This is a genomic window from Actinomadura bangladeshensis (assembly GCF_004348335.1).
In the GTDB taxonomy this organism is placed as follows: domain Bacteria; phylum Actinomycetota; class Actinomycetes; order Streptosporangiales; family Streptosporangiaceae; genus Spirillospora; species Spirillospora bangladeshensis.
This window is the reverse complement of record NZ_SMJW01000035.1, coordinates 1-43832: the sequence shown is the minus strand read 5'-3', so window position 1 is coordinate 43832 and position 43832 is coordinate 1. Positions and strand designations below refer to the sequence as shown.

The window sequence follows — 43832 nt, the reverse complement described above, 5'->3', positions numbered from 1 at the left end:
GACGCTCGGCATCTGCTACGGCCACCAGGTGATGGCGCAGGCCCTCGGCGGGACCGTCGAGAACTCCGACGTCGCCGAGTACGGCGGCGCGACCGTCGCCGTCACGTCCCCCGGCATGCTGTTCGCGTGCTCCACGGCCCTCCGCAACGTGGGCCCGGACGGCACGGAAGGGACGAGAGCGGCGAGCAGGACGGTGGCGGCGAGCAGCTTCACGGCACTCCTAGGGAGGTCGCTTGCGGACGGGAACCATGCGGAAAACATGCTTTCGACTACAGGACGTCATCAAGACGTACCAGAACGAAGTCCCCTCGCGAGTGTGATCAAGGTAAATGGATGCCGACCGTTATCGGCCGATCGCACCATGTGATGCCCTGGCCGGGGGTGCGGCGCATCGGCGCAGGCAGCGGCCCGTAGACTGGAGACCCCTTCCGGCCGTGCGAAAGGCTTAGTTGGTGGCCGCAGACCAGTCCTTTGACACCGTTCTCGTCGTCGACTTCGGCGCGCAGTACGCGCAGCTGATCGCGCGGCGCGTCCGCGAGTGCCATGTGTTCAGCGAGATCGTGCCGTCCACCATGCCGGCGGCGGAGATGCTCGCGAAGCGGCCGAAGGCGATCATCCTGTCCGGCGGCCCCGCCTCGGTGTACGAGAAGGGCGCCCCGGTCGCGCCGGAGGGGCTGTTCGACATCGGCGTCCCGACGCTCGGCATCTGCTACGGCCACCAGGTGATGGCGCAGGCCCTCGGCGGGACCGTCGAGAACTCCGACGTCGCCGAGTACGGCGGCGCGACCGTCGCCGTCACGTCCCCCGGCATGCTGTTCGCGGGGCTGCCGCACGAGCAGGCGGTGTGGATGTCGCACCGCGACTTCGTCAGCGGCGCACCGGCAGGCTTCACGGTGACGGCCAGCACCGACGTCACCCCGGTCGCCGGCATGGAGGACCTGGAGCGCGGCTTCTTCGGCGTCCAGTTCCACCCGGAGGTCCTGCACACCGAGTACGGGATGGAGATCCTCCGGCGGTTCCTCTACGAAGGCGCCGGCTGCCGTCCCAACTGGACGATGGTGAACATCGCGGACGAGTCGATCGAGGCCGTCCGGGCGCAGGTCGGCGGCCGGCGGGCGATCTGCGCGCTGTCGGGCGGGGTCGACTCCGCGGTCGCCGCCGCCCTCGTCCAGCGGGCCATCGGCTCCCAGCTGACCTGCGTGTTCGTCGACCACGGACTGCTGCGCAAGGGCGAGCCCGAGCAGGTCGAGAAGGACTTCGTCGCCGTCACCGGCGTGAACCTGCACGTCGTGGACGCCCAGGACCGCTTCCTCGCCGCCCTCGACGGGGTCACCGACCCCGAGGAGAAGCGCAAGATCATCGGCCGCGAGTTCATCCGCGTGTTCGAGGAGGCGGCCCGCGAGATCGTCCACGGCGGTTCCGGGGGGGCCGGGGGGGCGTCCCCCCAGAAGAGTGCGGAGGACGCCTCCGAACCGGTGGAGTTCCTCGTCCAGGGCACCCTCTACCCGGACGTGGTCGAGTCGGGCGGCGGCACCGGCGCGGCCAACATCAAGTCGCACCACAACGTCGGCGGCCTCCCCGACGACCTGCAGTTCAAGCTGATCGAGCCGCTGCGGACACTGTTCAAGGACGAGGTCCGCGCGCTCGGCGAGCAGCTCGGCCTGCCGTCCGAGATCGTTTGGCGGCAGCCGTTCCCCGGCCCCGGCCTGGGCATCCGCATCATCGGCGCGGTCACGCGCGACCGCCTCGACATCCTCCGCGACGCCGACGCGATCGCCCGCGAGGAGCTGACCCGCGCGGGCCTCGACCGCGACATCTGGCAGTTCCCGGTGGTGCTGCTGGCGGACGTCCGCTCCGTCGGCGTGCAGGGCGACAGCCGCACCTACGGGCACCCGATCGTCCTGCGCCCGGTGACCAGCGAGGACGCCATGACGGCCGACTGGGCGAAGCTCCCCTACGACGTCCTGCAGCGGATCTCGACCCGCATCACCAACGAGGTCCGCGAGATCAACCGCGTCACGGTCGACATCACGTCCAAGCCCCCGGGCACCATCGAGTGGGAGTGAGCACGGCGAGGGCCCGGGCGGTGAACCGTCCGGGCCCTTCTGCCGCGTCGTGTCAGACGGTGGCGGGGGCCAGCGCGGCCTCGGCGTCCAGCGTCGCGGCGGCCGCGTTGACGACGGCGGCGATCCGCAGCGCCTCCTGGACGAGCTCGCGCGACAGCCCGGCCTCGCGGACGACCTTCTCGTGCGACTCCAGGCACCGCCCGCATCCGTTGACCGCGGACACGGCGAGGCACCACAGCTCGAAGTCGACCTTGTCCACGCCCGGCCTGCCGATGATCGACATGCGCAGCTTGGCGGGCAGCGTCGCGTACGTCTCGTCGCCGATCAGGTGGGTGGCCCGGTAGTACACGTTGTTCATCGCCATGATCGACGCGGCGCCCTTGGCCGCCTCGAACGCCTCGGCGGACAGGTAGTCGCCCGCCTCCTCGGCCAGCTCGCGGATGACGACGGCGCTGCGCGTGGCGAGGGCGCAGGCGAGGACCGTCCCCCACAGCTGCTGCTCGGTGAGCTGGGAGGTGGAGGTCAGGGAGCCCAGGTTGAGCTTGGTGTCCTTGGCGTAGCCCGGGAGGGCGCTCTTCAGCGCGTCAACGCTCATGATCATGCGTCCTTTCATGCGTACGGCCGGCCGCGCGCGTCGCGGCCGGCCGTGCGGGGTTGCGAGGGATCAGGCGCCGGCCAGCAGCTTGGCGGCGTCCAGGGTGTCCTCGCCCTTGTTCCAGTTGCAGGGGCACAGCTCGTCGCTCTGCAGCGCGTCGAGGACCCGCAGGACCTCCTTGACGTTCCGGCCGACGGAACCGGCGGTCACCATGGCGAACTGGATCTCGTTGTTCGGGTCGACGATGAACGTCGCGCGCTGCGCCACGCCGTCCTCGGTGAGGATGCCGAGGGCCTCGCTCAGCTCGCGCTTGAGGTCGGACATCATCGGGAACGGGATCTCGCGCAGGTCCGGGTGGTCCTTGCGCCATGCGAAGTGGACGAACTCGTTGTCGACGGACGCACCGAGCACCTGCGCGTCGCGGTCGGCGAAGTCCTCGTTGAGGCGGCCGAACTCGGCGATCTCGGTCGGACACACGAAGGTGAAGTCCTTCGGCCAGAAGAAGACGACGCGCCACTTGCCCTCGTAGGACTTGTGGTTGATCGTCTCGAACGCGTTCTCGGCGTCCAGCGAGACGCAGGCGGTGAGCTCGTACTCGGGGAACTGGTCACCGACAGTAAGCACGCATGCTCCTTCGTCATGAGAAAGGGTCGCCTCCACATGAGAGGCGCAGGAGGGGCCGCGGGGGTTATCCGCCTCAGCGGCTGATGTCACTCAGCGTGCCTCTGCTCGATCAAAAAGAGAAATCGATAAATCTCAAGAGCGCGATAGGAATCCCCTATCAATGCGCCGCACAGCGCTGTGAGCTGCCTAGATGAGGTGTCATGGGGCCGCTGAACGTCCATCCAATAGACGTAAATCACACAGACCCATCCCAAATCGGGCCTAACGCTGCGTAGCGCAGCAAGTGTAGAGGTTCCACCACTTTCGATGGGCATTGAGTGACGAAAGCCGCACGACCGGCCGTTCACGGCCCATCTCGGATCACGCGATGCTCGACCGCGATGCCGGAGGTTCCGCCGTCATTCGCTGAGGGCCGCCTTCAGGACGTCCTGGAGCGGGGTCGGAGGCCGGTGCAGTATGTGCCCGAGGGTGGGGTCGACGTTGGCGAACTCGCCGTGGCGGGCGGCGGCGAACATGTCCACGAGCATGCCCGCCGCGAACTCGGGGACGCCGCGGGCGATCACCCCGGCGCGGAACTCGGCGTCCGGCACGACCACGTGCTTGATCGGACGTCCGGCCAGTTCGGACGCGATGGCCGCGACGCCGGCCATGTCGATCGCCTCGCCGCCGGTGAGGCCCGGGGTGATGCCGTCGAAGGTCTCCTCGGCCAGGGTGATCGCGGTGGCCTCGGCGAGGTCGGCGTGGGCGGTCCAGGAGACCGGCCCGTCGTCCGGCACGGCCAGTTCGCCGCTCCGGAGCGCGGCGCCGACGAGCGCCACCGTCGTGGACGCATAGAAGCCGTTGCGCAGCGAGGTGAACGGGACGCCCGAAACCCGCAGCATCTCCTCGGTGGCGGCGTGGTCCGGCATGGGCGGGAAGACCGAGGACGGGTTCGCGCCCATGTGGCTGGTGTAGAGGATCCGGCGGGCGCCCGCCGCCTTGGCCGCGTCGATCGCGTTCCGGTGCAGCCGCAGCAGATCCTGGCCGATGGCGTTGGCGGACACGATCAGGACCTGCGACGCGCCCTCGAACGCGTGGGCGAGGCTGCCCGGCTCGGCGAAGTCGCCATAACGCACGCGCACACCCCGATCCGCGAGGTCTTTCGCCTTCTCCACATCCCGGACGCTCACTCCGATCCGGTCCGCCGGGACGCGTTCGAGCAGCCGCTCGACGGTCCCGCGCCCGAGCTGTCCGCTGCCGCCGGTGACGATGATCATGAGGTACCCCTGCCTTCACTGCCGAACGCTGAATCAGTGCTAACGCGGCAACGCTAACACTGATATGAAAGCACTGCTACCACAAGCCTGTTATCGTCATTAGCGTGCAGGTCGATGACGCAGCGGGCGGGAACGGCCCGCGGGAGCGCATCCTCGCCGCCACCGCCAAGCTCCTCGCCGAGGGCGGGCGGGAGGCGGTCTCGACGCGCGCGGTCGGGACGGCGGCCGGAGTCCAGGCACCGACCATCTACCGCCTCTTCGGCGACAAACAGGGCCTGCTGGACGCCGTCGCCGCCGAAGGCTTCGCGACCTACCTGAGTGCCAAGTCCACCCCGGAGCCCGACACCGACCCGGTGGACGACCTGCGCGCCGGCTGGGACGAGCACCTCCAGTTCGGCCTGGCCAACCCCGCCCTCTACATGCTGATGTGCGAGCCGCGCCCCGGCGCGATGCCACCGGCTGCGGCCGCCGGGATCGACATCCTCGCCGCCCGCGTCCACCGGATCGCCGAGGCGGGACGGCTGCGGGTCGGCGAGGAGCGGGCCGTCCAGCTCGTCCACGCCGCCGGCAGCGGCACGACCATCGCGCTGATCGCGATGCCCGAGGCCGCCAGAGACCTCGAACTGTCGGTCATGGCCCGCGAGGCGGTCATCGCCGCGATCACGACCGACGCCCCCGCGCATTCAGCCCCCGGCCCGGTCGGCGCCGCCGTAGCCCTGCGCGCCGTCCTGCCGCAGGCCACCGCCCTGACCGAACCGGAACGGGGCCTCATGCGCGAATGGCTGGACCGCATCGCCGACGCGCCCCGCTGACCCGCATGAGCCGGCGGCCTCGCCATGACAGGTCTGGGCGGTGCCGACGACGGCCAGATGCAGGTGGATGGACGAATTGAGCCAGAAACCCCAGCACAGGTCGTTGCCGCACCGCAGGTTGTAGAGGGCCGTCCCGAACCGCGTCTCGTCCGGGATCGCAGCGGCCTCCTGTCCTACCTGCCCCTTGACTTGCTCCCACTGGCCTCGAAGCCACGTGACCGCGTCCTCCGGCGTGACCGGCACGTGCCGGATCGTCCGGGACGGCTTACGAAGCCAGTCGCGGACTTCCCGGGGCGCGAGTTCGCTACCGTCGTCCCGGCGCGCCTGGTCGTCCCCGTAGGCACTGGCGTCCATGCGGGAGGAGTGGCAATGCCAATGCAGCCCTTGCCGTCGCCAGTCGTCACGGGATTCGTCCCGCCAATAGGCGTCGTAATCGAACGGCCGGATGGTCACGGGGCGAGCCTCCCACCAAGCGGACCCCGCCCAGGGGGGAACGGGGCCCGCAGTCTGATGCGCGTCAAATGTCGAATTCGTTGTTCTTGACGCTCTTGATGAATCCCTCCCATTCATGACGGTCGAACTCCAGGAGGCAGCCGGTCTTGGTGTCGCGGACGGCGACTATCCCGTCCGGTGCGTCTATGACGTTGGTCGCGACCTCGACGCACCCGCACCCGGAGTCCTCCCCGTTGCACAAGGACCCTTGACGAACTCGTACGGCCTGCTCATGAACTCCTCCTTATGGACGTTGGCAGGACGGCCCAGACGCTTTTTCCTCCGTGCTCGGGACGGCAGCCGTGCTCCTCGGCGAGGGACGCGATGATGCCGAGCCCCCACCCGCCCGGGTCGGGCGCGTCGTCCGGCAGGGGCTCCGCCGGCATCGCGAGGTCGGGCATGGACGGACGCGGCTCCTCCGGGGAGGCGTCCCACACCTCGACGCGCAGCCCGCCGGGGACGAGCGCCAGCCGCAGCGTGATCGCCTGGCCTCACGTCGCCCGGACGGAATTCGTCAGCAGCTCGGACGCCACGAGGACCGCGTCGTCCACCGTGCTCTGCGGAAGCCGCCACTGGAGGGCCTGCGACTCCACGATGAGACGGCCCTGCTGGACGGCGTCGGGCGTGGCGAGAAGGCTTCGCCGCAGCGCGGCGGGCCCCGCCGACGTGCCCTTGATCACGGCGCTCACCGCCGGTTCTCCCGTGCCAGGCCGTCCCGGTGGCCCATGAGGTCGCCGGGCGTGCGGAGGTCGCCCGCGGTGAGTCGCCGGCCGGCCGGAAGCGAGTCCGTTTCGTCTATGAAGTCATCCTTGCGAGAATTGTCGATGCCCATTTCCGTGTTCGCCTCTGTCGCGGACGGTTTCGTCTTTCGCGACACATGTTGACTGGCTCGCCATGGGCTTGTCATTATTGCCGACAACATTAGAAAATAGAGCAAGTGCGGAGGTACGTGATCATGGTCCGTCCGTCCCCCGACCCGCACGAGTCGATCTACGCCTTCCTGGCCTATTACCTGCGCTTTCTGCGCCTGCGGCGCGGCCTGACCCAGGCCGACGTCGCGAAGATCCTCAACTGCTCGATCGGCCAGGTTTCCAAATACGAGTCCGGTGAGAAGCAACTCGGCACCCGGGAGTGCGCCGCCCTCGACAAGGCATGGGACACCGGCGGCGTCTTCACCATCTGGCTCGGCTACGCAAAACTCGGAATCGACGCGAACGCCCCATCCCGCCTCGACCGCTACTACCGCAAGGCCGTGGAGCACTGCACGTTCGCGAACAGCGTCGTGCCGCTCCCCCTTCAGATCGAGGACTATGCGAGGAGCCTGCTGGAAGCAGGTCATGCTGCTGGATTCGTCGACGATGTCGAGGAGACTCTTGCCGCCCGGATGGAACTTCAGGCCGCCATGCTGGATGGTCGACCGCAAATATGGGCCGTGCTCGAACAGGGTGCCGTGCGGTCTGCGGGGAGCGTTGCAGTGATGGCCGCACAACGGGACTACCTGCTGCAAATGGGTAGATTGTCCTACGTATCGATACGTATACTTCCGTTCACGGCTGTGCCGCATATCGGCCTGGATGGACCGTTTTACTGTTGCACCCTTCCAGGCCGTCGCTACGCGGCGTTCTCCAGCAGCGCGCTGGGGATGGGACGGGTCATCGATGATCAGACGGAGGCCGCCGCCGTGGTTCTGAGGTTCAACCGGGTTGCGGCGCGGGCTTGGAATGAAGATCAGTCCCGCGAGTATCTATCCAGGATGGATGAGCAACGTGACGGCTTGGCGGAAGAGTAGTTACAGCCATGGTGGCGGCACGACGGACTGTGTCGAGTTGACCGCCCTGGCGTGCGGAGTGGGTGTCCGGGATAGCAAGGACGCGTCCGGGCCGGTTCTGGTCATCGCGAAAGAGCACCTTGCTGATCTTGTCGCCCGGGTCAAGGCCGGGAACTGCGACCTCTGATGCGCTGATGGCAGACCGGGCCCGACACCGAGCCACGACGCCGCCTGGGGCCACGCAACCGCCTTATTGCCGGGATATCCGTTTCAGGGTCCCGCCAGCTGCTCGGCGGGGGCCGGGCTGCTCGGAAGGGGACCGTCCAGGACGGGGACCTTCGATCCGAGACTGCGGACCGCCGCCGTCGTGCGGTTGAGCGCCGCGCGGTATCGGGCGCGGGTACCGGCGGGCAGGTCGGCACTGGCGAGGGCGTGGGGCAGGTCGACGAGCCGGATCGGCGGTCCCGCCTCAACGAGAGTCGGGACGAACGAGGCCGCCGCCCGCCAGCGGCCGGCCGCGTCGCGGGTCAGCTGAAACCGGGCGACCAGACCTTCATGGGTGTCTTGGCCGTTCGCGATCGGATTGGCGATCTGGTTGCCCATGCCGTAGACCACCCACTTGCCGTTGATCTGGTCGAACGGCTGCACGACGTGCGCGTGGTCGCCGATGATCAGGTCGACGTCGGGTGAGGCGAGCAGGCGGCGGGCCAGCGTCCGCTGCTCGTCGGTCGGCGCGTGCCGGTATTCCTCGCCCCAGTGGAGGCTGACGATGACGATCGCGGCGCCATCCGCTCTGGCGCGGGCGGCGGCGTGCAGGATCGTGGGCGCGTCCAGGCCGGAATTGACCAGCCACGGCCGGCTCGGGGGGATCGGGATGCCGTTGGTGCCGTAGGTGTAGGAGAGTTGTGCGACCTTCACACCCTGCGCGTCGAGCAGATCGGTGCGTTCGGCCTCGCCGGGGCCGCGCGCCGATCCGGTGTGCCGGACGCCTGCGGCGTCCAAGGCGCCGAGCGTCCGCCGTACTCCGGCATCGCCCTGGTCGAGGGTGTGGTTGGACGCGGTGGAGCAGGTGTCGTAGCCGAGGTCGCGGATGGCGTCGACGATCTGCGGCGGGGAATTGAACGCGGGATAGCCCTCGAACGGGCCGCGGCGCGTGGCCACCGGTGTCTCCATGTGGCAGATGCCGATGTCGGCGCTGTCGATGAGGGGGTGCAACTGGTTGAGCATGGGGAGGAAATCCCAGCCGTGGCGGCCGCTCTTCGCGGCGTCCTCGGCGGCCTGCGTGACGAGCGGCTGGTGCAAAAGGAAGTCGCCGGTAGCCGCAACCGTGATCGTGGTGGGCCCACTGGTCGCGGCCGCACGCCGAGGATGGGACGGAGCATGGCGTCCATCGTCTGCGCAGCCCGTCAGAGCCGTGGCGACTGCCGCGGACAGCAGGAACGCTGTTGTCCGGGAGATTTTCGACCTGGAAGAACTCATCACGGAGACGTCGTTCCTGATGCAAGCGTGAACAATCGGCAAATGTCTAAGAATGTGATCTTCTTAGAGCTTGAGTGACGTCGGCGGGACGTTGCCTTTGTATCGCCCTTGGACGAGAGTCCGACAAATCCGGGCAATATCTGTGATGAGCAGTAAGGGTGTTCGGGAGCCCCAGGCCGTGTAGGCGTGCCTGCGGCGGGCGCTGCAGGCCCGTCGTGTGGATCCGGCGGGAGCAGATTCGGGCGTGCGGCGGAGTGAGGGGTGACCGTGTCCGTTCGCAATCCGTTCGCAGAGAGGCGGCTCGATGACAGGTCACCCGACATGAGGGGCACCGGGACCGTGCGGCCCGAACCGCGGCAGGCCGACGACTTCGCGGTCCACTACGACGAGCATTTCACCGACATCCACCGCTACATCGCCGGGCGGCTCGGACGGGACGTGGCGGACGACATCGCCGCCGACACGTTCGTCATCGCGCTGCGGCAGCGGCACCGGTTCGACCCGGAGCGGGGGAGCGTCCGGCCCTGGCTGTTCGGCATCGCCACGAAGCTGGTGGCGCAGCACCGGCGGCAGGAGTCGCGCCGGTACCGGGCGCTGGCGAAGGTCGGCCCGGCGGCGGTGGACGGCGGGCACGAGGAGCAGGTCGTCGACTGGGTCCGGGCGGAGGGGATGCAACCGCGCCTGGCCAAGGCGCTGCGGTCGCTCAACCGGGACCAGCGGGACGTCCTGCTGCTCAGCGCGCTGAGCGAATTGTCGAACCAGGAGATTTCGGAGGCGCTCGGCGTTCCGTACGGCACGGTCACGTCGCGGCTGAGCCGCGCCCGCGCCAAGGTGAAGGCCGCCCTCGGGGAGGACAGCCATGAACGATGACCGCATGATCCGCGCGCTGCTGCTGGAGGACCCGCCGTCCGCGGAGGTCGTCGCCGAGGGGCGGCGCCGGATGCGGGCGGGCGGGCCCGCGGCGCGGCGCCCGGTCGGCCGGCGTCCGGTGTTCGGGCTGGCGGGGGTCGCCGCCGCCATGGCGCTCGCCGCGGGGTTCGCCACGGTGCTCACCGGCGGCGGAACGGACGGCGAGGCACCGCGGACGGACCCGAACGCGCGGCGCGTCCTGCTCGCCGCGGCCGAGCACGCGATGAACGAGCCTGCCGGACGCTACTGGCACGTCGTGAGCGAGGAAGGGAACGTGTACCGCGTCGGGGGAGCGGACGGCTACTCCGTCGTCGCCGCCGACACCTGGGACCGCTGGAAGGCGCGTTCGGGCGCCGATCCCGATGTCGAGTACGCGAAGGTGGCGCCCGGTGCGAAGCCGCTCACGCCGAAGGACGCCGCCGCCTGGACGAAGGCCGGCTCGCCGCAGAGCATGCGCGTGTGGGCGGACGGCCACTGGCTGACGCTGACCACGAAGGACCTGGGGAAGGCCGGCTGGGAGAAGCAGGTCGCGACACCGGAGCAGAAGAAGGCCGCGCTGGGACGGCACGACCCGGCGGACATCCGGAAGAAGTGCGCGGCCAACGCCGACCGGGCGAGCGAGTGCGAGTTCCAGATGCTGACCCCAGAGCAGCGGATCGAGCGCTTCGGTGAGGAGCCCGAGCGGTACAAGACCCTCATGCTGGGCGATCCGGACGGGACCGCCGCGGTCGACTACCTCTGGAAGGGGCTCAGGCTCATCACGCTGAACCCCGTCCCGCCGCGCGCGCGGTCGGTAGTCTTCCGGGCGATGGCCGACGTCCCGGGCGTGAAGGCGATCGGCGAGGTCGAGGACGCCGAGGGCCGCACCGGCATCGGGCTGGCGATGCGGGACGCCGCGACGGAGACGCGCGTCGTCCTCGACCCCGGCACGTACCGCCTCATGGGCTTCGAGGTGATCGCGGTGGACGTGCCCAGGCGGCAGCCCGGAGACGTCCTCAGCTACACGACGATCGCGTCGGCGGGCTGGAGCGACGAGAAGCCCCACCAGGGCTGAGCATGGTCCCCGGGCCGCCGGCGGACGGCCCGGGGACGCACGTTGACGCGGCGGTAAGTTTCGACTTACGTTCTGGGGACGTCTGTATCCAGATCGGGAGGCCGCCGTGCCCTTGCAGACCGCGCCGGACATGGAGAGCATCTTCACCCCGCTGATGCACGAGCACGACTACGTCATCGACGACGTCGAAGGGAACCTCCCCGGCGAACTCACCGGGACGCTCTACCGGATCGGCCCGGGCAAGTGGGAGGTCGGGCGCACCCTGCTGAACCACCTCTTCGACGGCGACGGCATGGTCTCGCAGTTCACCTTCGACGGCCGCGAGGCCCGGTTCCGCAACCGATACGTGCGGACGCCGCAGTTCACGGACGGCATGGTCGCCGGACGGGCGCGCAGGCCCGCCGTCGGGACGGCGCTCCCCGGCGGGTTCTGGACCAACTTCGCCAAGGCGAAGGGCCCCGCCAACGCCGCCAACACCGGTGTCGCCATGCACGCCGAGCGGCTGCTGGCCCTGTGGGAGGGCGGCCCGCCGTACCGCCTCGACCCCGACACCCTGGAGACCCTCGGCGTCCACGACTTCGGCGGGCGGCTCCGGGGGATGCTCAAGGCGTTCTCCGCCCACCCGAAATGGGACCCGGTCACCGGGGAGATGTTCAACTTCGGCCAGGAGTTCGCGCCGCTGCCCCACCTGAACTGCTGGAAGGTCGACCGGCATGGCCGGATGCGGCGGCTCGCCAAGGTGCGGATGCTGGACATGCCGTGGAACCACGATGTCGCGCTGACCACCGAGCACATGGTGTTCGTCCTGGACCCGTACATGTTCGACCTGCGGACGATGCTGAGCGGCGGGCCCATGTTCGACGCGATCCGGCACCGCCCGGACAAGGGGACGCGGTTCGTGCTCGTCCCGCGCGACGGCGGCCCGGCGCGGATCGTCGAGCACGAGACGCTCGTCCACCTGCACGTCGCCAACGCGTTCGAGGACGGCACGGACACGGTCGTCGACCTGGTGGAGTTCGACGACTACGAGGACATCCGCCGCGACCTCACCGGGTTCCGCACGCGGTTCCCCGAACTGCCCGCGAGCAGGCTCATGCGGTACCGGATCACGCCGGCGGGGCGCGTGATCGCGACGCGGCTCTCCGATCTGCCGGGCGAGCTTCCGCAGTACGACTGGCGCCGCTCCACCCGTCCGCACCGGTTCACCTACATGAGCGGACGGACGGGCACCAGCGGCGAGTACGACAGCGTCCTGAAAGTGGACAACGACACCGGCCGGACGGAGGTCCATGAGATGGGGCCGCACACGTACGTGGGCGAACCCATCTTCGTGCCCCGCACACAGGACGCCGCCGAGGACGACGGGTGGCTGCTGGCCGTCGTCTATCTCGGCGCAGAGCACCGGTCGCAACTCACCATTCTCGATGCCCGCGGTCTGGAGCATGTGGCCACGCTGGGTCTGAAGCACCACATCCCGTTCGGCTTCCACGGCACGTTCACGAGACGTGTCGCCGACCCCGGCGCCCCCATCCCGCACCCGGACCGACTGCCGATCCGCTGACCGGCCGGCGCCCCGTCCCTGTCGCCGAAACCGAATGTGGTGGAACACACTCGCTCCGACCTGGGGTTCCTCACGGTCCGTGATGATCGTTGGAGTAACGTTCGGGTGAGATGGCGAACAGCAGACCGACGGTGGCTCAGTTGCGGGCGTTCCTGGCGCTCGCCGAGCATCTGCACTTCCGGGACGCCGCCGCCGCTCTGCGCATGAGCCAGCCCGCCCTCTCCGGAGCCGTGGCGGCGCTGGAGGAGACCCTCGGAACACGCCTCGTCGAGCGGACGACCCGGAAGGTCCTGCTGACCCCGGCCGGGGAGCAGGTCGCACGCCGGGCGGAGGTCGTCCTAGCGGAACTCGACCGCCTGGTAGACGAGGTCAAGGCCGTCCAGGGGACGCTGGTGGGGCCGCTCAGGGTGGGGGTGATCCCGACCGTGGCGCCGTACCTGCTGCCCATCGTCCTGCCGAGGCTCGCCAAGGAGTTCCCCGACCTGAAGCTGTCGGTGCACGAGGAGCAGACGGAGCATCTCGTCACGGAGCTGCTCGCCGGGCGGCTGGACGTCGTGCTCCTGGCGCTGCCCGTGTCCACGGTCGGCGTGACCGAGATCGTCCTGTACGACGAGGACTTCGTGCTCGTCGCGCCCGCCGGGTTCGACCTGGGCGACGAGGAGATCCCGCGCGAGGCGCTGAACGACCTGGACGTCCTCCTCCTCAACCAGGGGCACTGCCTGCGCGACCAGGCGCTCGACATCTGCCGCGACGTGGGCGCGCGCGCCGCCGCCGCGACGTACGCGACGAGCCTGGCGACGCTGGTGCAGCTCGTGTCGGGCGGGTTCGGGGTGACGCTCGTCCCGGAGACCGCGCTGCCGGTGGAGACGCGCCGGGCGCCGAACCTCGGCCTGCACCGGTTCGCGCCGCCGGCGCCGTTCCGCCGGATAGGGCTCGGGTTCCGGTCGACGTCGCCGCGCGCGGACGAGTTCGCGGCGCTCGCGGAGAGCGTCCGCACCGCCGTCGCCGAATCCGGCGTCGCGCCGGGGATACGGCCCGCCTGAGCCCCTAACGGTCCTCCGCGGCCCGACATTAAGGCGCGGGTAAAACGCGGCCAGATGAGGTCAAGTCTGCGTCAGGGGACGGGACGGCAATGGCGATGCGTGTTCATGGAGTGGCGTAACGTCACCATGCTCGGTGGGGCGAGGAGGAGGCCCCATGCCGAAGCTCAGCGTCGTCGTGCCGTTCCACAACACCGAGGAGTACTTCAGGGAGTGCCTGGAGTCGCTGGCCGGGCAGACTCTGCGCGACCTCGAGGTGATCCTGGTGGACGACGGGTCAACCGACGGCAGCGCCGTGATCGCCAAGGAGATGTGCGCGCGCGACCAGCGGTTCCGCCTGTTCACGCGCGAGCAGGAGGGCCCCGGCCCCGCACGCAACGCCGGGGTCCGCCAGGCGAGGGGCGAATACCTGGCCTTCGCCGACGCCGACGACGTCGTGCAGAAGGACGCCTACGCGCGGCTGGCCGGCTCCCTGGACCGGACGGGCTCCGACATGGCGTCCGGCAACGTCGAGCGCATGGACGCCGACCGGAAATGGCAGTCGCCCCTGCACGACGGTGTCTTCACGGAGTCGTGCTCCCGGACGCACGTGTCGTCCAAGCCGGTGCTCATGCGCGACCGCACACCGTGGAACAAGGTCTACCGGCGTGAGTTCTGGACCGGGGCCCGCCTGGAATTCCCCACCGGCTTCTACGAGGACCCGCCCGTCTCGGCGCGCGCGCACGCGCTGGCCAAGTCTGTGGACGTCCTGAGCGAGACCGTCTACTACTGGCGCAAGCGGCCCGGGTCCATCACGGAGGACCGCTACGACTGGGGCAACATCAACCAGCGCCTCGCGTCCGCGCGCGCACTGCGCGACGGGCTCGCCGACTACGCGCCGCAGCTGCTCAACGCCTACGACGAGCACGCCCTCGTCCCGATCGAGCTGCGCGTCCTGTTCGAGGCGCTCCCGCGAACGCAGGACGAGCACCGCGAGGAGCTCGTCGCCATCGGCGCCGCGCTCGCCCGCCGCGTCAGCCCGCGCGTGGTGAAGCGGCTGCCCGCGATAACGCGCCTGCAGCTGCACCTGCTCTGCCGCCGGATGCTGCCGGAGCTGCTGGAGGTCCTGCGGTTCGTCCAGCTCCGCAAGGCGCCGGACGCGCCGCGGGTCCGGCGCGGCCTGCGGCACCGCTGGTACGCGGAGTACCCGTTCTTCGAGGACGAGGAGCGGGCCGTCCCGGCGCACGTGTACGACGTGACCGACGAGCTGAAGCCCGTCGCGGCCATCGACCGGGCCGTCTGGGTGGACGGGCGGCTCCGCATCGAGGGGCACGCCTACATCCGGCACCTGGACTCCTCCACCGAGGACGGCTCCCGGATCCGGGTGTGGCTGGTCGCGGCGAACAAGCGGGGCCTGGCGCGCGTCCCGGTCGAGCGGGTCCGGCGGCCGGACGTGACCGCCCGGTCGCGGCAGTCGGCGGTCTCCTACGACTGGTCCGGATTCGTCGCGGAGATCGACCCGTCCGCGCTGAAGATGTTCGGGCGCTGGCGGGACGTCGACTGGGTCCCCTGCGTGGAGATCGTCAACCGGGGGCTGCGGCGGCGCCGCACGTTCGCGAACCCGCGCCTGCCCGGCCGGCAGTGGCCGGACGACCGGGAGTGCGCGCCGGGCGTCCTCGTCCAGGGCGTCGCGGCCCGGAACCGGTTCGTGGTGCAGGTGCGGCGGACGCCCGCGGCGGTCGTCGGCTGCCATCTGGACGGTGGCGAGTTGTGCCTGGACGGCTGGAGCAGCGCACCGCTCGGCGACGAGCCGCGCGTCACCGCCGTGCCGAAGGCCGGCCGCGCCACGGTCACCGGGCCGGTCGAGCGGGTCGGCGGCGAGGGGTTCCGGGCCAGGCTGCCCGCCGCGGGGCTGGCCCGGCGGCCGGTCGACTGGGAGATCAGCCTGCCGGGCGGCGTCAAGCCGTACCTGGACGCGGACGCCGCCGGAACCGCGTTCCCCGTCCCCGGCGGGGAACTGGAGATCGCCAGGACCCGGCGGAGCACGCTGCGCATCGTCGTGCGCGGAAAGGCCCTCATCCTGGACGAGGTGTCCTGGTCGTCCGACGGTGCCCTGCACCTGGCCGGCACCTGCACCGACCGTGCCGGACGGCCCGACTCCTTGTTCCTCCGGCGGCGGCGGTCGGCGGAGGAGCACATCGTCAAGCTGTACTGGGACGGTGACCGTTTCACGGCGAAGTTCTCGCCCGCGCGCATGCCGGTGTTCGGACTGTCCCGCCCCCTGGTGTCCGGCCGTTGGGACGTCCTCACGACCGTCAGCGGGCAGGAGCAGCCCGTCCTCATCAGGCGCCACACCCTCCGGGACCTGCCCGAGCCGTTCGAGGCGGGTCTGCACCGCATCACGGTCCGCGCCTACAAAACCGACCAGTTCGTGCTGCGGATCGAGACCGCCCTGGACGACGACGAGCGCGGCGCCTACGCGCAGAGCCGGATACGGTCCGGGCACTACCGGCGCCACCTCAACCTGCCCGTCCGCGACCTCGCCGTGTTCGACGCCTACCGGGGACGCCAGTACTCGTGCAACCCGCGCGGCATCTACGACGAACTCCGGCGGCGCGGAACCGACCTGGAATGCGTGTGGGTCACCGAGAACGGACAGTTCGGCAGGCCGGTGGGCGCCCGCACCGTCCTGGTCGGCACGCGGGAGCACTACGAGGCCCTCGCCCGCGCGCGCTTCGTCTTCGGCAACTGGTCGCAGAAGGAATGGTTCACCAAGCGCGACGACCAGACGTACGTGCAGTGCTGGCATGGGACGCCGCTGAAGAAGCTCGGCTACGACGTCAAGCAGATGCCCTACAAGCGCACCGAGGGCGTCAACTGGATGGAGCACGACGTCCCGCAGTGGGATCTGCTCCTCGCGCAGAACGCGTTCTCCGTGCCGCTGTTCCGGCGTGCGTTCGGCTATGAGGGCGACGTCCTCGAAAGCGGCTATCCCCGCAACGACATCCTGAGCAGCCCGCACCGGGACGAGATCGCGGCGGCGGTCCGGCGGCGGCTCGGCATCCCCGAGCGCAAGCGCGTCGTCCTGTACGCGCCGACGTGGCGGGACGACTTCCACCACGCGATCGGCAAGCGCGCGTTCCGCCTCGAGTTCGACTTCGACCAGTTCAGGGCGGCGCTCGGCCGCGACCACGTGCTGCTCCTGCGGACGCACTACCTCGTCACCGACCGGCCGAAGCTGCGGCCGGGCGACTGCGTGATGGACGTGTCCGCCTACCCCGACATCTCCGAACTGTTCCTGATCAGCGATGTGCTGGTCACGGACTACTCGTCGGCCATGTTCGACTTCGCCGTCACCGGCCGTCCGATGGTCTTCTTCACCTACGACCTGGAGCGCTACCGCGACCACGTGCGCGGCTTCTACTTCGACTTCGACGCCGAGGCCCCCGGGCCGATGCTCGGCACGTCCCGCGAGGTCGTCGAGGCGCTGGGCGACCCGGCCGCGCTGGAGACCGGGTACCGGGACGCGCGCGCCGCCTTCGCCGCCCGGTACTGCCCGCACGATGACGGCCACGCCGCCGCCCGCGTCCTCGACCGCGTGCTCGACCAGGTCCTGGAGCGCACGGGCGACCGCACCGCCGACCGCACCGCCGACCGCACGGGTGACCGCCTGATCGACGGCGTGCTCGACCGGGTCCCGCCCTCCGGTCGCTGACCCGGCCGGCCCACCTCCTCCTAACCCCGCTCACCCCATCACGGAGTCGCTCGTGTCCCCGCAGATCAGCATCGTCGTCCCGTTCCGCAGCACCGGCGGCCGCCTCGCCGAGTGCCTGGAGTCGCTCGCAGGGCAGACCCTGCGCGACGTCGAGGTGCTCATGGTGGACGACGGCGCCGACGACGGCGAGGCGCTCGCCGCCAAGGAGTTCGCCGGGCGCGACGACCGGTTCACGCTGCTCCAGCCGGGCCCCGCCGCGTCTTCGGCGTCGTCCGCCGCGTCCGCCGCCGACGCCGGTGTGGAACAGGGCAAGGGCCGGTACCTGGCGTTCGCGGACGGCGAGGACGTGCTGCCGCCCTACGCCTGCGAACTGCTGGTCGGCACCCTCGACTCCACCGGATCGGACCTCGCCGGCGGGAACGTCATGTGCCTGGACGCGGAGCAGGTGTGGCAGTCACCGCTGCACCGCGAGCCCTACGCGAAAACGATGCTGTCGACGCATGTCACCCGCCACCCCGCGCTCCTGCAAGACCGGACGCTCTGGAACAAGGTCTACCGGCGCTCGTTCTGGGACGCGCACGGCTTCGAGCTGGGCACCGACCAGGACGCCCTGGTCGCCGTCCGAGCCCAGCTCCTGGCCTCCGCGGTGGACGTCCTGGACACGACCGTCTACTTCTGGCGCGACCGTCCGGGAACGGCCCCGCGGCTCCGCCCCGACCCGGACCACATCACCGACCGGATCGCGACCCTCGCGGCCATCCGGAACTTCGTCCACGACCATGCACCGGAACTCCTCGCCGTCCACGACATGTACGCGCTGGACCTGGACGTGCGCGACCTGATGCTCGCCCTGCCCGCCGCCACCTGGGAGGAGCGGGAACGCCTGATCGAGCTGGGCGCGGAGGTCGTCGCCGACGCCGACCGCTCGGCCACCGACGGGCTCGACGCGATCAGGCGCCTGGAGCTGCATCTCCTGCGCGGGCGCATGGTTCCCGAACTGCTGGACGTGCTCCGCTTCGAGGAGTACGGGCTCCAGGACGTCCCGATCGTGCCCAGGGGCCGCCTGCGTCCGCGCTGGTACGCGCGCTACCCGTTCTTTGAGGACGCCGAACGCGACATCCCCTTGGACGTGTACGACGTCACCGACGAGATCGGCCTGTGGACGGACGTCGACCGCGTCGAATGGGACGTCGACACCCTCATCGTCCAAGGGCACGCCCACTTCGACAGGTTCGACGTGTCGGCGGCGACCGATTCCCGCATCCGGGTCTGGATGCGGGACGTGAAGACCGGCAGGGAGATCCGGCTCCCGGTGGAACGGACCCGCTGCCCGGAGGTCACGGCACAGTCCGGTCAGGCGAGCGTCTCCTACGACTGGTCCGGGTTCACCGTGCGGGTGGAGCCGGAGTACCTCCTCGACGGCGACGAATGGCGCACGGCCACCTACGAGCTGTTCGCCGAGGTCTCCACGGCGGGACGCAGGGCCGTGCAGCGGCTCACCGCGACGCCCCCGGCCGTGCGGTGGACGGCGGCACGGCAGGTGGACGAGCACGTGGCCGTCCAGCCGGCGGCCGGCGACGACGACGTGTTCGTCGTCCACGTCAAGCGCGCCAAGGCCGTCCTCACCCGGATCCGCCGCGACGGGGACATGCTGGAACTGACCGGCTGGACGCGCCGCGCCCTCGGCGCCGGGGTCGCCATGGTCGCGGCCCGCCGGCACGGGGGAGAGGAGGTCCGCGGCGAGGTGACGCTGCGCCAGTCGGCCGTCCTGCGCATGGCGGAGGGCACCGGGTTCGACTTCACGGCGAAGCTCCCGCTGGAGTTCCTGACCTCCGCCCGGGGCGGCCCGGCCCCGTACCGGCCGCACCTGCGCGACGCCATCGACTGGGACATCCGGCTGACCGGCGAGGGCGGGCCGCTGCGGCTCACCGTCGCGAGCAACGTCAAGCCCGCCCGGTTCGCGCTGCCGGGGGAGCACGGCCGCGAGCTGGCGCTCACGCGGACGGCGTTCGGCAACCTGCGCGCCGTCGAGCGCACCCCTCGGCCCGTCGTCCGCGCCGCCGAATGGGATGCCGCCGGCCACCTCACCCTGACCGGCGACTACGCCGGCATCGAGGACCGGCCCGACCACTTCGTCCTGCGCCGGCGCCGGTCGGGCGACGAGCACCGCGTCCCCGTCACCTGGGAGCAGGACCGCTTCACCGCCGCCTGCACGCCCGCGACCATGGCCGTGTTCGGCACCGACCTGCCGCTGATGAGCGGAACATGGGACGTGCTGGCGCGCGCGCGTTCCGGCGAGGTGGCGGTCGTCGTCGAACGCGAGGCGATCCCACGGCTGCCCGAACGGCGACGCGTCGGTACGCACGAATTCGAGGTCGGCGTCCACCAGATCGACGCGCTGACGCTGCACAGCCGTCCCGCCCTGGGCGACGACGAGCGGGGCGGTCACGCGCAACTGCTGCTTCAGCAGCGCGACTACCCCGTCTATCTGCGAAGCCCGCTGGCGGACATCGCCGTCTTCGACAGCTACGACGGCGCCCAGTACAGCTGCAATCCCAGGGCCATCTACGAGGAACTCGCGCGCCGCAACACCGACCTGGAATGCGTGTGGGTCACCCAGGACGGCCAGTTCCCGATCGACTGCACGACCGACGTGAAGACCAGGACCGTCTTGGCCGGAACCCGCGAGCACTACCGCGTCCTCGCACGCGCACGGCACATCGTCACCAACCGCGGGCTCCCGCCCTGGTACTTCAAGCGCCACGGCCAGACCTACGTCCAGACGTGGCACGGCACCCCGCTGAAGCGTCTCGCCCACGACCTCAGGGACATGCCCTACCAGCGCACCGAACGCCACGACTGGCTGGAGTGGGAGGTATCGCGCTGGGATCTGCTGCTGTCCCCGAGCCCCTACGCCACCCAGATCATGCGCCGCGCGTTCCACTACGACGGGGACGTCCTGGAGACGGGGTATCCGCGCAACGACATCCTCAGCAGCCCCGAATGGGAGAGCGTCGGGACGGGCATACGCAAGCGCCTGGGGATCCCCGACGGCAAGAAGGTCGTCCTCTACGCGCCCACATGGCGGGACGACCGGCGCCACGGCCCCGGCAGGCAGGGCTTCTCGCTGGAGCTGGACGTGGAAACCCTGCGGGACGCCCTGGGCGACGACCACGTCCTCCTCCTGCGGACGCACCACCTCGTCACCGACAGGCCCCGTCCGGCGACGGCCGGTGCGGACGGCTTCGTCATGGACGTCTCCCGTTACCCCGACATCGCCGACCTCTACATGGCGGCGGACGTCCTCGTCACCGACTACTCCTCCGCCATGTTCGACTACGCCGTCCTGGGCCGGCCCATCGTCATCTACGCCTACGACATGGAGCGCTACCGCGACCACGTGCGCGGCCTCTACATCGACCTGGAGGCGGAGGCGCCCGGCCCGGTGGTGACGACGTCGGCGGACGTCGCCAAGGCCGTCAAGGCGGCACCCGACAGCGAGCAGCACTACGCCGACGTCTACGACCGGTTCTTCGTGAAGTACTGCCCGCACGACGACGGCCAAGCGGCCGCCCGAGCCGTAGACCGCATCTTCAACCGTTGATCTGCGGCGTGTTGTTGTTATCAGGCGCGTCATAACAACAACACGCCGCAGATCAACGGGGGGTCAGCCGGGGTGGCGGGCCCTTGCCCACAGCCAGGCGCCGGGGCAGCCGGCCAGCGGCAGGCGGCGCTCCAGCGCCGCCGACAGCCGCAGCGCCTCGTTGGCGAGCGGGTGCAGCGGGGCCAGGTCCTCGCGGCGCGCCGTCCGGTGCCGGAACCGGCGCAGCAGCGGCCGGACGAGCACCCCCCGGCTCCACACCGCCTCCAGCACCAGCCCGGCGCCCTCGACCAGCTCGGTGAGCGCGCGGCGGGTGTAGCGGCGGACGCGGCCGAGCGCCACGTCGTGCGCCGACCACAGCGCCATGTCGCACGGCACCGACACCAGCGCGATGCCGCCCGGACGCAGCACCCGCGCGATCTCCGCCGCGGCCCGCGCGTCGTCCTCGATGTGCTCCAGGACGTCCAGCGCCAGCGCCAGGTCGTACTCGCACGGCGCGAGCGGCAGGTACCGGGCGTCGCCCTCGTACGCCTCGACGCCCTGCGCGCGCGCCAGAGCGACGGCGTCCGGGCTCAGGTCGACGCCGATGGCGCGCCAGCCGTGCTCGGCCAGCACCCGGCAGCTCCCGCCGGACGCGGTGCCGATGTCGACGGCCGTCCCGGGAACGCTGAACCGCAGCAGTTCCGCGGACAGGATCTCCCGCCGCTCGCGGTACCACCAGTTGTCGTGCTCGATCCGGGCGATCCGCTGAAGCTCGATGGTGTCCACGGGACAAGCCGACGGCATCGGCGGCGGCCCGTTCCACCGTCGCCGCCGCCGGCGGGCCGATCGTTGACCCCGGTTTGACCCCGTTCGGGGCTCAGCGCCCGCGGCGCCGCCGGATGAGGAACCGGACGGCCAGCAGCAGCGCGACCAGCCCGCCGAGCACCGGGACGGCCCGCTTGGCGACCGACGGTCCCGCGACCTCCAGCAGGTCGATCGCGTCGTCCTCGTCCGCGACGTGCAGCCGCCGCGCGGGACGCTCGGGCGCCGCGGCGGGAACCGCCGCCTCGGCCCTGGCGGCGGCCTCCTCCGTGGCCTTCACCGGGCCGGGCTTGTCGGCGTCCGCCGCGGGCTTCACGGACTCGGCCGGGGTCGCGGCGGGTTCGGCGGGCTTCTCGGCCGGCGCGGGCTCGGCGACCGGCGCGGCGGCCTCGGCGGCCGGCGCGGCCTCGGCGGCCGGTGCGGCGGCCGTGCCCACGGCGGTCTCGCCGGACGACTCCAGTTCGGTCGCCAGCGCCTTCGCGAACCGCGAAATGATCTTCGAGCCGACCTCGGACAGGATGTTGCGGCCGAACTGCGCCGGCCGTCCCGTCACGTTCATCTTGGTGTGCACGCTCACCCGCGTCGTGGTGCCCTCCGCGTGCAGCCTCGCCTGGACGGTCGCGGACGCCGTGCCCGACCCGCGGGCCTCCTTCGCGGCCGCCTCCATCGTCACCACCCGGGCCGACTCGTCCGCCGAGACGATCCGCGCGGTGCCGCGGTAGGTGATGGTCATCGCGCCGACCTTCACCTTCATCCGCCCCGAGTACTCCTCGCCCTCGACCGAGTCGAGGGTCGCGCCCGGCATGCAGGCCGCGACCCGCTCCACGTCGAGCAGCACCGACCAGGCCTGATCCACCGGTACGGGGACGGTGAAATCGTGGTCGAGCTCCATGATCAAAAGTCCTTATCGTCCGGAGAACCTGTCCGCGACCTTACGGCGGCGGCCCATCCCGTCGCCAGTGGGGGCCCGGTACCCGGGGAGGGGGCGATCATGCGGCCGGGGCCCGGCGGGCGCCGGTACCCGGCCGCATGAACCCGTCCCGCACCTGGCGTGCGGCCCGTCAGCCCGCGGCGGCGGTCAGCGCCCGCGCGGTGAGCACGGTCGCCAGATGCGTCCGGTACTCCGACGACCCGCTCAGGTCGGTGGGCGGTTCGGTGCCCGCCGCGGCCTGCGCGGCGGCGGTCCGGAACACGTCCTCCGACGCCGACCGGCCCCTGACCGCGGTCTCCACCGCGCCGGCCCGCACTGGGGCCGGCCCCATGTTGGTCAGCGCGACGCGGGCCTCCTCGATCCCGTCACCGTTGCGGCGGACGGCGCACGCGACACCGACGATCGCCCATGCCTGCGCCGTCCGATGGAACTTCTCGTAGTGCACGCCCCAGCCCGCGCCCAGCTTCGGTACGCGCACGCCCACGAGGAGCTCGTCCGGTTCCATCGCCGACGTCATCCAGTCGACGAAGAACTCCGACGCCGGGATCTCCCGTTCGCCGCGCACCGACCGGACGAGGAGCACCGCGTCCAGCGCCAGCGCCACGGCCGGAAGGTCGCCCGCCGGGTCCGCGTGGGCGAGGGACCCGCCGAACGTGCCGCGGTGCCGGACGGCAGGGTCGGCGACCGTCTCCGTCGTCGCCGCGATGAGCGGCAGGTGCTCGCGCACCAGCGGATCGCGGATCACCTGGTGGTGCGTCGCCATCGCGCCGATGACGACCGCGTCGCCGTCGTCGCGGATCTCCCGGAGCCCGTCGAGGCGGTCCAGGTCGATCAGCGCGTCCGGGATGGCGAGCCGCATCCGCAGCAGCGGCATCAGGCTCTGCCCGCCGGCCAGCACCTTCGCGTCCTCGCCCGCGTCGGACAGCGCCCGTACGGCGTCGTCCAGCGAGGCGGGCCGCACGTAGTCGAACGTCGCGGGGATCACTGGTCACCTCCGGCCGAACCGAGCCCGCCGGCCGCGCCCGGTTGGGCGGCGTCCGGTTTCGCTTCTCCGCGCAGCGCGCGCCACACGCGTTCGGGCGTGCACGGCATCTGCACGTCGTGCACGCCGTGCGGGCGCAGCGCGTCCACGATGGAGTTCACGACCGCCGGGGTGGAGGCGATCGTGCCCGCCTCACCGACGCCCTTCACGCCCAGCGGGTTGGTCGTCGCGGGCGTCTCGGTGCGGTCGACCGTGAACACCGGCAGGTCCGCCGCCGACGGGATCAGGTAGTCGGCCATGGTCGTCGTCGTGAGGTTGCCGTCCGCGTCGTACACGGCCTCCTCGTACAGCGCCTGCGCGATGCCCTGCGCGAGGCCGCCGTGGACCTGCCCCTCCACGATGAGCGGGTTCACGACCTTGCCGACGTCGTCCACCGCCACGTACTTGCGGATCTTCACCATGCCCGTCTCCGTGTCGACCTCCATCGCGCACAGGTGCGTGCCGTGCGGGAAGGAGAAGTTCTCCGGGTCGAACGTGGCGTCGGAGTCCAGCGAGGGTTCGATGCCGTCCGGAAGATCGTGCGCGGCGAACGCGGCCAGCGCGACCTCCTGCAGCGTCTTGCCCTCCTGCTCGACGCCGCGGACGCTGAACCGTCCGGCGGTGAACTCGAGGTCCTGCTCGGACGCCTCCAGCAGATGCGCGGCGACCGTGCGGGCCTTGTCGACGACCTTCTCGCAGGCGGAGAACAACGCGACCCCGCCCACGGCCAGCGAGCGGGAACCGTAGGTGTCCATTCCCTTGTGCGAGATGGCCGTGTCGCCGTGCAGGACCTTCACGTCCTCGAACGGGACACCGAGCCTGTCCGCGGTGATCTGCGCCCAGGCCGTCTCATGGCCCTGCCCGTGCGCGGACGACCCCGTCACCACCTCGACCTTGCCGGACGGCAGGACGCGCACCGCCGCGTGCTCCCAGCCGCCCGCGCCGTAGGACAGCGAGCCCAGCACACGGGACGGCGCGAGCCCGCACATCTCGGTGAACGTGGACACCCCGATGCCGAGCTGCACCGGGTCCCGGCGTTCCCGCCGGTCGGCCTGCTCCGCCCGCAGCTTGTCGTACTCGAACAGCTCCAGGGCCTTGTCGGTCGCGGCCTCGTAGTTACCGGAGTCGTAGGTGAGGCCCGCGATCGTCTCGTACGGGAACTCCTCGTGCTTGATCCAGTTGCGGCGCCGCACCTCGATGGGGTCGACGCCCACTTCGGCGGCGAGTTCGTCCATCAGCCGCTCGATCGCGTACGTGGCCTCGGGACGGCCCGCGCCCCGGTACGCGTCCGTGGGCATCTTCGTGGTGAACACGCCCGTGCAGGTGAACGACAGCGCGTCCATCTTGTAGATGCCGTTGAACATGAACGCGCCCAGCAGCGGGATGCCGGGCGTGACCAGCATGAGGTAGGCCCCCATGTCGGCCAGCAGATCCACCTTCAGGCCGCGGATCCGTCCGTCGCGTTCTGCCGCGAGCGTGAGCCGCTGGATCTGGTCGCGCCCATGGTGGACGGTCATGTTGCCCTCGCTGCGCGTCTCCGTCCACTTGACCGGACGGCCCAGCCGGCGGGCCAGCAGCAGCGCGAGGACCTCCTCCCCGTACACCTGGAGCTTGGAGCCGAATCCGCCGCCGACGTCCGGTGCGACGACCCTGATCCGGTGCTCGGGGATGCCCGTGACCGTGGCCAGCATCAACCGCAGGATGTGCGGGATCTGCGTGGCCGAGTACAGCGTGAACTCGTCCCCCTCGGGGACGCACAGCACCGACCGCGGCTCCATCGCCGTGGGGATGAGCCTCTGCTGGACGTAGCGCCGCTCGATGACGACCGGCGCGTCCCTCATCGCGGCGTCCAGATCCCCGTTCTCGAACACCCACGTGTAGGACTTGTTGGTTCCCAGGTCCTCGTGGACGAGGTCGGCGCCCTCGGCCAGTGCCGCCTCCATGTCCACCACCGCGGACAGCGGCTCGTAGTCGACGTCGATCTCTTCCAGGGCGTCGACGGCCGCGGCCTTGTCGCGGGCGATGACGCAGGCGACGGGCTCGCCGACGTAGCGGACCTCGTTCACCGCCATGGGCGGGTGCTCGGGGAGCTTCATGTCCTCGGTCACGACCCACGCGCACGGCAGCGACCCCTGCTCCTCGGCGAGGTCCTGCCCGCTGAACACGGCGACCACGTTCGGGCTCTGCTTCGCCCGCGAGGTGTCGACGCCGGTGATCCGGGCGTGGGCGAGCGGGCTGCGCAGGAACGCCACGTGCAGCGTCCCCGCCGGGCTCATGTTGTCGGTCCACTTGGTGCGGCCCGTGATGAGGCGGGCGTCCTCCGACCGCCGGCGCGGGCTGCCGACCTCCTGCACGGTCACGGCGTCACCTCCTGCCCGGCGGGTGCGCGCATATCGCTCGCCGCCCGCCGCACCGCCTTCACGATGTTCTGGTAGCCGGTGCACCGGCACAGGTTGCCCTCGAGCCCCTCCCGGACCTCCTGCTCGGACGGGTCGGGGTTCTCCCGCAGCAGATCCAGCGACGCCATGATCATGCCGGGCGTGCAGTAGCCGCACTGGAGCGCGTGCTCCTCGTGGAAGGCCGTCTGCATCGGGTGCGGGGTCCCGTCGACGCCGAGGCCCTCGACGGTCGTCACGTCGCGGCCGTCCGCCTGGACGGCGAGCACGGAGCAGCTCTTCACGCTCATCCCGTCCATCAGGACGGTGCAGGCTCCGCAGTTGCTGGTGTCGCACCCGACCGGGGTCCCGACCTTCCCCAGCCGTTCGCGCAGATAGTGGACGAGAAGGAGGCGCGGTTCGACGTCGTCCTCATACGTCGCGCCGTCGACCTCGGCACGGATTCGTGGCATGCGTTTCTCCCAGGGACGTCTCGGGGTGGACTCGGAAGAGAACGTCCTCCGGGCGGAGCGCGCTGGTCAGGCCACGTCATCGGGGCCACCTCCGTGGAAGGCGACCCTACGAACCTAATCCGCGGTTGAATGCCGTACTAGCCCCTGGCATCGCTTATTTACCGACGTCTGGGGGAATGCTGGCTAATGCACGCGAAGGAGAACCGACCAGGTTATCGGACCGACGATGCCGTCGTCATCCACCTTGCCCCACCGCTGGACCGCCTTCACGGCCTGCTCGGTGACGTCGTCGAACGTCCCGGTCATCCGCACCTCGGGATGGCTGCGCGCCTGGAGCAGCCCCTGCACGCTCTGCACGTGCTCGCCCTTGTCGCCCTTGCTCATCTCGGGGAGCTTCCTCACCATGTCCTCCGTCCAGTTGCCCCCGCCGTACGCGGGCCGTCCGTAACCGGCGATCACGCCGGAGCCGCGCACGCGGCGCTTCACCGCGTCGCCGGTGTTTCCCTCGATGGTCTGCAGCCGCCCACCGCCGAGCACGGCTTCGACCACGCCGACGTGGTCGATCGCGCCGATGCTGTTGCCGGCGCCCCAGTCGAAGAACACGATGTCGCCGGGCTTCGCCCGGTTGACGCCCGCGGTGGTCCCGCTGTGCCAGCGCCCGGCCTTCTGGAGATCGCGTGCGTGCCACACGGTGTAGGCGCGGTCTCCGCCCGGCAGGGCGGCGGATGCGTTCCCGCTGTGCCGCGCCCAGTAGGTGACGGCCATGTCGCACCAGGCGGCGCGCAGGAATTCGCTCCCGTGCCTGGACGCGTACTCCTTGGTAATGGTGTTCGGCCGACCCGACATTCCGAGCGATTTCCGGGCCTGACTGATCATTCCGCTCGCGCCCGTCGCCGCCGCGCTGATCGCAGTGCCGACTTCTGCGCCGCCTGCCGTGCCGATCAGTGCGGCGGCCCGGAAAACGCCGTCGTCGTCCGGGGCGCCGTACAGCTCCCGGAGGACCTGCTCCTCGTCGGCCTCGGTGGCGTGGTGGACGCCGTAATGGACGTCCACTTCGTCCATATGTACTACTTCGCTGGTATTTGTTTGATTTTGGGGGGTCACGTGCTCCTCCAGGAGCGTCGACTCGACCGCGCCCGTTCCGGGGCGGCTCCCGTCCGACCGTATCGGGGTAACCCTCTTCTTCTCCTATTTCCGCAATGAAACACATGCAACCGTCAATTCAGGGTCTCTATCAGGCAAGACGTCGGATGGTCACCGGACGGTGCGGACGATCCGGGGGAGGAGGGCGCTATGTTCCTCTTCTCCTCATCGCGACTCGGTTGTCTGGGTTCGCTGATCGTGACGCTCGTCCTGAGCGGCATCGTCTACCTGATCATCAGCCGCTGATCCCGCAACGCCGGTGTGTGATCGAGACGCCGGTGAGCGGCTCGCCCGTGATCGGTTTGACAAGGCGCGGCGGTGCGTGTCTTCTTGTGTTCGTGACCCAGCGTGCGTCGACCGACAGCCCCGTGGCCCTGCGCCGCGCGGCCAGCGCGCTGTGTCCTTCGTGTTGTCGCTGAATCCGCTTCTCACCGGCCGACATCCGTACACGCGACACCAGTACACGAAGGACCTTTCCCGTGGACCTTTCCGTGGTTCCCGATCTCACCATGCACGGCCAGGACGACCCGCACGGTCGTGCGCTCGGCGTCCGTCCCCCGACCGTGGGCCAGCTCGCCGCCCGCGTCCGGGACCTGGCGGCCCGCCCGGACGAGTGGTGGCGGCTCGTCCGGTTCGACGCAGCCGAGCCCCGGCACATCCCGCTGGACGACGAGGCCGGGCCGGCCACCGGGCCGACCGTCTGGCTGACCACATGGCCGCCCGGTCACGGCGGGACGGTCCACGGCGGCGTCAGCACCCTCGTCGCGGGCGAGCTGGCCGTCGTCACGATCACCGAGCGCGGCGTCACCGAGCGGCCGCTGCGCGCCAACCGCGTCCGCGTGCACGGCGCCTCGCAGGCGCTGACGAACCCCGGCCCTGCCTTCGCCGTCACCCTCCACGCCCAGTCGCCCGCACGCTGAGGCCGGTCAGCGCGGGTCAGCGCGGGTCGTCGGTGAGGTACCGGGAGGCGGCCTCGCGGCCGATCAGCGGGAGCAGCGCGAAGTAGGTCAGGGACGGCAGCAGCGACGGGAGCTCGTCGGCCGCGCCCGTCTCCATCTGGACGTGGATCGCGCTGTAGATGCCGCCGACGATCGCGTCCACCACGGCCCCCGGGACGGGCGGCAGGGACCCACCGGTGAGGAAGTCGCGGAACCGGGCGAGGTTGTCCAGGCGCGCCTGCCGGACCCGCGGCCCCGCGGCGTTCACCTCCACCAGCGACACCCGGGCGAAGCGGGGCTCGCGGGCCAGTACGGCGAGCAGCGTGCGCAGCGCGGCGTGGATGCCGTCCGGCCGGTCGGCGGCGGACTCGTACGCCTGCGTCATGCGCGCGAGCAGGATGTCCATGCCGCGCTGGTAGGCGGCGAGGAAGCAGTCGTCGAGGTCGGTGAAGTGCGCGTAGAACGTCTTCTTCGTGACGCCCGCGCCCTCGGTGACCCGGCTGATCGTGGTGTGCGCGTAGCCGCGCTCGGAGACGACCTGGACGAACGCGTCGATCAGCCGCTCGCGCTGGATGCCGGCGACGGTCTCGGGGGAGAGGCCGTGCCGTCCCGGTTTGATCGCCCGGCCCGGGTCCAGCGCCGATCGAGACCCGGGCAGCACGTCCGTGCATCCCGCCTCCGGTGTCCCGGTCTGCCCTGACATCCGACTCCATTCCGTCACCTGCCGTCGGGATCACACTACTTCCCGTTCCGGGGGCCGGGGGAGATCGGGCGGACCGGTCAGCGCAGGTCGCGGCGGCGGGCGCGGGTCAGCACCCGGACGGTCCCGACCACGCCGAGTCCGATCAGCACCACCGGGGCGAGCACCGTCGCGGGCACGATCGCCTCCTCCGCCAGCCCCTCCGCGAGGAACAGCCCCGCGAGGACCAGGAAGAACAGCCCGGTCACCGGGCCCGCCGGGTCGAACCGGAACCGCTTGGCCATGTCCACTCCAGACTCGTCGTCAGCCGCGCTCTCGTTAACCACGGTGCACGTCCACGTCGCCGACCTTGCCGCGGATCCGCAGTTCGATCACCGGCGGGTTCGCGCCGGGCGTCTCCGGTTCCAGGACGCGGGTGACCTTGGCGTTCGGGCCGCTGGTCGTCCGGTGCTGGATGTTCAGGTCGCCGAGCGTGATCCGGGCGTCCACCATGACGCGGGCGGCGGCCGGCAGCGTGACCGCGAGCCCGCCGAGACCGACCTGCGCGTCGATCGTGATGCGCTGGCCCGGGGTCATCGGAAGGGCGGTCAGGTCGAGGTCGGCCTGGCCGACGCCGACCTTGTAGGTCTGGGTCGTCTGTGCCACGTCGGTGGGACGCCAGTCGATGTCCCCGTAACTGGCGTTGCGCGGCATGTCGCCCACCACCGTCGTCGTCAGCAGTCCGAGGGTCAGCAGGGTGCCCGCCGTGGCGAGCCCGTGGGTGCGGAACCAGCCGCCGACGACGAGGCCGAGCCCGATGACCGCGAGCGCGGGCGCCATGACGATCATCCAGGAGTCGGGGGCCGGGTGGCCCTTGGCGACGGGGATCATCGCCGCACCCGCGGCCATGGCGGCCAGCAGCGTGATCGCCGCCGCCGGAGCCGAGCCGCCCCGCCCGTCGTTCTTCTGCGTCGTCCGGGACTTCGGCGCCGCGGGGAGATCGTCGGCGAGGGCGTCGGCGCGGGTGGCCGAGTACGCGGCGAGGTCGACCATGCCCAGGGGCAGGCCGCCGCTCGCCGGCTCCGGCCGGGACAGGTCCTTGTAGAGGGACACGCCGCCGACGACGACGTCCTCCGACCGCGTCCACGCGGCGGACGGCTCCGGCGGGTGCCCGGCCAGCCGCTCGGGGACCGACCGCGCCGCCGCCACCAGGTCCGTCCCGCGCGAGTGCGCCACCACCAGCACCAGCCCGAACACCACCAGGGCGGCCATGGTGTCGGTGTAGGCGCCGCCGAGCAGGGTGAACGCGACGCTGACGCACAGCAGCGCGCCGAGGACCGACAGGACGGCCTGCGCGTCGAACCACCGCTTGAACAGCTGCTCCGCGAGCGACGACTCGCCGGGGCTCGCGGGCATCAGCAGCGCCGCCGCGACGTAGAGGAAGATCCCCTGCCCGTGCGCCAGCACGAGGATCGCGAAGCCGACGCGGAAGACGACCGGGTCGATGCCGGTGTAGCGGCCGAGACCGGTGCACACGCCGGCGAGCAGCCGCCGGTCGGCGTCGCGCGCCAGCCGCTGGTAGCCCCGGTCCGAGCGCTCCCGCATCGTCTGCCCGCCCGCGTCCTGCCCGCTCGCCCTCTCCGCGCCCGCGGCCGACCGGCCCGCGTACGGCTCGCCGGTGCTCTGCTCGCCCGTGCTGTGCTCGCCGGTGCTCTGCTTCGCCGTGTCCTGCGGGCCCGTGTCCTGCTCGCTCGGGTTCTGCGCGCGGTCGTTCCGCCCGCCGTCGTTCCGCTCGCCGTCCATGCCTGCCATCGTGGCCTCTCACCCGCGGCGGGCGGTATCGGGGACGTCCCTGAGCGGACCCTGAGCCGGATCCAGGGCCGGTCCCTGATGCGGTTCCCGCGCGGACGCGAGACGATCGATGACGTGGGAGTACCAAGGGAAGGGCGGCGGTGAGCCAGGAGGCGCCGGGCGGGGCGACGGCGGCGGAGCGACCGGACGCCGTGCCGCTGCGGCCGCCGGCGCTGGAGCGCGTCGCCGAGGGCAGGCTCGTGGCCGGTGTGTGCCGCGGTCTGGCCGCGCATCTGGGCGTGGACGTCCTGCTCATCCGGGCCGCGTTCGTGCTGCTGACGGTGGCGAGCGGGCTCGGCGTCGCCGCGTACGCCGCGTTCTGGATCCTGGTGCCCGCGCCCGAGGCGGTTCCGCCGGCCGAGCAGGCGGCGCCGGCGGGCGAGACCGCGAAGACCGGGCGCCTGCGCGGCCGGGACTGGGGCCAGCTGCTCGCCTACGCGGCGCTCACGCTGGGCCTCGCGGTGCTGCCGTGGGGCGCGGCCAGGGTCGTCCAGTGGGCGCTGTGGCCGTTCGTCGTCGGCGGCGTCGGCGCCGCGATCCTGTGGCAGCAGGCCGACCGCGACCAGCGGCAGCGGTGGACGCTGCCGCTCCGCCAGCGCTGGCTGCGCAGCCTGATGGGCCTGCTGCTGGTGGTCGGCGGCATCGGCGGCGTCGTCGTGCAGAACGTGGAGGCCGCCCAGGCGCGGTCCGTGATCGTCGCCATGCTGATCATCCTGACCGGGGTCGCGGTGATCGTGACGCCGTGGGTAGTGCGGCTCTGGCAGGACCTGGACGCCGAGCGGCACGAGCGCATCCGCTCCCAGGAGCGCGCCGAGCTGGCCGCGCACCTCCACGACTCGGTGCTGCACACGCTGACGCTGATCCAGCGGAACGCGCACGACACGCGGGAGGTGCAGCGGCTCGCCCGGTCCCAGGAGCGGACCCTGCGGACGTGGCTGTACCAGCCGCGCGCCGACCCCGACCAGACGTTCGCCGCCGCGATCAGGGAGATCGCCGGGGAGGTCGAGGACGACCACGGCGTGCCGATCGAGATCGTCTGCGTGGGCGACACGGCGCTGGACGAGCGGCTCGGCGCGGCGCTGCAGGCCGCGCGGGAGGCGATGGTGAACGCCGCGAAGTACTCCGAGGCGCCGTCGGTGTCGGTGTACGCGGAGGTGGAGAGCGACGAGATCGCCGTGTTCGTCCGCGACCGCGGCAAGGGATTCGACCTGGACGCGGTCCCGGCGGACCGGATGGGCGTCCGGGGGTCCATCATCGGACGTATGGAGCGCAACGGCGGCAAGGCGACGGTGCGCACCGCGCCGGGCGAGGGCACCGAGGTGCGGCTGGAGATGAAGAAGTCATGAGCGAGGCGTTGAAGCGGGTCGTGCTGGTCGACGACCACCAGATGTTCCGGACCGGCGTCAAGGCGGAGCTGGGCGGCGGCGTGGAGATCGTCGGCGAGGCGGGCGACGTCGACGAGGCGGTCGCGGTGATCCGAGCGGCCCGGCCGGACGTGGTGCTGCTGGACGTCCACCTGCCCGGCGGCGGGGGCATCGAGGTGCTGCGGCGGCTGCACGGCGCCGTCCCGTCCAAGTTCCTCGCCCTGTCGGTGTCGGACGCGGCGGAGGACGTCATCGGCGTCGTCCGCGGCGGCGCGCGCGGCTACGTCACCAAGACGATCTCGGGCCCGGAGCTGACGGACGCGATCGGCCGGGTCGCGGAGGGCGACGCGGTGTTCTCGCCCCGCCTCGCCGGATTCGTCTTGGACGCGTTCGCCGCCACGGACGTCCCGGCGGTCGACCCCGAGCTGGACCAGATCACCCAGCGGGAGCGGGAGGTCCTGCGGCTGATCGCGCGCGGCTACGCCTACAAGGAGATCGCGAAGGAGCTGTTCATCTCGGTGAAGACGGTGGAAACGCACGTGAGCAGCGTGCTGCGCAAGCTCCAGCTGTCGAACCGGCACGAACTCTCCCGCTGGGCGGCCGCCCGCCGACTCGTCTAGAACGGCCCGGCGGTCGCGGCGTCTCTCAGCGCGAGTCGCGCAGGGTGCTCACCACCATCTCGGCGACGTGCTCGACCGTCGCCACTCCGGCCCCCATCGTCGGGCTGTCCCCGCTGCACACCGCGATGAGGAAGTCGTGGTCGCGTCCGGTGATGCGGCCGATGCTGTTCACCGCCCAGCCGTGCCCCTGGTGGTAGACCGGCGTCCACCCGTTCTTCAGCGCCACCCTCTCGCCCGGACGGGCCGCCGCGCTCACTCCCCACGCCTGCTCGCGCAGGACGGAACCCATCAGGCTCAGGATGTACGCGCGTCCCGACGCGTTGATGGGGCTCTCGGCCGACACCAGGTTCGCGAGCAGGCGCACCTGATCGGCCGGCGTCGTCAGGGACGAACCCCACGACCCCGGGAACGGCGTCGTGTTCTTCAGGGCGAAGCTCTTGTTGGCCTTCCGCACGCCGCCGCTGCCGCCCGCCGCGGAGTACAGGGCGTCCGCCGCGCCGTTGTCGCTCTCCCGGATCATGTGCCCGGCCAGTTCCCGCTGTCCCCGCGTCAGGGCGCGGCGGTCGCGCTGCCGCTGCAGGACGAGGCTCGACAGGATGTCGACCTTCATGATGCTGGCGGTGACGAACCGGCCCTTTGCGTTCTCCCCGAAGGTCAGCCCTGTGCGCAGGTCCGTCGCCATGACCCCGGCCTTGCCCGGACGGGTGCCGATGTAGGCGCGGACGGCCTGGGCCAGCGCCGGCCGGTCGAACGGCCGGGTCACTTCCTTCGCCGCGGCCGCTCCCTGCCCGACCGTGACGGCCTGGTCCGCTGCGGTGGTGACGCCGGTCCTGCGGGCCGGTGCGTCGGAGACGACCCAGTGGGCGGCGAGCCCCGCCCCGGTGGCGCCCGCGGCCAAAGCGAGCACGATGATACGACGCCGCATCGATCCCCCCGAATCCGTGCGACCAGTGGTGATGACGCCTAAAGCGCGCGGGCTCCTAGAGGACGCCCGGAAGGCGGGCGGGGCAGCCCGGTTCGCAGCGCTCGGAGTGCCAGGCGACCCGGCGCGCGTAGGTCCCGAAGCGGCGGCGCAGCGCCGCCCGCGTGAACGGACCGGTGCCGGGGAACGCCTCGAGCTCGCCGCGCCAGCGGATCAGCGTGCGGCCGCCGGCGTAGGGCTCCAGCGTGACGTCCGCCAGGACGCGGCGCCGCGGCGGCCCGGCCAGCGCGACGTACCCGTAGTGCCGCGGCGGGTCCCAGGCCACGACCTCCTCGCGCCAGGGCGGGACGGACCGGACGGCCCCGATCCCGTTCGGGTGCTCGGTCCCGTCGGCCTCGCGCCGCGCGCGGATCCAGAAACCGCCCCACTCGCCCCACGCCTCGGCGACGCACAGATGCTTGAAGATCACATCCGGCCCGGCGCGGGAGGTGGCGGTCGCTTCGATCTCTTCGGACATGACAACCCCCGTGTTCTGTCACACGGGGTGGATGCCCGATCTGCAGTCAATTACGGCCTGTAAGTAACTGCATTTGGAGCGTGACCGGAAAGCCTTGGGAGATCAGACGGCGCCGACGGTAGATCAACGGGGCGACGGCACGCCGTGTCGACCGCGGATCAGGCGGTGTCGACCACCTGGAAGGATTCGGCGAGCCGTCCCTCGGAGAGGCCGGCCGCCGCGGCGTTGGCGCCGAGCCAGCCGCGCAGCATCTCCGGCAGCCCGTCGCCCATGTGCCCGGTCTGGCTCACGTGCGCGCGCAGTGCGTTCACCTTCCGCTCGAACTGCTCGGTGATGTCGACGTAGTGGTTCACGACCGGACCACCGCTGATCCACACCTCCCGCGCCGTCCACGCCTCCAGGCCCTCGTCGGCGAGCAGTTCCGGGAACGCGTACGGGTTGCGGGCGTCGGGGTAGACGGCGTCGAGCGCAGCCGAGCCGACCGCCCGGTGGTCGGGGTGGCTCGGGTAGATCCGCTCGTAGTTGCGCTCCGGGCTCGGCATCAGCACCCGGTCCGGCCGCACCTGCCGGATCACCCGGGCGATGTCGCGGCGCAGGTCCAGCGTCGCCTCGACCCTGCCGTCGGAGTACCCGAGGAACCGGACGTCGCTCACGCCGACGCACTTGGCCGCCGCGCGCTGCTCCTCCCGGCGCAGCGTCGCCATCTCCTTGCGGGACACGGTGTCGTCGAAGCCGCCCGCGTCGCCGTCGGTCACCATGAGGTAGACGACCTCGATGCCCCGGTCGGTCCAGCCGGCGATCGTCCCGGCCGCGCCGAAGTCGACGTCGTCGGGGTGAGCCATCACGACCAGGATCCGCTGCACATTGCCGTCCTCCAGCCCCCGCCCACCGCCATTCAAGGGACGAGCTCCGCTCGGCTCACCGTCGTCTAGAACGTTGGTCACGGTTTCAACCATAAGGTCAGTGAACGATTCGGGCACGTCCGAAGATCGGGAACTTCTCGCGCGGACGTGCGTGACGGCCGTGCGGAACCGCCTTACAGCGAGGTCAGCGCGGTGAGCAGGCGTTCCTGGAACGCCCGCACGTCGCTGCCGACGGCGATTTTCGCCGGGCGGCGGACGTCCTCGGCGGGCAGCGACCGCGCGTCCCACACGGTGGTGCCGCGCGTCAGCTCGCCGTGCAGCTCCACCCGGACGGGACGGTGGGCGTACTCGCCGAGCCCCGGATCGACGGCCAGCATCGCGGCGAGCGCGTCGTGGATGACCGCGCCCCGGCGCTTCAGCGTCGGCGTATAGGCGACCTCGTAGAACTTCAGGATGCGGGCCGCGAACTGCGCGACCTCGCTCTCGTGGGCGGCCAGCCGGTCGAGCCAGTCGTCGTGGACGGCGGTCGGGTGCGTGGCGTCCAGCGGCACCAGCACGACCGGCCAGTCCGCCGCGAACACCAGGTCGGCGGCCTCCGGGTCGTGCCAGATGTTCGCCTCGGCGTGCGTCGTGATGTTGCCGGGGTGGTCGAACGCGCCGCCCATGACCACGACCTCGCGGACCAGCGACGGCAGCTCGCCGTCCAGCAGCAGCGCCGCGCCCAGGTTCGTCAGCGGACCGGTCGCCAGCAGCGTCAGCTCGCCGGGCCGCTCGCGGGCCAGCCGGACGATCTGCGCGGGCGCCGGCTCGGCGGCGGGCCGTCCGGCCGGGTCGGGCAGGTGCGTGTCGCCGAGGCCGTCCGTCCCGTGCCAGTCGAGCGCGTAGTGGACGTTCTGCGCCATCGGCCGGGCCGCGCCGACCGCGACCGGCACGCCCTCGGTGATCCCCGCCGCCTCCAGCACGCGCAGCGTGTTCAGCGCGCCGGTCAGCGGGTCGATGTTGCCGTGCACCGTGCCGACGCCGACCAGCTCCGCCTCGCCCGCCCGGACGAGGGAGGCCAGGTACAGCAGCGTCATCGCGTCGTCGATGCCGGTGTCGCAGTCGTACAGGAACGTCGGTCTTGTGCTCACGGACGGGCTCACGGATGAAACCTATACGGACCGTGCGAACCCGGCCGATCGCCGATTGGGTCTGGGAGGCGGCGCCGGACGCGGGTAGAGCATGAGACATGCGCAAACTCATCAACGCCCCGGCGGACGTGGTCTCCGACGCGCTGCGCGGACTGGCCGCCGCGCATCCGTCGCTCACTGTCGATCCGGAGAACGGCACCGTCGTGCGGGCGGACGCGCCGCGCACCGGGAAGGTCGCCCTGGTGTCGGGCGGCGGGTCCGGTCACGAGCCGCTGCACGCCGGGTTCGTCGGCTTCGGCATGCTGGACGCGGCCTGCTGCGGCGAGGTGTTCACCTCCCCGGTGCCCGACCAGATCATCGCGGCGACGATGGCGGTGAACGGCGGCGCCGGCGTCCTCCATATCGTCAAGAACTACACCGGCGATGTCATGAATTTCCAGCTGGCCGCCGAGCTGGCCGAGGACGAGGACATCGAGGTCACGTCGGTCATCATCGACGACGACGTGGCCGTTGAGGACAGCACGTTCACGGCGGGGCGGCGCGGAACGGGCGCCACGCTGTTCGCCGAGAAGATCGCCGGTGCGCTCGCCGAGGAGGGCGCCGCGCTGGACGCCGTCGCCGCGGTCGCGCGGGAGGTGAACGAGCGCAGCCGGTCGTTCGGTGTCGCGCTGTCGTCCTGCACGGTCCCGGCCGCCGGGACGCCCACGTTCGAGCTGGGCGAGGACGAGATGGAGCTCGGCATCGGCATCCACGGGGAGCCCGGCCGGGAGCGGGCCAAGATCGGCACGGCGGCGGAGATCGTGGACGCGTCGCTCAGCGCGATCGACGCGGACGTGCCGCTGTCCGGGTCCGAGGTGCTGGTGCTGGTCAACGGGATGGGCGGCACCCCGCTGATCGAGCAGTACATCGCCTACGCGGCGGCGGCCGAGTGGCTGGAGGGGCACGGCGCGACCGTCGTCCGCCGCCTCGTCGGCCCGTACGTGACCAGCCTGGAGATGGCCGGCTGCATGATCAGCGTGTGCCGGGTGACGCCCGAGCTGACCCGGCTCTGGGACGCGCCGGTCGAGACGCCGGGGCTGCGGTGGGGCCGGTGAACGGGGCGGTGCCCGTGCACGGAGCCGGCCTCGGCGCCTGGATCAGGCACGCCGCCGAACTGGTGTCGGCGGACGCCGAACGGCTCACCCGGCTGGACGCGGCCATCGGCGACGGCGACCACGGCCACAACCTCGACCGCGGCTTCCGCGCCGCCGTCGAGGCTCTCCCCGCGGACGCTCCGCCGGGAAAGGTGCTGGTCGCGGCCGGGCGGGCGATCGTGTCCAAGACCGGCGGCGCGTCCGGCCCGCTCTACGGGACGCTGCTGCGCCGCGCCGGCAAGGCGCTCGGCGACGCCGACGAGGTCGACGCCGCCGCGCTCGGTTCCGCGCTCCGGGCCGGGCTGGACGGCGTCCGCGACCTCGGCAAGGCCGCCGACGGCGACAAGACGATGGTCGACGCGCTGGCACCGGCCGTCGCGGCCTACGAGGCGGCGCTGGCCGACGGCTCCGACCTGGCCGGATGCGTGCGCGCCGCCGCCGACGCCGCCGCCCAGGGCGCGGACGACACCGTCCCGATGCAGGCGCGCAAGGGGCGGGCCAGCTATCTCGGGCCGCGCAGCGTCGGGCACATGGACCCGGGCGCCTCGTCCACCGCGCTGATCCTGCGCGGGCTCGCCGATGTGACGCAGGCCGATGCGGCGGGGGAGGGCTGACATGGTCGGCATCGTGATCATCTCGCACAGCCGGACGCTGGCCGAGGGCGTCGCCGAGGTCGCCCGCGCGATGGGCGTCGGCAAGGCCGTCGTCGAACCCGCCGGCGGCGACGCCGAGGGACGGCTCGGCACCAGCATCGACCTGGTCGAGCAGGCCGTCGCCACCGCGAACGAGGGCGAGGGTGTGGTCCTGCTGGCCGACCTCGGCAGCTCCGTCCTCACCGCGAAGATGCTGATCGAGGACGCCGACGGCGACGACGTGCTGCTCGCGGACGCGCCGCTCGTCGAGGGCGCGGTCGCCGCCGCCTCGATGGCAGCGACGGGCGCCGACCTCGCCGCCGTCCACGCCGCGGCCGAGTCCGCCCGCGACCACCGCAAGACGTCCTGACGCCCCGGTTCCGGCGGGCCGGGCGACCGGCCCGCGCGGGACGGGACGCGGCGGGGCGGGGCGGCTGTCCACATGCTGCCGCGGGGGCCGGACTTCGGGACGCGCCGAAAACGTCCGCGCCGCGCCGTAGACTCGCACGTGATGTCGAAGACCGAAGCTCACCCCTTGCTCGATGGCCTCAACCCGCAGCAGCGCGCCGCCGTCGTGCACTCCGGCGGCCCGCTGCTGATCGTCGCGGGCGCCGGCTCGGGCAAGACCCGGGTGCTCACGCACCGCATCGCGTACCTGCTCGGCCAGCGGGACGCGCACCCCGGCCAGATCCTCGCGATCACCTTCACCAACAAGGCCGCCGCCGAGATGAAGGAGCGCGTCGGCGCCCTCGTCGGGCCGCGCTCGCGCGCCATGTGGGTGATGACGTTCCACTCCGCGTGCGTGCGGATCCTGCGCCGCGAGGCCAAGCGCCTCGGCTTCCCCACGAGCTTCTCGATCTACGACCAGGCCGACGCGAACCGGCTGATGGCGCTGGTCTGCCGCGAGCTCGACCTCGACCCGAAGCGGTACCCGCCGAAGTCGTTCAGCGCCCAGGTGTCCAACCTGAAGAACGAGCTGATCGACTACGAGACGTTCAAGAACCGTGCGTCCACGCACATGGAGCAGACGCTCGCCGAGGCGTACGAGATGTACCAGGCGCGGCTCCAGCAGGCCGGCGCGATGGACTTCGACGACCTGATCATGATGACGGTCAACCTGCTGCAGGTCTTCCCGGAGGCCGCCGAGCACTACCGGCGGCGGTTCCGGCACGTCCTGGTCGACGAGTACCAGGACACCAACCACGCGCAGTACGAGCTCGTCCGCGAGCTGACGGCCCCTATCGCGGTTGCCGGGGGGTCTGGGGGGTCGTCCCCCCAGGGAGAGCACGTCGAGGGGGTGGGCGCTGCGGAGCTGTGCGTCGTCGGCGACGCCGACCAGTCGATCTACGCGTTCCGCGGTGCGACGATCCGCAACATCCTGGAGTTCGAGCGCGACTACCCGGACGCGACCACGATCCTGCTGGAGCAGAACTACCGCTCCACGCAGACGATCCTGTCGGCGGCGAACGCGGTCATCGAGCGCAACCCGCGCCCCCGGCCGAAGCGGCTGTGGTCCGACCAGGGCGAGGGCCACAAGATCACCGGCTATGTGGCCGACAACGAGCACGACGAGGCCGCGTTCGTCGCGCACGAGGTCGACCGGCTCACCGACGACGGCGACGCCCGTCCCGGCGACGTCGCCGTCTTCTACCGCACCAACGCCCAGTCGCGCGTCTTCGAGGAAGTGTTCATCCGCGTCGGGCTGCCCTACAAGGTCGTCGGCGGCGTCCGCTTCTACGAGCGCAAGGAGATCCGCGATGCGCTCGCCTACCTGCGCTGCCTCGCCAACCCCGAGGACACCGTCTCCCTGCGGCGCATCCTGAACGTCCCCAAGCGCGGCATCGGCGACCGCGCCGAAGCGTGCGTCGAGGCGTACGCGTCCCGCGAGCGGATCTCGTTCTGGCAGGCCCTCCGCGTGCCCGCGGACGTGCCCGGCATGGCGACCCGCTCCATCAACGCCGTCCGCGAGTTCGTCACGATGATGGACGAGCTGCGCAACGCCGCCGAGACGCTCACCCCCGCCGACCTCCTCACCGAGGTCCTGAAGGTCAGCGGCTACCTGGAGGAGCTCCAGAACTCCAAGGACCCGCAGGACGAGACCCGCGTCGAGAACCTCCAGGAACTCGAAGCCGTCGCCCGCGAATTCGAGGAGCGCCTCGACGGCGAATCGGCCGAGGGCCGCCTCCCCGAATTCCTCGAGCAGGTCGCGCTGGTGGCCGACGCCGACTCCATTCCCGGCGGCGCGAAGGGCGGCCCCGTCCCGCCCGGCGAGCAGCCCGAGGAGACCGACCAGGGCGTCGTCACGCTGATGACCCTGCACACCGCGAAGGGCCTCGAATTCCCGGTCGTTTTCCTGACCGGAATGGAGGACGGCGTTTTCCCGCACCTGCGCGCCATGAGCAACCCCAAGGAACTCGAAGAGGAGCGCCGCCTCGCCTACGTCGGCATCACCCGCGCCCGGCAGCGCCTCTACGTCTCCCGCGCCGCGATGCGCAGCTCCTGGGGCGCGCCGCAGGTCAACCCGCCGTCGCGGTTCCTGGGCGAGGTGCCGACGACCCTCGTCGAATGGGAACGCGAAGCGTCGTCGATGTCCACTCCGGCGATGTCGAGAATGGCGGAACGCCCGGGCACCCGCTCGCCGGGGAACCGCGCCGTCCCGTCCCTTTCCCCCGGCGACAAGGTCACCCACGACGCCTTCGGCCTGGGCACCGTCGTCTCCGTCTACGACCGCGGCGAGAAGGCCAGCGTCGATTTCGGCGGCGAATACGGCGTCCGCACCCTGGTCCTCCGCTTCGCCACCATTGAGAAACTCTGAGGCGTCTCGCCCATAGGACTGTCACCGCCGTGGTGTAGATCTCGTCCCGGTGAAGGGAGACGGGATGGCGCTGACCAACGAGCAGGTGAACGAGCACGCGTTCCTCAAGGAGATGTACGAGGACGACTACTACCCGGCCCGCGTCGTCGACAAGGGCCGGACGATCCTGATGAGGCTCTGCGAGCGGATCGAGGCCGAGCGGCCGGCCGACCTGGCGGCGCTGTATCTGCTCACGCACGCGGCCACGGAGGAGTTCAACGTCCTGGAGGAGGAGTTCCTCGCGGCGGACAGCGAGATCGAGACCGTCGCGAGAGACGCCATCGGCATGGAGTTCTGGTTCGTCGCGACCGCCTACGGCTTCGCGGACGCGGACACCGAAGAGCTGATCGCTCCCAGGAACTGGTGACCCCGGCCGAGTAGCGGTCGTCGGGCGGGGCGGCGGAGTCGGTTCCGAGGGCGCGCGTGCTGATCGTCATGCCACCGGCCTCGCAGCGTTGCCCCGCCTCCTCAGCGTGCCGCGGCCAGGGACGTGAGGAAGGCGTCGAGCATGGCGATCTGGCGGTCGGGTGGGAAGCGGTCCGGGTCGAAGAGGGCGTGGACGACGAGGCCGTGCGCGAACGCGGCGGCGGACGCGACGATGTCGTCCACGTCGCTGGAAGCGGGCAGTTCGCCGAGTGAGACGGCCGCGGCCACATGCGGGCGGAGGCGGCCGCGCCAGTTGTCGTAGCGGTCCTTCTGGCGGGACGCGAGGGCGGGATCGGCGAGCGAGACGTCCCAGGAGCTGACCCATACGCGGTTCATGTCCGTCCCGGCGGGGGTGAGGCTGAGGACGTCGAGGAGGGCGGCGCGCAGGGCCGCCAAACCGGGCGGCGCCGTGCGCAGCGGGCGGTTCCCGGTGCGTTCGTCGGCCACGTCGAGGGCGTGCGCGACGAGGGCCTTCTTGTTCGGGAAGTAGTGGGTGAGCAGGCCGGTGGAGGCGCCCATCTCCGCCGCGACGGCGCGCAGTGTCAGCCCGCCGAAGCCGTGCTCGGCGAGGACGCGCCAGACGGCCTCGGACACGTCCCGGCGGCGGGCGTCGTGATCACCTCGGGCGGGCATTCCCGTAGGGTACATAACAAACGTTCGGTACGTATCTCGGGAGGCCCCATGTTCGCTCGTACGCTCGCCGAAGGCGCGGAGCTCCGGCCGCTGGAGCCGTGGCGGGCGGCCGAGTTCGCCGCGCACGTGGACCGGGTGCGCGCCGACATCCGCGAGTACATCCCGTTCGCCGGGACGGTCGTGGACGAGCCCGCGGCGCGGCGGTTCCTGCAGGCGTACGCCGACAAGCAGGCGAGGGACGCGGCGCGCATCTACGGCATCTGGGTGGACGGCGTCCTCCAGGGCGGCACGCTGTTCCGGACGTTCGACGCCGCGCGGGGCGTCTGCGAGGCGGGCGTGTGGCTCGCGGCGGAGGCGCGGGGGCGCGGGCTGGTGACCGGGGCCGTCCGCCTCATGATCGACTGGGCGTTCGGCGAGCGCGGCCTGCACCGGGTCGAGTGGCTCTGCGACCCGCGCAACACCGCCAGCGCGGCCGTCGCGGAGCGGCTCGGCATGACGTGCGAGGGCGTCCACCGGCAGGCGTTCAAGCTGGACGGCGAGCACCGCGACGTGCAGGTCTGGGCCCTCCTCGCCGACGAGTGGACCTCGTGACACCCTCGTGACGCGCTCATGAAGCCCGCATAACGTCCCCCGGGCACCGCTAGGGTAATCAGTGATCTCCACTTAACTCCTTACCCCCCGGAGTCCCCGTGCACGCCGAGCAGGTGCTCATGCTGCTGGCCGCCGCCGTCGCGGCCGGCTGGATCGACGCGGTGGTCGGCGGGGGCGGGCTCATCCAGTTGCCTGCGCTGCTGCTGGCCAACCCCGGGCAGCCGGTCGCGGCCGCGCTCGCCACCAACAAGCTCGGCTCGATCGCGGGCACCGCCTCGGCCGCGGTCGCCTATGCGCGCAAGGCCAAGCCGGACGTCCGCGTCGCCGTCCCGGCGGGCGTGCTCGCGGTGTGCTGTGCGGCGGGCGGGGCGCTGTGCGCGTCGGCGATCTCCTCGGACGTGCTGAAACCGGTCATCATGGTGGTGCTGCTGGCCGTCGCCGCGATCGTCGTGCTGAGGCCGGACCTCGGCCGGGAGCCGCGCACCGTGCTGCGGACCCGCCGCCGGGTCGCCGCCGCCGTCCTCGTCCCGGGCGTCGCGATCGCCTTCTACGACGGGCTGGTCGGGCCGGGCACCGGGACGTTCCTGGTCGTCGCGTTCACCGCGCTGCTCGGCCTGGACTTCGTGGACGCGTCCGCCACCTCGAAGATCATCAACGCGTGCACCAACCTCGGCGCGCTGGTCGTCTTCGCGGCGCAGGGGCACGTGCTGTGGGCGGTCGGCCTGGGCATGGCCGCCGCCAACGCGGTCGGCGCGCAGCTCGGGGCCCGCATGGCGATCAGGCGCGGCGCCGGCTTCGTGCGGATCGTCCTGCTCTGCGTCGTCAGCGCCCTCGTCGCGAAACTGGCCTACGAGCAGTTCGGCTAGCGCGGTGTCACCGGGTGCGTTGACTTGCGGCGTGTTGTTGTTATGAGCGCGCCGAAAGCAACAACACGCCGCAGGTCAACGAGGTGGCGGCCGGCTCGGCGGGCGGGCTAGGGGA

Annotated in this window: 41 protein-coding genes and 1 pseudogene; 21 read left to right on the top strand and 21 right to left on the bottom strand. The window is 71.3% G+C overall.

What is annotated here, in order from left to right; genetic code table 11:
- Together E1284_RS43980 and guaA are read left to right on the top strand one after the other, a co-directional pair.
- Window positions 1-124: pseudogene (locus E1284_RS43980) on the top strand (glutamine amidotransferase-related protein); the annotation flags it as partial.
- A 328-nt stretch (window positions 125-452) separates the two neighbouring features.
- Window positions 453-2066, top strand: a complete 1614-nt coding sequence (guaA, locus tag E1284_RS09785; RefSeq protein ID WP_243714370.1) for a glutamine-hydrolyzing GMP synthase — start codon at window positions 453-455, stop codon at window positions 2064-2066.
- A gap of 52 nt (window positions 2067-2118) precedes the next feature.
- Here guaA and ahpD read toward each other — a convergent pair whose 3' ends face one another.
- The 3 genes from ahpD to E1284_RS09770 all read right to left on the bottom strand — a co-directional run bounded on the left by ahpD (window position 2119) and on the right by E1284_RS09770 (window position 4541).
- Window positions 2119-2661 carry an alkylhydroperoxidase, AhpD family gene (gene ahpD / locus E1284_RS09780; protein WP_131938697.1) on the bottom strand — a complete coding sequence of 181 codons (543 nt, stop codon included), beginning with the start codon at window positions 2659-2661 and terminating at the stop codon, window positions 2119-2121.
- Between the two features lie 69 nt (window positions 2662-2730).
- A complete protein-coding gene (locus E1284_RS09775) occupies window positions 2731-3285 on the bottom strand; it encodes a peroxiredoxin (RefSeq protein WP_131938696.1) in 555 nt (184 codons plus the stop codon).
- A gap of 398 nt (window positions 3286-3683) precedes the next feature.
- Window positions 3684-4541, bottom strand: a complete 858-nt coding sequence (locus E1284_RS09770; RefSeq protein ID WP_131938695.1) for an SDR family oxidoreductase — start codon at window positions 4539-4541, stop codon at window positions 3684-3686.
- A 104-nt stretch (window positions 4542-4645) separates the two neighbouring features.
- Between E1284_RS09770 and E1284_RS09765 the strand changes: the two genes are divergently transcribed.
- Window positions 4646-5353, top strand: coding sequence for a TetR/AcrR family transcriptional regulator (locus E1284_RS09765; protein WP_131938694.1), 708 nt, complete (start codon window positions 4646-4648; stop codon window positions 5351-5353).
- A 517-nt stretch (window positions 5354-5870) separates the two neighbouring features.
- Here E1284_RS09765 and E1284_RS09755 read toward each other — a convergent pair.
- The 3 genes from E1284_RS09755 to E1284_RS09750 are packed head-to-tail and all read right to left on the bottom strand — an operon-like array spanning window position 5871 to window position 6534.
- Window positions 5871-6047, bottom strand: coding sequence for a DUF397 domain-containing protein (locus E1284_RS09755; protein ID WP_131938693.1), 177 nt, complete (start codon window positions 6045-6047; stop codon window positions 5871-5873).
- Window positions 6048-6075: 28 nt separating this feature from the next.
- Complete coding sequence (locus E1284_RS41325; RefSeq protein WP_341770389.1) at window positions 6076-6321, bottom strand: ATP-binding protein; 246 nt, start codon at window positions 6319-6321, stop codon at window positions 6076-6078.
- A 15-nt stretch (window positions 6322-6336) separates the two neighbouring features.
- Entirely contained in the window at window positions 6337-6534 is a 198-nt protein-coding gene (locus E1284_RS09750) for an ATP-binding protein (protein ID WP_131938692.1), read from the bottom strand.
- 266 nt (window positions 6535-6800) lie between these two features.
- Between E1284_RS09750 and E1284_RS09745 the strand changes: the two genes are divergently transcribed.
- Together E1284_RS09745 and E1284_RS09740 are read left to right on the top strand one after the other, a co-directional pair.
- Complete coding sequence (locus tag E1284_RS09745; protein ID WP_243714373.1) at window positions 6801-7634, top strand: helix-turn-helix domain-containing protein; 834 nt, start codon at window positions 6801-6803, stop codon at window positions 7632-7634.
- Window positions 7567-7800 (top strand): DUF397 domain-containing protein, encoded by a 234-nt coding sequence (locus tag E1284_RS09740; protein ID WP_341770388.1) that lies wholly within the window; start codon window positions 7567-7569, stop codon window positions 7798-7800. Before E1284_RS09745 ends, E1284_RS09740 begins: the two co-directional genes overlap by 68 nt.
- Before the next feature lie 83 nt (window positions 7801-7883).
- Here the strand turns inward: E1284_RS09740 and E1284_RS09735 are convergent, their stop codons facing one another.
- Window positions 7884-9092 (bottom strand): CapA family protein, encoded by a 1209-nt coding sequence (locus E1284_RS09735; protein ID WP_131938689.1) that lies wholly within the window; start codon window positions 9090-9092, stop codon window positions 7884-7886.
- A 321-nt stretch (window positions 9093-9413) separates the two neighbouring features.
- Here E1284_RS09735 and E1284_RS09730 point away from each other — a divergent pair, with 321 nt between their 5' ends.
- From E1284_RS09730 to E1284_RS09705, 6 genes are all read left to right on the top strand, one after another.
- Window positions 9414-9962 (top strand): RNA polymerase sigma factor, encoded by a 549-nt coding sequence (locus E1284_RS09730; RefSeq protein ID WP_131938688.1) that lies wholly within the window; start codon window positions 9414-9416, stop codon window positions 9960-9962.
- Window positions 9952-11055 (top strand): hypothetical protein, encoded by a 1104-nt coding sequence (locus E1284_RS09725; protein ID WP_131938687.1) that lies wholly within the window; start codon window positions 9952-9954, stop codon window positions 11053-11055. The genes E1284_RS09730 and E1284_RS09725 overlap by 11 nt, the downstream gene beginning before the upstream one ends.
- A gap of 106 nt (window positions 11056-11161) precedes the next feature.
- Complete coding sequence (locus tag E1284_RS09720) at window positions 11162-12616, top strand: carotenoid oxygenase family protein (protein WP_207923661.1); 1455 nt, start codon at window positions 11162-11164, stop codon at window positions 12614-12616.
- A gap of 110 nt (window positions 12617-12726) precedes the next feature.
- Window positions 12727-13659 (top strand): LysR substrate-binding domain-containing protein, encoded by a 933-nt coding sequence (locus E1284_RS09715; RefSeq protein WP_131938686.1) that lies wholly within the window; start codon window positions 12727-12729, stop codon window positions 13657-13659.
- 154 nt (window positions 13660-13813) lie between these two features.
- A complete protein-coding gene (locus E1284_RS09710) occupies window positions 13814-17350 on the top strand; it encodes a bifunctional glycosyltransferase/CDP-glycerol:glycerophosphate glycerophosphotransferase (protein WP_131938685.1) in 3537 nt (1178 codons plus the stop codon).
- A gap of 52 nt (window positions 17351-17402) precedes the next feature.
- Complete coding sequence (locus E1284_RS09705; protein ID WP_131938684.1) at window positions 17403-20954, top strand: bifunctional glycosyltransferase/CDP-glycerol:glycerophosphate glycerophosphotransferase; 3552 nt, start codon at window positions 17403-17405, stop codon at window positions 20952-20954.
- A gap of 63 nt (window positions 20955-21017) precedes the next feature.
- Here the strand turns inward: E1284_RS09705 and E1284_RS09700 are convergent, their stop codons facing one another.
- From E1284_RS09700 to E1284_RS09675, 6 genes are all read right to left on the bottom strand, one after another.
- Window positions 21018-21719 carry a class I SAM-dependent methyltransferase gene (locus E1284_RS09700; protein ID WP_131938683.1) on the bottom strand — a complete coding sequence of 234 codons (702 nt, stop codon included), beginning with the start codon at window positions 21717-21719 and terminating at the stop codon, window positions 21018-21020.
- 91 nt (window positions 21720-21810) lie between these two features.
- Window positions 21811-22647: an SRPBCC family protein gene (locus E1284_RS09695; protein WP_131938682.1), complete on the bottom strand. Its 837-nt coding sequence runs from the start codon at window positions 22645-22647 to the stop codon at window positions 21811-21813.
- A gap of 169 nt (window positions 22648-22816) precedes the next feature.
- Window positions 22817-23671: an FAD binding domain-containing protein gene (locus tag E1284_RS09690; RefSeq protein WP_131938681.1), complete on the bottom strand. Its 855-nt coding sequence runs from the start codon at window positions 23669-23671 to the stop codon at window positions 22817-22819.
- Window positions 23668-26067 (bottom strand): xanthine dehydrogenase family protein molybdopterin-binding subunit, encoded by a 2400-nt coding sequence (locus E1284_RS09685; RefSeq protein ID WP_131938680.1) that lies wholly within the window; start codon window positions 26065-26067, stop codon window positions 23668-23670. The genes E1284_RS09690 and E1284_RS09685 overlap by 4 nt, the downstream gene beginning before the upstream one ends.
- Window positions 26064-26555 carry a (2Fe-2S)-binding protein gene (locus E1284_RS09680; RefSeq protein WP_131938679.1) on the bottom strand — a complete coding sequence of 164 codons (492 nt, stop codon included), beginning with the start codon at window positions 26553-26555 and terminating at the stop codon, window positions 26064-26066. The genes E1284_RS09685 and E1284_RS09680 overlap by 4 nt, the downstream gene beginning before the upstream one ends.
- Window positions 26556-26738: 183 nt before the next feature.
- Entirely contained in the window at window positions 26739-27617 is an 879-nt protein-coding gene (locus tag E1284_RS09675; protein ID WP_243714369.1) for a CHAP domain-containing protein, read from the bottom strand.
- Between the two features lie 560 nt (window positions 27618-28177).
- On the opposite strand from E1284_RS09675, the gene E1284_RS09670 reads away from it, so the two are divergent.
- Window positions 28178-28618 (top strand): cysteine dioxygenase, encoded by a 441-nt coding sequence (locus E1284_RS09670; RefSeq protein ID WP_131938678.1) that lies wholly within the window; start codon window positions 28178-28180, stop codon window positions 28616-28618.
- 16 nt (window positions 28619-28634) lie between these two features.
- Here the strand turns inward: E1284_RS09670 and E1284_RS09665 are convergent, their stop codons facing one another.
- The 3 genes from E1284_RS09665 to E1284_RS09655 all read right to left on the bottom strand — a co-directional run bounded on the left by E1284_RS09665 (window position 28635) and on the right by E1284_RS09655 (window position 31118).
- Entirely contained in the window at window positions 28635-29339 is a 705-nt protein-coding gene (locus E1284_RS09665) for a TetR/AcrR family transcriptional regulator (RefSeq protein WP_131938677.1), read from the bottom strand.
- 77 nt (window positions 29340-29416) lie between these two features.
- Window positions 29417-29620 (bottom strand): hypothetical protein, encoded by a 204-nt coding sequence (locus tag E1284_RS09660; protein ID WP_131938676.1) that lies wholly within the window; start codon window positions 29618-29620, stop codon window positions 29417-29419.
- 34 nt (window positions 29621-29654) lie between these two features.
- Window positions 29655-31118 carry a PspC domain-containing protein gene (locus E1284_RS09655; protein WP_131938675.1) on the bottom strand — a complete coding sequence of 488 codons (1464 nt, stop codon included), beginning with the start codon at window positions 31116-31118 and terminating at the stop codon, window positions 29655-29657.
- 221 nt (window positions 31119-31339) lie between these two features.
- Here E1284_RS09655 and E1284_RS09650 point away from each other — a divergent pair, with 221 nt between their 5' ends.
- Complete coding sequence (locus tag E1284_RS09650; RefSeq protein ID WP_131938702.1) at window positions 31340-32512, top strand: ATP-binding protein; 1173 nt, start codon at window positions 31340-31342, stop codon at window positions 32510-32512.
- Window positions 32509-33150, top strand: coding sequence for a LuxR C-terminal-related transcriptional regulator (locus tag E1284_RS09645; RefSeq protein WP_131938674.1), 642 nt, complete (start codon window positions 32509-32511; stop codon window positions 33148-33150). Before E1284_RS09650 ends, E1284_RS09645 begins: the two co-directional genes overlap by 4 nt.
- A gap of 25 nt (window positions 33151-33175) precedes the next feature.
- On the opposite strand, the gene E1284_RS09640 is transcribed toward E1284_RS09645, so the two are convergent.
- The 4 genes from E1284_RS09640 to E1284_RS09625 all read right to left on the bottom strand — a co-directional run bounded on the left by E1284_RS09640 (window position 33176) and on the right by E1284_RS09625 (window position 36582).
- Complete coding sequence (locus E1284_RS09640) at window positions 33176-34075, bottom strand: serine hydrolase (protein ID WP_131938673.1); 900 nt, start codon at window positions 34073-34075, stop codon at window positions 33176-33178.
- 55 nt (window positions 34076-34130) lie between these two features.
- On the bottom strand, window positions 34131-34589 hold the full coding sequence (locus E1284_RS09635; protein WP_131938672.1) for an SRPBCC family protein: 459 nt from the start codon (window positions 34587-34589) through the stop codon (window positions 34131-34133).
- Window positions 34590-34747: 158 nt separating this feature from the next.
- Window positions 34748-35431, bottom strand: a complete 684-nt coding sequence (locus E1284_RS09630) for a PIG-L deacetylase family protein (RefSeq protein ID WP_243714371.1) — start codon at window positions 35429-35431, stop codon at window positions 34748-34750.
- A gap of 194 nt (window positions 35432-35625) precedes the next feature.
- Window positions 35626-36582, bottom strand: a complete 957-nt coding sequence (locus E1284_RS09625; RefSeq protein WP_243714368.1) for a nucleoside hydrolase — start codon at window positions 36580-36582, stop codon at window positions 35626-35628.
- A 98-nt stretch (window positions 36583-36680) separates the two neighbouring features.
- Here E1284_RS09625 and dhaK point away from each other — a divergent pair, with 98 nt between their 5' ends.
- From dhaK to E1284_RS09600, 5 genes are all read left to right on the top strand, one after another.
- Window positions 36681-37676, top strand: a complete 996-nt coding sequence (gene dhaK / locus E1284_RS09620) for a dihydroxyacetone kinase subunit DhaK (RefSeq protein WP_131938670.1) — start codon at window positions 36681-36683, stop codon at window positions 37674-37676.
- Complete coding sequence (gene dhaL, locus E1284_RS09615; protein WP_243714367.1) at window positions 37673-38329, top strand: dihydroxyacetone kinase subunit DhaL; 657 nt, start codon at window positions 37673-37675, stop codon at window positions 38327-38329. The genes dhaK and dhaL overlap by 4 nt, the downstream gene beginning before the upstream one ends.
- Window position 38330: 1 nt before the next feature.
- On the top strand, window positions 38331-38717 hold the full coding sequence (gene dhaM / locus E1284_RS09610; RefSeq protein WP_207923660.1) for a dihydroxyacetone kinase phosphoryl donor subunit DhaM: 387 nt from the start codon (window positions 38331-38333) through the stop codon (window positions 38715-38717).
- Between the two features lie 141 nt (window positions 38718-38858).
- Entirely contained in the window at window positions 38859-41162 is a 2304-nt protein-coding gene (pcrA, locus tag E1284_RS09605) for a DNA helicase PcrA (protein ID WP_165965194.1), read from the top strand.
- A gap of 64 nt (window positions 41163-41226) precedes the next feature.
- Entirely contained in the window at window positions 41227-41568 is a 342-nt protein-coding gene (locus tag E1284_RS09600; protein ID WP_131938668.1) for a DUF5713 family protein, read from the top strand.
- A gap of 101 nt (window positions 41569-41669) precedes the next feature.
- On the opposite strand, the gene E1284_RS09595 is transcribed toward E1284_RS09600, so the two are convergent.
- The gene (locus E1284_RS09595; protein WP_131938667.1) at window positions 41670-42260 is read right to left on the bottom strand and encodes a TetR/AcrR family transcriptional regulator; all 591 of its coding nucleotides are present in this window, start codon (window positions 42258-42260) and stop codon (window positions 41670-41672) included.
- 48 nt (window positions 42261-42308) lie between these two features.
- On the opposite strand from E1284_RS09595, the gene E1284_RS09590 reads away from it, so the two are divergent.
- A complete protein-coding gene (locus E1284_RS09590) occupies window positions 42309-42851 on the top strand; it encodes a GNAT family N-acetyltransferase (protein WP_131938666.1) in 543 nt (180 codons plus the stop codon).
- Between the two features lie 119 nt (window positions 42852-42970).
- Window positions 42971-43717 (top strand): TSUP family transporter, encoded by a 747-nt coding sequence (locus tag E1284_RS09585; protein ID WP_424923479.1) that lies wholly within the window; start codon window positions 42971-42973, stop codon window positions 43715-43717.
- Window positions 43718-43832: the final 115 nt, after the last annotated feature.

What these genes read in the sequence shown, in the direction of transcription:
- E1284_RS09590 (WP_131938666.1), top strand. Translation starts at nt 42,309, where the DNA reads ATGTTCGCTCGTACGCTCGCCGAAGGCGCGGAGCTCCGGCCGCTGGAG.
- E1284_RS09740 (WP_341770388.1), top strand. Translation starts at nt 7,567, where the DNA reads ATGAAGATCAGTCCCGCGAGTATCTATCCAGGATGGATGAGCAACGTG.
- E1284_RS09665 (WP_131938677.1), bottom strand. Translation starts at nt 29,339, where the DNA reads ATGTCAGGGCAGACCGGGACACCGGAGGCGGGATGCACGGACGTGCTG.
- pcrA (WP_165965194.1), top strand. Translation starts at nt 38,859, where the DNA reads ATGTCGAAGACCGAAGCTCACCCCTTGCTCGATGGCCTCAACCCGCAG.
- E1284_RS09745 (WP_243714373.1), top strand. Translation starts at nt 6,801, where the DNA reads ATGGTCCGTCCGTCCCCCGACCCGCACGAGTCGATCTACGCCTTCCTG.
- E1284_RS09695 (WP_131938682.1), bottom strand. Translation starts at nt 22,647, where the DNA reads ATGGAGCTCGACCACGATTTCACCGTCCCCGTACCGGTGGATCAGGCC.
- E1284_RS09770 (WP_131938695.1), bottom strand. Translation starts at nt 4,541, where the DNA reads ATGATCATCGTCACCGGCGGCAGCGGACAGCTCGGGCGCGGGACCGTC.
- E1284_RS09725 (WP_131938687.1), top strand. Translation starts at nt 9,952, where the DNA reads ATGAACGATGACCGCATGATCCGCGCGCTGCTGCTGGAGGACCCGCCG.
- E1284_RS09655 (WP_131938675.1), bottom strand. Translation starts at nt 31,118, where the DNA reads ATGGACGGCGAGCGGAACGACGGCGGGCGGAACGACCGCGCGCAGAAC.
- E1284_RS09660 (WP_131938676.1), bottom strand. Translation starts at nt 29,620, where the DNA reads ATGGCCAAGCGGTTCCGGTTCGACCCGGCGGGCCCGGTGACCGGGCTG.
- E1284_RS09635 (WP_131938672.1), bottom strand. Translation starts at nt 34,589, where the DNA reads ATGTCCGAAGAGATCGAAGCGACCGCCACCTCCCGCGCCGGGCCGGAT.
- E1284_RS09645 (WP_131938674.1), top strand. Translation starts at nt 32,509, where the DNA reads ATGAGCGAGGCGTTGAAGCGGGTCGTGCTGGTCGACGACCACCAGATG.
- dhaM (WP_207923660.1), top strand. Translation starts at nt 38,331, where the DNA reads ATGGTCGGCATCGTGATCATCTCGCACAGCCGGACGCTGGCCGAGGGC.
- E1284_RS09730 (WP_131938688.1), top strand. Translation starts at nt 9,414, where the DNA reads ATGAGGGGCACCGGGACCGTGCGGCCCGAACCGCGGCAGGCCGACGAC.
- E1284_RS09710 (WP_131938685.1), top strand. Translation starts at nt 13,814, where the DNA reads ATGCCGAAGCTCAGCGTCGTCGTGCCGTTCCACAACACCGAGGAGTAC.
- E1284_RS09630 (WP_243714371.1), bottom strand. Translation starts at nt 35,431, where the DNA reads ATGGCTCACCCCGACGACGTCGACTTCGGCGCGGCCGGGACGATCGCC.
- E1284_RS09735 (WP_131938689.1), bottom strand. Translation starts at nt 9,092, where the DNA reads ATGAGTTCTTCCAGGTCGAAAATCTCCCGGACAACAGCGTTCCTGCTG.
- E1284_RS09715 (WP_131938686.1), top strand. Translation starts at nt 12,727, where the DNA reads ATGGCGAACAGCAGACCGACGGTGGCTCAGTTGCGGGCGTTCCTGGCG.
- ahpD (WP_131938697.1), bottom strand. Translation starts at nt 2,661, where the DNA reads ATGAGCGTTGACGCGCTGAAGAGCGCCCTCCCGGGCTACGCCAAGGAC.
- dhaK (WP_131938670.1), top strand. Translation starts at nt 36,681, where the DNA reads ATGCGCAAACTCATCAACGCCCCGGCGGACGTGGTCTCCGACGCGCTG.
- E1284_RS09680 (WP_131938679.1), bottom strand. Translation starts at nt 26,555, where the DNA reads ATGCCACGAATCCGTGCCGAGGTCGACGGCGCGACGTATGAGGACGAC.
- E1284_RS09640 (WP_131938673.1), bottom strand. Translation starts at nt 34,075, where the DNA reads ATGCGGCGTCGTATCATCGTGCTCGCTTTGGCCGCGGGCGCCACCGGG.
- E1284_RS09585 (WP_424923479.1), top strand. Translation starts at nt 42,971, where the DNA reads ATGCTGCTGGCCGCCGCCGTCGCGGCCGGCTGGATCGACGCGGTGGTC.
- E1284_RS09675 (WP_243714369.1), bottom strand. Translation starts at nt 27,617, where the DNA reads ATGGACGAAGTGGACGTCCATTACGGCGTCCACCACGCCACCGAGGCC.
- E1284_RS09595 (WP_131938667.1), bottom strand. Translation starts at nt 42,260, where the DNA reads ATGCCCGCCCGAGGTGATCACGACGCCCGCCGCCGGGACGTGTCCGAG.
- E1284_RS09600 (WP_131938668.1), top strand. Translation starts at nt 41,227, where the DNA reads ATGGCGCTGACCAACGAGCAGGTGAACGAGCACGCGTTCCTCAAGGAG.